The following is a 54,453-nucleotide window of genomic DNA, read 5'->3' as shown; positions in this document are numbered from 1 at the left end:
CGTCTACCACCGGGAGGGCGAGCCGACCCGGCCCGACGAGTGCACCCAGTACCCCACCTGGGGTCCGCCGCTCGGCCCGGACTCGCACTACTTCCGGCAGGACGTGGACGCCTACATGTTCCACGTCGCGGTGTCCTACGGCGTCACCGCGTACACCCACACCCTCGTCGACGACGTGAAGTTCGAGGAGGACGGTGCCACCCTGGTCACCCGGGACCGGGGGAGCTTCCGGGCGTCGTACGTGGTCGACGCCGGCGGGATGCGCGCCGTGCTGCCCGAGCGGCTGGGGCTGCGGCAGGAGCCGCCGTACCGCACCCGCTCGCGCACGATCTTCACGCACATGGTGGACGTGCGCCCCTTCGACACGGTGGCGCCGCCGCGCCGGGAGCACGGCATGCCCAGCCCGTTCAGCCAGGGCACGCTGCACCACATGTTCAAGGGCGGGTGGCTCTGGGTCATCCCGTTCGACAACCACTCGACCAGCACCAGCGAGCTGTGCAGCGTCGGGGTCAATCTCGATCTCGACCACCATCCCCGCCCCGACGACGTCCCGGCCGAGGAGGAGTTCTGGCGGCACGTGCGCCGGTTCCCCAGTGTGGCCCGGCAGTTCGAGCGGGCGCGCGCGGTGCGGCCGTACGTGTCCACGGACCGCACCCAGTTCGCCTCGCAGAAGGTGGTCGGCGACCGCTGGTGCCTGCTGCCGCACGCCAGCGACTTCATCGACCCGCTCTTCTCCAGTGGCCTCGCGGTCACGGTGATGGCGCTCAACGCGCTGGGCCACCGTCTCATCGAGGCCGTGCGCCAGGACGACTTCGACACCGCCCGGTTCGCGTACCTGGACCACTGGACCAAGCGCATGTTCCGGTTCTACGACGACCTGGTGTCGTGCAGCTACATCTCGTTCGACGACTTCGAGCTGTGGAACGCGTGGAACCGGGTGTGGACGATCACCACGCTGTACGGGACGAACGCGCAGAACCAGGCCGCCGTGACCTTCGAGAAGACCGGGGACACCGCCTGCTTCGACGCCCTGGAACTGCCGCCCTACCGGGGCCTGCAGGGGGTCGACAACCCATGGGTGGAACGGCTCTTCGACCAGGCGAGGGACGCGGTGCTCGCCTACCGCGCGGGCGACTCGACGAAGGAGCGGACCGTCGCCCGCATCTACGAACTGCTGCGCGAGAGCGAGCTGTGCCCGGCCGTGTGGGGCACCCTCGACCCCGAAGACCGCTGCCCCGCGGGGGTGTTCACCCTGTGGCCGCTGATGAGGATCCTGCTGTGGGGCAAGTTCCGCTCGCCGCGGCACGTCCGCGGTTCCTACTTCACCGGCGGCGCGCGGATGGTGGGCAAGGAGGCCGTCCAGGCGTACACCACCGAGCTGCGGGCCGGCGGCTCCCAAGTCCACCAGACCGTGCGGGACATGTGGGTCAACTGGAACCGGGACTGGGCACGGCGTCCGGCGCCGCGGAAATGAGCGCGAAGAATCATTCCTGCCGACCGACGGAGGCACATATTCCGGTTTGCCGCTCCAGGGCCTCGGGTAGTAAAAGCACATGGCCGAGAAATAGAAAGTCGGCCGCGATTCCCCTGCTCAATCCGAGAGACAACGGGCTGCAATCCACAATGGCGCGACATTCCACCTGCCAATCGCCCGCTGAATGCTCCTGGGAAGAAATCTTCCAGCATCAGGAACGCCTCATGCGGTTGGTTCGGCGAAGACTGCCAAGTTTTCAGGACGCCGAGGACTGCGTTCAGGAAACCATGGCCCGCGCAGCCGCCCACGCCGCGTTGGACAGGAATCGACTCGGTGCCTTTCTGACGTCCGTGGCGCTTCGCCTCTGCATCGACTTCTACCGTGACATGGACCGTCGCAGCAGACTTCTCCAGCGCGCGGTCCTCCTGGACGCCTCCGGCACGACCGAGGAGGACGTCTGCGACAGGGACTTCGGCACATGGCTCCTGGCTCAGGTGCAACACCTGCGGGGGCGGGAGCAGGAAGTCATAATCGCCCGCTCAAAGGGAATTTCCACAGCGGAATTCGCCCGCATGCACAATATCTCCGTCAAGGCGGCCGAGGCCGCCTTCACCCGGGGCCGCGCACGACTCAAGAACGTGTGCGCAAAGGCCCTGGAAGGCTGCATCCAGTAAGCCAAGGAGCGACAGCCTCCCCATCGAAGAGAAACGGAAAGGGAGACCACCCATGTCCAACAACAAGAACATCCAAGACATTTTCAAGGACCTCGTCGGCAATATGGCCGACAGCGGGAAGGAGGCGTTCGACGACATTCTCAACCGCCCGGAGAAGTCCGGCTCGTCCCGCTCCGGCAACCCCGTCGACACACTGGCCGGGCTGCCCGCGAACGCCTTCGGCGCCCTGGCCGGCGCCGTCAACCCGGCGACCGCGCTGGCCGGTGCGGCGAACCCGCTGGCGGCTCTCGCGGGCGGGGCGGGCGGGCTGGGTGCTCTGGGCGGCCTGGCCGGCGCGGGCAACCCCCTCGCCGGGCTGGGTACGGACGCCGCGAGCCAGCTGGGCAACATCGCGAACGCGGCGCAGAACCCGCTGGCCGCCCTCACCGGCGCCGCGGGCGCGGGCAACCCGCTCGCGGCCGTCGCCGGGGCGGCCAACCCGCTCGCCGCGCTCAGCGGCGCGGGCAACCCGCTGGCGGCGCTGGGCGGTGCGGCGAACCCGCTGGCCGCTGTCGGCGGCGCGGCCGGTGCCCTCGGCGGTCTCGGTCAGCTCGCCGGAGGACTCGGGCACGCGGCGGGCGGGGTCGGCGACCTGATGTCGCTGCCGACCCAGCTCACCCAGCTGCTCCAGGTGCTGCCCAAGCTCATCGAGACCCTCCAGGGCCTGCAGAACCTCACCAACCTGCCGGGCCAGGCCGCACAGCAGGGGCTCGGCGCCCTCCAGGGTCTGACCGGGCAACAGGGTGGCGGCGGCGCCTCCCAGGGCGGAAAGTCCTCGACCTCCGGCTGACCGTCGCACCACCCTCCCGTCGTCCCACCGTCCCACCTTCAAGGAGGACACACGATGGCGTCTGCCGTCGGCGACCGGCTGCGTCTCGTGGTCAAGGTCCTGGGCAGCCTCGTTGCCGACGAGGTCGGACAGGCGACACGGCTGCGGAGGCGCACCCGACAGGACCTGCGGTCCCCGGCGGAGGGCGCCGACGCCTCCGCCGGGTCCGAGCTGCGCCGTGCGAAGGCGGTGCGGCAGGCGCTGGAGAGCCTGGGACCGTTCTACGTGAAGCTCGGGCAGATCCTGTCCACCCGGCCGGACATGGTGCCGCAGTCGATCCGCGAGGAGCTGCAGAACCTGCACGACCAGGTGGACATCCAACCGTTCTCGGTGTTCGAGCCGGTGCTGGCGCGCGACCTCGGGCCGGACTGGAAGCTGCGCTTCGACGACGTCGAGACCGTCGCACCGCTCGGGGCCGCGTCCCTCGCCCAGGTGTACCGGGTGACCCTGCCCGGCGGGCGCCCGGCCGTGGTGAAGATCCAGCGGCCCGGCATCCGGGACGGCGTGCTGGCGGACATGGCCCTGATGCGCCGGGCGTCGAAGATCGTGGCCCGGGTGGCGCCGCGGTTCAACGAGGTCATCGACGTCGAGGCGATGCTCGGCTCGGTCTTCGACGCGATGGAGCCCGAGCTGGACTTCAACGGCGAGGCCCGCAACATGGACGAGGCCCGCGAGCACGTCCGGCCCTTCCGGTCACTGGAGGTGCCCCGGGTCCTGTACGCCGGGCCCCGGGTCCTGGTCCAGTCGCTGGCCGACGGCAAGTCGGTCCGGCACATCGACCGCGCCCACTTCACCGACGACGAACGCGTCGAGATCGGCAAGGACCTGCTGCGCTTCATGTACCACGGGTACTTCGTGCGCCGCTTCTTCCACGCCGATCCGCACGCGGGCAACGTCTTCGCCGCCCCCGGCGGGCCCGCCACGCTGATCGACTGGGGCATGGTGGGCCGCCTGGACCGGCGCACCAGCCTGCAACTGCTGCCGCTGTTCATGACGTTGGCCCAGAACGACGGCGCGGGCCTGGCCCAGCACTGGGCGGAGATGGGCCGGATCACCCCGTGGGCCAACATGCCGGCGTTCGCCGCCGACATGGCGGCCTTCGTGCCCAAGGTCTCCCATCTGGCGCTGGAGGACATGAACTTCGGCGTCTCGCTCACCACCGTGCTGGCGAAGGCGACCAAGCGGGGCATCGGGTCGCCCCCGTCCGTCTCACTGCTGGGCAAGTCCTTCGCCAACCTGGACGGCTCGGTGCGCTGTCTGGCTCCGGAGATCACGCTGCCGGAGGTGTTCCAGGGCGAGGTACCGAAGATCCTCTTCGCGCTGGGCCGCGAGTTCCTCGGCCGCAACCAGTTCGCCCGCAACTCCATGGAGCTGCTGCTGGCCGCGGTCACCAGTCCCGACCAGGCCCGCGGGGTGCTGTCCGACATCGCCAACCGCCAGTTCGCGCTCAACGTCCACGAGCCGCGCACCCCCGCCGCGATGGGGGGCCAGCGGCCCTCCCGCCCCTCCGGCGGACTGCTGGCCCTCGGCGCGCTCGCCGTGCTGCTCAGCCGCCGCCGGTCCGCCTGACCTCTCTCCCCCCGTCCGCCTGCCCGAACCCACCGACACGGAGGTTTCCCATGCCGGACCCCGCACGGACCCAGCCCTCGCCCCCACCGGGCACTCCCCTGCCGGACGGGCTCTCGCGGGTCGCCCTCTGGACGGCTTCGGCCCACGCGCGGGAGTTCGGGCGGTCCGCGCCCTACGTCCGCGATCCGTGGGCCGCCGACTTCGTCCGCGCGGCCGGCCTCACCGGCGGCCCCCCTGGCGACGGCCCGCTGCAACGGCTGCTGCCCGACTGGGCCGTGGTGCGCACCCGCTTCTACGACGAGTTCCTGGTGGGCGCGGCCCGGGCCGGCTGCCGCCAGGTGGTGCTGCTCGGCGCCGGTCTGGACACCCGCGCGTTCCGCCTCGACTGGCCCACGGGGACGCACGTCTTCGAGGTCGAGGATCCGGCGCTGCTGGCCTTCAAGGAGCACGTGCTGGACTGGGCCGCGCCGTCCTGCGGGCGCCGCACCACCGTGGGGGCCGACCCGGCCGGATCGTGGGGCGCGGAACTGCTCGCCGCGGGGCTGGATCCGCGGCGGCCCACCGCGTGGCTGTCCGAGACGTACCTGTACCACCTCCCGCCGCGCACGGTGGAGTCCGTCGTGCGCACGATGACGGAGCTGTCCGCGCCCGGCAGCGTCTTCGGCGCCGAGTGCGTGAACGCCGACGCCTCCTCGTCGTCGTTCGTGGCGCCGTTCCTGGATGCCCTGTCGGCGACCGGGATCTCCTGGCGGTGGCAGCTCGCCGATCCGCGGGGCTGGTGGGCCCAGCAGGGCTGGGACGCGGAGGTCGCCGACCTGTTCACGCTGCCGTACGTGGTGCAGCGGCTGGCGCCGTACCTGCCGCTGCTCTCCGAGGCCGCGGCGAAGTGCGTGTTCCTGACGACGGGGACGCTGAACGAGCGCTGACCGCCGGGCGTACGGCGAGGGCCCCGGGCGCACGCCGCCCGGGGCCCTCGCCGTGCCGCGTACTGCTACGGCCGTTCCAGTTCGAGCAGCGCCGCGAGCCACAGGTCCGGGAGCGCGTCGGCACTCGCCAGGGCCTCGTCGTGGATCACCGCGAGGCAGGCGGTGTCGTGCTGGAGCGTCAGGGTGGTGAGGCAGCGGATGCCGGCGCCGAGGCCGGAGTAGACGACGGACCGGCGGGCGGTGTTGCCCTGGTGCACGAGGGCGCTGCCGAAGTCGACGCTGCTCACCGGCCCGGCGACGGAGCGGCCGTTGACCATCCGGGTGCCGACCCGGGCGCCGATGCCCCGGGGACCCGCTGCCAGCAGCAGCCGCAGGGCGTCGCGCTGCCGGCCGGTGCGCAGGGTGTTGGTGCGGGCGACCACCCGGGTCAGGGCGTGGAGCGGGGACGGGGCGTCGCAGGGCAGCAGGACGCGGGCGATGACGAGCCGGTTGCCCGGCGCGCACTCCTCGCCCCGGGGCCGCACCGACATCGGGACCGCGACCGGCAGTGGGGGGTGTGGGGCGCCGGTGCTCTTCCGGTGCCAGGTGCCCACCGCGTGGGCGAGCGCGGCGAGGAAGACGTCGTTCACCGTGGCGCCGTGCGCGCGGCCGACGGCCCGCAGCCGGGCGACCGGGACGACGGCCTGGCACAGGGTGGTCCGGCCGCTCACCGGTACGTCGAAGGCGGGCTTGTCGGTGGCGCGGAAGGAGGCCGCCATGTCGCCGACCGCCCCGGCGAGTCCGCCCAGTACGGGCCTGCGGGGGCGATAGGGCGGCGGCCCGCCCGCGGGGTGGTCGTCGAGCAGGGCACGGGCGGTGTGCGCGGCGCCCACGCCGTCCTGGAAGGTGTGGTCGGTGCGGTAGCACAAGCTGTGTCCGCCGGAGGGGCCGTGCACCAGCCACACGTCCCAGGGCGGACGGCCGTCGCCGCCCATGGGACGGGACAGCATCAGCCGTCCGGCGCCCGCGCCGTCGTCGTCCCCGGGCAGCCACGCCTCGTGCACGTGCCGTTCGACGTCGATCCCGTCGACCCGGGAGAAGGTGCGGCTGTGCCGCGCGATGCGGTAGCGCAGCGCCGGGATGCCGGCCGCCCGTTCGGCGACCCGGGCGCGTACCGAGTCCAGGGTGGGCGCCCGTCCGGAGAACCCGAACAGGAAGCCGGCCGGCAGGGGTCTGCCGCCCATGGCCAGGTGGTAGGCGAGGTCGGCGGTGCCCATGGGCAGGGACGCCGGCAGGGCGTCGTGGGCGCGGGGGTCGTGCATCGGGAACCTCTCGTTCGGTTGCGGGACATGGGTACCGCGCCGGACCGGTCCGTCAGCACGCGTACCGCGCGACACGCCCGAGCGTGTCCACGTACCCGCGCAGCACGAACCGGCCGGGCCCGCCCACGGGCAGGCGGGGGGCCCTGGAGCGGTGCCACGGCAGCGGTTCGCCGGGGTCCGGCTCGCCCAGCAGGGCGGCGGCCACGTGCGCTCCGTGCGCCACGGACAGGGCGAGGCCGTGGCCGCAGCAGCCGCCGACGTACCAGACGTCGGGCAGGCCCTGGACCGGCCCGACCACCGGCAGGTCGTCGCCGGTCATGCCGATCCGGCCGGACCAGCGGTGGGTGACCCGGACCCGGGCGAGGTCGGGGTGCAGGGACCGCAGCCATCCCTCCAGCCGGACCCAGGCGCGCTCGCGGAGCGCCTGGAGCCGCGGAGCACCGAGCCCGGCCGGGACGGTGGCGGTGCCGCCGCCCGCGACCAGCCCCCGGTCCGGCAGCAGCCGGAAGTACGGGGCCAGCGGCACGGCGTCGACGACGGCGTGTCCCGCGCGCCCGCCCAGCGCCTCGTACGCGGCGTGGCTCAGCGGCTCGGTGGCGACCGCGTACACCTCCAGTGGCAGGACCGTGCCGACCGGCAGGTCCAGTGCCTGCGCGGCGGAGTTGACGGCGAGCACCGCCTGCCCTGCGTAGAGCCGGCCGTGCGGGAGGACCAGCTCCGGGCCGACCAGGTCACCCGGGCGCACGGCCAGCAGCGGGCTGCGGCCGTAGAACCGCACCCCCTTCTCGGCGCAGGCCCGGGCGAGGGCGCAGGTCAGGGCGGCCGGGTCGAGCGTGGCGGCGGGCCGGTGCACGAGCGCCGCCCGGTAGGGCACGCCGACGCGGTCGCGGATGCCGGCGGGGGTGAGGACCGGCATGTCCAGACCGAGTTCGCGAGCGGCGCGGGCCTGGCGTGCGAGTGCCACCAGGCCCGCCGGGGAGCGCGTGGCGATGAGCTGGTCGCCGGGGCGCAGGGCACAGGGCACGTCCAGGCGCGCGCACAGGTCGAGGACGTCCCGCACCGCCCGCTCACCGGCGCGGTGCATGCGGCGCGCGGCGGACGGGCCGAACCGGTGGACGGCTCGGTCGAGGGCGGGTCCGGCGCGCGGGCCGAGCAGGCCGGTGCCCCGGCCGCTGGCTCCGGCGGCGGGCTGCGCGGCGTCCACCACGGCGATGTCGAGGCCGGGCGCGCGCTCCGCGAGGTGGTAGGCGCAGGACAGTCCGGCCAGGCCGGCCCCGACGACGGCCACGTCCGCGGTGACCACACCGTGCAGCTGGGGCTGGGACGGCAGTTCCGCCGGGGCCCAGCGCGGCGTTCCGGCCGGCGGCCCGGTCATCCGGCGGCGTCCGGGAGCGGATCGGTCAGCGCGCCGAACCGGCGGTCGTGCCACAGCAGTGGGCGGCCGGCGCCCACGTGCACGGCGGCGACCCGGCCGACGACGAGGTGGTGGTCGCCGTAGCGGCGTACGTCCTCGGTGAGACACACCGACCAGGCGAGCGAACCGGCCAGCACCGGGACGCCCAGGACCTGCCGGGTGTCGGTGCCGGCGAACCGCTCGGCCGCAGTGGTCGTCGGAGAGGCGAACCGGCCCGCCAGGTCCTGCTGTTCCTCGCGCAGCAGGTGCACGGCGAAGGCCCGGCCGGCGCGGACGGCGGCGAGGGTGCGGGAGCCGTCGCGCAGACAGGCCAGGAGCAGCGGCGGGCGGGCGGAGAGCGAGGTGACGGCGGAGACCGTCATGCCGAGCGGTCCGTCCTCGCCACGGGCGGTCACGACGGTCACCCCGGCGGCCAGCTTCGCGTACAGGCCGAGGCAGCGGGCGGCGCCCGGTCCCGGCTCCTCGTGGAGGGGGTCGGCGGGCGGCGGCGCGTGCCGCTCGGCCGTCCGGTCAGCGACGAGCCGCAGCCGCGCGTTCATCGATCACCTCCGCGTCCGCCAGGCCCCGCAGCACCCGGGCGATGTTGGCCCGTACCGTCGACTCGGCCACCGGGTCGAGGATCTCGGCGAGGGACGGGATGCCCAGGTCGAAGGCGGCGGTGAAGACGACGAGCGTGCCGCCGTCCCGCGCCTCGCAGCGCCAGCTCCCCTCGAAGGTCTGGAAGTCGCCGCTGAGCTGTTCGAAGGTGAGGGAGTACGTCTCGGGCGAGTAGGTGTCTCGTTCCCGCCACCGCATCAGGCCGCCCCGGAACTCGACGGTCCAGTCGGAGACGGTGGAGCCGTCGGGCAGCGGCGGTTCCACGCGCACCTCGCGGAAGGTGGCGCTGTACTCGGGGTAGCGGGGGAAGTCGCTGATGCGGCGGTAGACCTCGGCGGGTGCCAGGCCGTCGGCGAGGGCGTGCAGGACCACGTGGCGCATGGGCGGGTCGGTTCCTTCCCGGAGGGTTCGCGGACGCGGGGGTCAGCCGGCCATGCGGCCGGCGGTACGGTGCAGGGCCTCGGCGAGGGTGGTGCGGAACTGGTCGAGCGCACCGTCCTCGACCACGGCGGGCGGCGTCAGCCGCAGCACCCGGGTGGAGTTGAGGGAGTGGTTGACGAGCACGCCGCGGGCGATCAGCTCCAGAAGCATCTCGCCGACCGCCTGTTCCTCGGCGAACTCGATGCCGATCAGCAGCCCCCTGCCGCGCACCTCGCGGACCAGTCCGCCCTCGTGGGGCGCGCAGACGGCCCGAACGGCTTCGAGGATGCGGGCGCCGAGCTCGGCAGCGCGGGCCACGGTGTTCTCGTCCTCCATCGCCCGTACGGTGGCCAGGGCGGCGGCGCAGGCGATCGGCGAGGCGCCGAAGGTGGAGGTGTGCAGGTAGGGGTCGCGGCTGAAGGGCGCGTACGCCTCCTCGGTGGCGGCCATCGCGGCGATCGGTACGACACCGCCGCTGAGCCCCTTGCCGGCCAGCAGCACGTCGGGGCGCACGCCCTCGGCGTCGACGCCCCACCAGGTACCGAGCCGCCCCATGCCGGTCTGGATCTCGTCCACGACCATCAGGGCGCCGTACGTCCGGCACAGCGCCCGCACCTGACGGAGGTAGCCGGGGCGGGGGATGCGGACACCGCCCTCGCCCTGGACGGGTTCCACGATGACGCAGGCCCGGTCGCGGCGGGCGGACAGGGCCCGTTCGAGGTCGGCGGGATCGTCGTAGTCGACCTGGGTGACGTCCGGCAGCAGGGGCCGGAACGGTGTCTGGTAGGTGGCGTTGGCGGTGACGCTGAGCGCGCCGAGGGTCTTGCCGTGGAAGCCCCGGCGGGTGGTGATCACCGAGGTGCGGCCCTGGGCGCGGGCCAGTTTCAGGGCGGCCTCGGTGGCCTCGGCACCGGAGTTGACGAAGTGGACGTAGTCGAGGCCGGGCGGTGTGTGGGCGGCGAGGGCCTGGGCGGCCCGGGCGGCGACCGGTTCGAGGAAGACGCGGCTGGCCAGCGGGTGGGTGTCGATCTGCCGGTGCACCGCCTCGACGACGGCCGGGTGGCGGTGGCCGAGGAGGAAGACGCCGTAGCCGCCGAAGTCCAGGAAGCGGCGGCCGTCGTCGGCGTGGATCCAGACGCCCTCGGAGCGGACCTCGGCCATGCCGCCCATGACGCGGCCCATGACGGCGCGGCCGGTACCGATGTGCTTCTGGTAGAGGTCGACCACGCCGGTGGCGTCGGCGGGCGGGGCGGCGGGGGGTGACATCGTCATGACGCCACCTCCGCCGGGGCGGCCGCGGCGGCCCGGTGCCGGCTGAGCAGGGCGGACCGTTCCTCGGCCCAGCTCTCCGCGTTGCGCACCAGCGCGGCGCGGATGCCGGCACGGGTCGGACGGGTGCCGCAGTGGGGTTCGCCGAGGGAGCTGTCGAAGGGCAGGGCGCGCTGGAAGACCAGCAGCAGCTCCGCGTAGTGCTCCAGCCGGCGGCGGACCGGGGCGGGCAGCGCGGTGCCCTCCAGCATGGGCAGCAGCAGCCGGTGCACCGCCTCGACGGGGATGAGCCGGGGGCGCTGGGGTCGGGGCAGGCCGTGGCGTACGGCGACGTCGGCGCAGACGTCGGCGAACTCCCGTAGTTCGATGGCCTGCCTGCCCGCCGTCAGCCAGTACTCGCCGCCGCCGACCCCGCCCCGGACCAGGCTGCCGACGGCCTGTGCGACGTAGTCCTGGGGGACCATGTCGATCCGGGCATCGGGGGCTCCGGGAAGCACCGGCACCTGCCCCAGGACCATCGACCCGATCGTCTTGGTGAGGCCCTGCTGACCCGCGATCCGTCCGGTCGCGGAGTCGCCCATGACGACCGAGGGCCGCACGATGACGCCCGGCACGCCCGCGTCGCGGGTCATCTGCTCGGCCCGGCTCTTGGAGTCGAGGTAGGCGGCGGCGCCGGGGAAGCGCCGGCGGTCCTCGTCGGTGGGGGTGTTGGCCACGAACGCGGTGCTCATGAGGTAAAGCGGGGCGTCGGCGCGGGCCGCGAGGTCGAGCACGTTGTCGGCGCCGCGCACGTTGGTGCGCGTGATGTTCTCCGGCGGGGTGCGCCAGTTGGTCTCGGCGGCGGAGTGCAGCACCACGTCCACCTCCAGGGCCAGTTCGTGCCAGGCCCGGGGGCTCAGTCCGAGCCGGGGAGCGACGAGGTCGCCCTGGAGTTCGCGCACCCGCGGGTCGCGCAGCGGTGTGTTGCGGCGCAGGCACAGCAGGTCGTAGTCGGGTGCCAGTTCGTCGATCAGGGCCCGCCCGAGCACTCCGGAGCCGCCGGTCAGCAGCAGGGTGGGGCGGTCGCGCGGTCCCGTACGGCCGGCGGGCAGGACGGTGAGACGCGGGTTGTCCGAGGGCATGAGGGTGTTCTCCCAACGGGTCTCGACCACCGGTGGGCCGGTGGGGCGGGGTGGGCCGGGTTCAGGCGATGGCCAGCGGGCCGTCGGCCAGGTACGCGCCGAGCGGTGGGGTCATCCGGGAGCGGGACGGCGGGTGCAGGGAGAGTCCGTTGGCGCAGGCGGCCAGGTGGCCCACCTCGTCGGACGTCATGAAGTTCAGCCCGCCGAGCAGTTCGACCGCGCGCGGCACGACGCGGGCGAGGGCGTCCTGGACGCCGTACCGCACGCACAGGGCCTGGGCGAGGGCGGACTCGTCGAGGTCGCCGCCGTCGACGCGGCGGGCGACGCCCTCGGCGGCGGCCATGGCGGCCTCGGTCTCGACGAAGAGCCGCACCCGCTCGTGGTCGGGGACGCGTTCGTTGAGCAGCACGCGCTCCACCAGGGCGCTCGCGGCGCCGAGGTAGCTGCCCGTCATCAGGACCTGGAACCAGATCAGGCCGGCGGTCTGGAGTTCGTCCAGGCGCTCGCCGGAGGTGGTCGCGGTACGCAGCACGAGTTCCGGCGGGACGAGGACGTCGGTGAGCGTGACCTGGTCGCTCTCGGCGCCGGCCAGGAAGGTGCTGGACCAGAAGCCGCTGACGCTGAGGCCCTCGCTGTCGGCGGGTACGAGGGCGACGGCGAGTTCGTCGCCCTGCCCGTCCTCGCGCGGGATCACGACGCCGGCGGTGAGCACGTCCATGGAGCGGGCGAGGCTGCACGGGCGTTTGACGCCGTTGATCCGGATGCCGTCCGCGGTCGCGGTGGCGGTCATCGAGGGGTCCAGGATGCCGGCGCCGCTGCGGCCCTCGGCGAAGCCGGAGGCGATGATGCGGTTGCCGGCGGCCACGCCCTCGATCAGCATCCACTCCAGGCCGTCACCGAGGCCGCCGAGACCGACCAGGGTGGCCATGGAGAAGTGGTGCATGGTGGTGGCGACGGCCAGCGAGGGTGAGCGGCTGCCGATGGCCCGCTGCACCCGCAGCGCGTCCAGTGCGGTGGCGCCGCGCCCCTGGTGGGACTCGGGGACGAGCAGTCCGGGCCCGCCGCTGTCCCGGAAGTGCCGGACGCCCGGGCTGCCCGGCCGCTCCAGTTCCATCAGCGGGGTCTCGCGCAGGGCCGGGTCCAGGTCGGGGAGGAGCTTGGCGAGGGTGGTGCGTTCGCGTTCGAGGAATCTCATGGGGTGCGCGGTCCTCCTGGGTGAGGCGGTGGCGGCGGTGTGGATCACACGGCGTTGGTGGCGCGCAGCAGTTGCCAGACGGCGCCGGGGCGGGGGCGGCCACGGAAGGCGATGTACTCCGGGAGGACCGCGTGCGGGGCCCATTTCTGCTTGTACTCGAGCTGGGAGGCGGCGGGGTAGACCGCGTCCCCGTGCTCCGCCAGCAGTCGGGCGAACCGGGTGAACATACGGCTGGCGCCCGGGAGTTCGTGCTCCTGGTCGAGCCCCGTGAAGGGGGTGAACCCGAAGTGCAGCCAGCCCGCGCCGTCGGTGGTCAGCCGTTCCATCACGGTCGCGTTGAGCGCCTCCATCACGCCGGGCGGCGCGCCGGGGCGGCGTCGGCTGAGGTCGTGGAGCATGCCGGGGCGGCTGCCGTAGACCGGCGAGTAGTTGATGTAGCCGACCGCCTGGCCGTCGATGCGGCCGACGAAGAGGCGGCGGTGGCGCTGGAGGTCCCCGGTCCGCTGGCCGACCAGGAAGCGCAGCTCCTTGACGTGCCGGCCCTTCTCCCGCAGCCAGCACTGGTCGATGAGGTCCAGTTCGGCGCAGTCGTCGCCGTCCCCGACCTCGGCGACCTCCAGGCCGGCCCGCCGGGCGCGGGAGATCTTGTTCCGCAGCCGGACGAACCGCGAGCCGCGCAGCGTGAAGCGGCCGAGGTCGACGGCGTAGGAGGCACCGAGCTGGTTGACGGTGAACCCGTGCGCCGCGTACAGCTCGGCGTCCGCGCGCTGCAGTTGTACGGCGACCAGACGGCGTCCGGTGTGGGCGGTGAAGGCGTCCAGCAGCCGCGCGCGGTGTTCGGGCGCCGTGAAGGGGCCGCCGAATTGCAGGGCGTAGCGTCCGGAGGTCCGATAGGCGCAGGCACCCTCGAAGCGGTCACCGTGGAAGTACGAGTTGCCGCTGTTGAGGGCGAGAAAGGAACTGGGATTGTCGCTGTGGGCGGCGAGGGTGTCAAGCACGGACGGCATCGGTGTCCTCCGTGTCGTTCATGGAAGTGCGCGCCGTACCGAATTCGCCGGAATCCACCGACGACCGGTACCGCTGCTCGAACATCAGGAAAGCCGGTGTGGTTTCCGGTTCGAAGGCGACCCCGAAGGGTTTCAGGGAGTTCCCGAACAGCGCCCGGTCGCCCATGAGATGGATCGGGAGGGCGAGCAGCGCCCATTCCGGCCGGACGAACAGTGCCCATGCCCCGGCCAGGACACCTGCCGTGACCAGGCTGTGCATCAGGTTGTAGGCAACGTAGCAGCCCCGCGGAACGCGTCGGTCCGGGCTGCGCCGGAAGGCGATGGCGCCGGGGAGATATCCGATGACGTCGATCATCACGAACAGCAGGATGAAGACGGCCCAGCGGATTTCCGTGCGGTGCTGGAAGGCGAGCACGAGCGAAACGGTGAGAAAGCCCAGCCATTCGAGTCGGGAGAGGGCGAAGGTGACCTTGGTCTCGAAACGGTTCTTGGCGTCCACGGGCGCTCCTGGATTGCGCGTACGATTCCGGGGCCGGCCGCGGCCTGCCCCCTCGCTGTGGTCTGTCACTCGGTTTACGCACCGGCGGGTCCAACCCCTCGTAAAGTGGAGGCGATTGGAGAGAACTGATGCACGGGGGACTGATCGCATGACGTCGGCCTGGGAGCTGCTGCTGCCCGCCGCCTCGGCACCGGCACGCGCGCGTGGCCGCGCGCTGCAGGCCGCGTTGCGGGAAGCGGTCCGCTCGGGCCGGCTCGCCCCGGGCACCCGGTTGCCGTCGAGCCGGGACCTCGCGGCCGACCTCGGGGTGTCGCGGAAGCTGGTGACGGACGCGTACGAGCAGCTGACGGCCGAGGGCTATCTGCGCAGCGGGCGGGGTGCGGGGACCTGGGTGGGCGACGCGGTGCGGGCGGCCCGCCCGCGCGCGCGTGACCTCGCCCCGCGCTCCCCCGGTCACCGCGCGGACTTCGTGGCGGGGACACCCGACCTGTCACTCTTCCCACGTTCGGCGTGGGCCGCCGCGCAGCGCGGGGTGCTGTCGGAGCTGCCGCACGAGGCTCTGGGCTATCCCGACCCGCGCGGCCTGCCCCGGCTGCGCGCCGCGCTGGCCGAGCTGCTGGCGCGGCGCCGGGGCGTGGTGGCGGACCCGGAGCGGATCGTGGTCGTGTCCGGGGTGGCGCAGGCGACGGCGCTGCTCGCGGGCGTGCTGCACGCGCGCGGGACTCGCACCGCCGGTGTCGAGGACCCCGGCAGCCCGCAGCACTGCGACCTGTACGCGTCGGCGGGTGTCGCCACCGTGCCGCTGCCGCTGGACGCGGAGGGGCTGGCCGTCGGCGCGCTGCGCGGCTCGGGCGTACGGGTCGTGGTGACGACGCCGGCCCACCAGTTCCCCACCGGGATCGCCTACTCGGCGCGGCGGCGCGGCGAACTCCTCGACTGGGCACGGTCCGTGGACGGTCTCGTCCTGGAGGACGACTACGACGGCGACTTCCGGTACGACCGGGCCCCGGTGGGCGCGCTCCAGGGCCTCGATCCGGAACGCGTCGCCTATACCGGCTCGGTCAGCAAGTCCCTCGCCCCGGGTCTGCGGCTGGGGTGGCTGCTGGTGCCCGAGTGGCTGGCGGACGAGGTGGTGGCGCGCAAGCGCACCACCGACCTGGGGCACCCGACGCTGGACCAGGCGGTCTTCGCCCGGTTCGTCGAGCGCGGCGACTACGACCGCCAGCTGCGTGTCTGCCAGCGCGCCTACCGCGAGCGGCGCGACGCGCTGGTGGCGGCGCTGGCGGAGCACTTCCCCGGCTCGGAGGTCACCGGCATCGCCGCCGGCCTGCACGCGATCGCCACGCTCCCCGAGCGGTACGGGCCCACCGAGCGCTTCCTCGCCCGGGTGACCGGGGCCGGAGTGGCGGTGCGCTCCCTGGCGGAGTACGGGCACGGGGTGGACAGTGGGGCGGCGGGGCGGCACGAGGTGCGGCTGGTGCTGGGATACGCGCATCTGACGCCGGGGCGGATCCGGGCGGGGGTGCGGGCGATGGCGACGGCCGCCCGGCCGGCCGCCTCGCGGGTCGGGGCGGCGGGTTGTTCACGCGGAGTTTCCGTGCGCGCCGCGCCGGACCAGTAGGCCTTGCCGTGCACACCGGCCACGGACCCGGCCGGATCCCTGCCAGGAGTCCTTGGAGGCGCGTCCATGTCACACCGTCCGTTGCCCGGCCGCCGCAGTGTGCTGCGCGGCTCGCTCGCCGCGTCGGCGGCACTGACCCTGCCCACCTCGCTCGGGGCGGCGCCGGCGTTCGCCCGTTCCGGGCGTCCCGGGGCGGGCTGGGGTGTGCAGACGGGGGACGTGACCTCCCACTCCGGTCTGGTGTGGGTGCGGTCCGACCGCCCGGCGCGGATGATCGTCGAGACGTCCGCGACCGAGTCGTTCCGCCGCCCGCACCGGTGGCACGGTCCGCTGCTCGGCGGGGACACCGACTTCACCGGCACCACCCGGCTGCACGGCCTGCCGCCCGGCGAGCAGATCCACTACCGCGTCCTCCTCGCCGACCCCGACGACCCGCGCCGCACCGGCGAGCCGGTCTCCGGCACCTTCCGCACCGTGCCGGTCCGTCGGCGCGACGGTGTGCGCTTCGTGTGGTCCGGCGACCTCGCGGGGCAGGGCTGGGGCATCAACCCGGACCTGGGCGGCTACCGCATCTACGACGCCATGGGGGCCCTGGACCCGGACTTCTTCCTCTGCAGCGGCGACACCATCTACGCCGACGGGCCCATCGCGGAGACCGCCGCCCTGCCCGACGGCCGCACCTGGCGGAACGTCACCACCGCGGAGAAGTCCAAGGTCGCCGAGACCCTCGCCGAGTTCCGCGGCAACTTCCGCTACAACCTCCTCGACGAGAACCTGCGGCGCTTCAACGCGCGGGTCCCCTCCGTCGTCCAGTGGGACGACCACGAGGTCCGCAACAACTGGTACCCGGGCCAGGTGATCGCCGAGACGGACGACCGGTACACCGAGAAGAGCGTCGACGTGCTGGCCGCCCGGGCCCGGCGGGCCTTCGGCGAGTACTTCCCCCTCTCCACCCTGCGTCCCGGCGCGCGCGAGGGCCGTGTCCACCGGGTGCTGCGCCAGGGCCCGCTGCTCGACGTGTTCGTGCTGGACATGCGGACCTACCGCAACGCCAACTCCCCGGGCGGCCAGACCGTCGACCCGCAGGGCATCCTCGGCCGCGAGCAGCTGGAGTGGCTCAAGCGGGAGCTGTCGCGGTCGCGTGCGGTCTGGAAGGTGATCGCCGCCGACATGCCGATCGGCCTGGTCGTGCCCGACACCACCGAGGGCGCGCCCCACATCGAGGCGGTCGCGCAGGGCGACCCCGGCGCGCCGCTGGGGCGGGAGCTGCAGATCGCCGAGCTGCTGCGGTTCGTCAAGCACCGGCGGATCACCGGCACGGTGTGGCTGACGGCCGACGTGCACCACACGTCCGCCCAGCACTACCGGCCCTCGCGGGCCGCGTTCTCCGACTTCGAGCCGTTCTGGGAGTTCGTGTCCGGGCCGCTGAACTCGGGTGCCTTCCCGGCCAGTTCACTCGACGGCACCTTCGGTCCCGAGCGGGTGTTCGTGAAGGCGCCGACCGCCTCCAACGTCTCGCCGGCGGAGGGCTACCAGTTCTTCGGCGAGGTCGACATCGACGGCGACAGCGCCGAGATGACGGTGCGGCTGCGCGAGCAGGACGGCACGGTGCTGTACACGAAGGTGCTGCGGCCGGGACGGGTGGGGCAGTAGTCCCGTAGCCTGTGGGGTGTACCGCGCACCGGCGTCATCCCCCGGTGCGCGGTCCGTGACGGCGGCCGGCGGCCGGCGGTCCACCAACTCCCCACAAATACACCAGAACCCTTTTTTACCCATCGGTCACAGTGCGTTCGTGACCGGGCAACACCGCTCCTTCACAGTGGGTGCATGAGTCGAGACCTGCCTGAAGTGACCGCCGCCGTGGCCCTCTTGGCCGAGCACGGTCCCGCGGTGCCCGTGATGCTGCTGGCCTCGGTGGCCACCCTGATCGCCACGGCGGGCTTCCACACCCGTTGGTCACGCCGCCACGGGCAGGCGCCGCCCGCGGACGATACCGGCGCCCGGCCACCGACCGACGAGCGGCGGGCCGGGCGTGCCGAGGACGACGGCGGGCCCGCGCGGCCGGCCGGTGCCGAGGAGAGCGCGCTGTGGCGGATGCGGACGACGGTGCGGGACGCGCCGGGTTCGCTGGCGGTGCTGTGCGCGGCCCTGGCCGACCGGCGGATCGACATCCTGAGTCTCCAGACGCACCCGCTGGCCCGGGGCACGGTCGACGAGTTCCTGCTGCGCGCCCCGGCCGGACTGACCGGGTCCGAACTGGCCGGCGTGGTGACGGCGGCGGGCGGTGACCACACCTGGACGGAGCGGGCGGACGCGCACGACCTGGTGGACGCGCCGACCCGGGTACTGGCCCTGGCCGCCCGGACGGCCCTGGACGCCGCGGAACTCCCGCTGGCGCTGCGCCAGTTGCTGGGCCGGTGCACCATCCGGTCGCTGCCCGCCGCTGTCGGCGGCGCCGGGGACGACGTACCGCCGGAGGGCGCGCTGGAGGACACCGTGCTGCGGCTGCGCGCCCCGGAAGGCGGGGTGATCAGCGTGGAGCGGCCGTATCTGCCCTTCACCCCCGCGGAGTTCGCCCGGGCGCGGGCCCTGGTCGAGCTGGACGCGCGGCTCGGTCCGCGGGTGCCGCGCGGCCGGGACTCGCTGACGCTGCCCGAAGGACGCGACATCACCGTCCGCCGCGCCGACACCCGGGACGTCGCGGCGGCGAAGGCGATGCACGAGCGGTGCTCGCCGCGCACCCTCGGGATGCGGTACCACGGCCCGGTCGGGGACGCCGACCGGTACATGAACCACCTGCTCAGCCCCCGCTTCGGCCGCACCCTCGCCGTGCAGACCGCCTCGGGGCGGATCGTGGGCCTCGGTCATCTGCTGTGGGACGGGGACGAGACGGAGGTCGCGCTGCTCGTCGAGGACGCGTGGCAGCGCCGGGGCATCGGCGGCGAACTCCTCGGCCGGCTCGTGGCGATGGCGACCGAGACGGGCTGCGCGAGCGTGTACGCGGTCACCCAGGCCTCCAACACCGGCATGGTCGCCGCGATGCGCGGCCTGGGCCTCCCCCTCGACTACCAGATCGAGGAGGGCACCCTGGTCGTCACCGCCCGCCTGAACCCGGCCCCCCGGACCGCCACCGCGCCGGTGCCGCACGGGGAGCGGACCGGCGGGGAGTAGGCGGGCGGCCGGCGCCTCCGGCCCGAGCCCCGCCGGCCTTTACTCGACCCCCGACAACGCCTCCCGCAGGGGGATCGCGCCGGGCGCCCGCTCCCCCAGCGCGCCGTCCAGGTCGGCCCACAGGTCCTCGACGTCCTCCAGGCCCACCGAGAGCCGCAGCAGCCGGTCGCCGACCCCGGCGTCCCGCCGGTCGTCGGCGTCCACGATGCGGTGGCTGATGGACGCCGGGTGCTGGATGAGCGTGTCGACGCTGCCGAGGCTCACCGCCGGGGTGATCAGGCGAACGCGGCCGATGACCTCGTGCGGGTCGCCGTGGACCTCGAAGGAGACCATCGCGCCGCCGATGCGCGGGTAGTGGACGCGGGCCACCCGCGGGTCGGCGGCGAGCCGGGCGACCAGCTCCGCGGCGTTCGCGGAGGCGGCCCGCACCCGCACCGGCAGGGTGGAAAGGCCCCGCAGCAGCAGATAGCCGGCCAGCGGGTGCAGCACACCGCCGGTGGCGAAGCGCACCTGCCGCAGCCGCCCGGCGAACTCCTCGTCGCAGGCGACCACGCCGGCCAGCACGTCCCCGTGCCCGCCGAGGTACTTGGTGGCGCTGTGCAGCACCAGCCGGGCCCCGTGTTCGGCGGGACGCTGGAGCACCGGTGTGGCGAAGGTGTTGTCCACGAGCAGTGGCACGGAGCCGCAGGCGTGGGCGACGGCCCGCAGGTCGACCTCGGCCAGCGTGGGGTTGGCCGGCGACTCGACCAGCACCAGGCCGGTGTCCGGGCGCAGCGCGTCCGCGACGCCCGCCGGGTCGGTCCAGGTGACCTCGGACCCCAGCAGCCCGGCGGTCAGCAGATGGTCACTGCACCCGTACAGGGGCCGTACGGCCACGACGTGCCGCAGTCCCATCGAGCCGCGGACCAGCAGGACGGCGCTCAGCGCGGCCATGCCGCTGGCGAAGGCGACCGCGGACTCGGTCCCCTCCAGCTTGGCCAGCGCCGTCTCGAAGCGGGCGACGGTGGGGTTGCCGAGCCGTCCGTAGACCGGTGGGCCGTCGGGTTCGGCGCCGGTGGCGGCGAAGGCGTCGATACGGGCGGCCTCGCCGCGGCTGTCGTACGACGGGTAGGTCGTGGACAGGTCGATGGGCGGGGCGTGCAGTCCCCGGCCGGCGAGGTCGTCGCGGCCGGCGTGCACGGCCTCGGTGGCCAGTGCCCTGCCCGTGGCGGCGGTGATGCGTACGTCGTCGGGGTGTGACGTGGGCGTGCGCGCAGAGTCCATGGGCCGAAGAATGAACACCGACCGGGCCTGCACGGTGACCGGCCGTGTTACGTTCGGGCCATGGCCGAATCCGTCGTACTGGATCCGGTGGACCTCCATCTGCTGCGGCTGCTGCAGAACGACGCCCGGACCACCTACCGCGATCTCGCCGCCCAGGTGGGCGTCGCCCCGTCGACCTGCCTGGACCGGGTGACCCGGCTGCGGCGGGCCGGGGTGATCCTCGGCCATCGGCTCGAACTGGACCCCGCCAAGCTGGGCCGTGGTCTCCAGGCGCTGCTCTCGGTGCAGGTGCGCCCGCACCGGCGGGAGCTGGTCGGCCCCTTCGTGGAGCGGATCAGGGCGCTGCCGGAGTCGCGCACGGTCTTCCACCTCACCGGCCCGGACGACTACCTCGTCCATGTCGCGGTGGCGGACATGACGGATCTCCAGCGGCTGGTGCTGGACGGCTTCACGTCCCGGCCGGAGGTGGCCCGCGTCGAGACGCGGCTGATCTTCCAGCAGTGGGAGTGCGGCCCGCTGCTGCCGCCGTCCCCGCCGACGGCCACGCCCTGAGCGAAATCCGGCCGCGCACGGCTTCGGGCCCGGGTCACCGGGCTGACGGGGCACCGGTATCCGTATGAGGATGTCCGCATGTCAGAGACCAAGAGCCCGCTGCCCCGCGAGGTCGCCGACGCCTACGTCGACGACCTCATCGCCCTCGACCCGGTCACCGGTACCTATCTCGGCGTCGCCGAGAGTTCGAGCCTCCTGCCCGACCTCTCGCCCGCGGGTCAGGAGGCCCTCGCGGAGCTGGCCAGGACCACCCTCGCCCGGCTGGACGAGGCGGAGCGCCGGCCCGGCGGGGACAGCGACGTGGAGCGGCGCTGCGCCCGGCTGCTGCGGGAGCGCCTCACGGCGGAACTGGCCGTGCACGAGGCCGACGAGGGCCTGCGCTCGGTCGGCAACATGGGCACCGCCGCCCACTCGGTGCGCGAGGTCTTCACCATCACGCCGACGCGGACCGACGAGGACTGGGCCCGCGTCGCCGAGCGGCTGCGCGCGGTACCGGCGGCGTTCGCGGGCTACCGCGCGTCGCTGGCCCTGGGGCTGGAGCGGAAGCTGTACGCCGGGCCGCGGCCGACCGCGACCTTCGTCGAGCAGCTCGGCGAGTGGGCGGACACCGGCGAGGGGCGCGGCTGGTTCGAGGACTTCGCCGCCGACGGGCCGGACGCGCTGCGCGCGGAGCTGGACGAGGCCGCGCGGGGCGCGACGGCGTCGGTGGTCGAGCTGCGGGACTGGATGCGCGACGTGTACGCCCCGGCGATCGAGGGCGCCCCGGACACCGTGGGCCGGGAGCGCTACGCCCGCTGGTCGCGCTACTACAACGGCACCGACCTCGACCTGGACGAGGCGTACGCGTACGGCTGGGCCGAGTACCACCGGCTGCTCGCCGAGATGAAGGCGGAGGCCGAGAAGATCCTCCCCGGGGCCGCGACGCCGTGGGTGGCGCTGGCGCACCTGGACGAGCACGGCAGGCACATCGAGGGCGTCGACGAGGTCCGCGACTGGCTGCAGGGCCTGATGGACCAGGCGATCGAGCAGCTGGACGGCACGCACTTCGAGCTCGCCGAGCGGGTGCGGCGGGTGGAGTCGCGGATCGCCCCGCCGGGCAGCGCGGCGGCCCCGTACTACACGTCGCCGTCGGAGGACTTCTCCCGTCCCGGCCGCACCTGGCTGCCGACGATGGGCCAGACCCGCTTCCCGGTGTACGACCTGGTCTCGACCTGGTACCACGAGGGCGTCCCGGGCCACCACCTGCAGCTGGCCCAGTGGGCGCACGTCGCGGCGGACCTCTCCCGCTACCAGGCCTCCGTGGGCCTGGTCAGCGCCAACGCCGAGGGCTGGGCGCTGTACGCGGAGCGGCTGATGGACGAGCTGGGCTTCCTCACCGACGCGGAGCAGCGCCTCGGGTATCTGGACGCGCAGATGATGCGGGCCGCCCGGGTCGTCGTGGACATCGGCATGCACCTGGAGCTGGAGATCCCGGCCGACTCGCCGTTCCACCCGGGCGAGCGCTGGACGCCGAAGCTGGCGCAGGAGTTCTTCGGCGCGCACAGCAGCCGCCCGGCGGACTACGTGGAGAGCGAGCTGACCCGCTATCTGACGATCCCGGGCCAGGCGATCGGCTACAAGCTCGGGGAGCGGGCCTGGCTGCTGGGCCGGGAGAAGGCCCGCGAGCGGCACGGCGACGCCTTCGACCCGAAGGCGTGGCACATGGCGGCCCTCTCCCAGGGTTCGCTGGGCCTGGACGACCTGGTGGACGAGCTGTCCCGGCTCTGACGGGCGGTCACCTGCGGAAGCCGCCCTCCGAGTCGACGACCTGACCGGTCACCCACGCCGCCTCGTCCGTGGCCAGCCACGCGATGAGGCGGGCCGGGTCGTCGGGCGTGCCCCAGCGTCCGCCGGGGAAGCACGCGGCGACGGCGTCGTAGGCGTCGCCGGTCAGGTAACCGGTGTCCACGGGACCGGGGTTGACCGCGTTCACCGTGACGGCGTGCTCGGCGAGGGTCGTCGCCAGGGAGCGGGTGACGGACGCCAGCGCGCCCTTCTGGAGCGCGTAGGCGATCTCGCCGGGCATGCCGCCGGCGATGTCCTGGCCGGAGGTCATCATCACGACACGTCCGCCGGGCGTCCGGGGCGGCAGTGCGGCGCGGTGCCGGGCGTACGCCTGGACCAGCAGCAGAACCGAGCGGGTGTCGACCTGCCAGTGGGCGTCGAGCATCGCGGCGTCGATCGTGTCGAGGGTGCCGTCGGAGCCGCTGAGGGCGTGATTGGCGACCAGGACGTCCAGCCGCCCGCCGAGCGCCTCGGCGGCGGTGGCGACGAGGCGGGCGGGCGCGTCCGGGGCGGTCAGGTCGGCGGGGCCCTCGTGCACGGCGGCGTCCGGATCCCCCAGGGCGGCGCGGACGGACGCGGTGACGTCCTCGACGCGGTCGGCGCCCCAGGGCATGGCGGCGTCGTGCGGGACGTGGTGGTGCAGGTAGACGCTCGCGCCGTGGGCGGCGAGCCGGCGGGCCACGGCGTGGCCGATGCCGCCGCGCCGGCTGGCGCCGGTGACGAGTGCGGTACGGCCGCGCAGGGGCAGCGGGTCGCGTCGCAGCTCTTCGGGGGTGGGGTGCGGAAGTGGGGGCATGGGCACCCATGATGAGCGGGCCGCGGCGGCCCCGCACGTCAATATCGCGGCGGCTACCGGTCGCCGGGCCACCGCGGCTGGACGAGACTCAGCCACGTCTGCGCGCCGGGGCGGCACCGGGCCGGGCGACACCGGACGGCAGCACCGCCCCGGCACGCACCGAGCAGCCCGCCGCGGCTACCTCTCAGCCAGCCACCGCAACTGAACCAAACCCAGCCATGTCTCCGCGCCCGGGCGCGCCTCGGCCGCGCGCACCGCGTACCGGCCGGGGGCGATCGAGACCCGCACACGCCCCGCGCGCTCCGACACGGCGCCGGGCCAGGCGGCGTCGAACAGGAGCACCGGTCCCGGCACGCGCCAGGCCACCTCGGGCTCCCACTCGGCCGTGTCGAGGGCGGCGGTCACCCCGGCCAGCACGTCCTCCTCGGAGTCGGCGGCGCACCAGCGGACGAAGGTCTGGTGCTCGGGCAGATAGGCGGTCGAGGCGGGTTCGTCGCCGAGCACCAGGGCGGTGGAGTCGCCGACCGGGAGGAGTCCGACGTAGCCGTCGACCTCGCAGGCCCGGTCGTAGTCGGAGTCCGCGTCCTCGCCGTCGGCACCGGTCCAGAACGGCAGGACCGTCTCCGGAACCGCTATGAGCGGACCCCCGCCCGACTCGACCCACTCCACCGCGCCCGGCTCCGCGTATCGCACCATGCGGCAGAACCTACACGCCGGTCAGCAGCCGCAGTCGTCCGCGTCCACCGGGACGGTGAGGGGGTCGGCGGCCGGGTGTTCGGTGCCCTGCCGGGTCTCGTAGGCGAAGCCCTCGCGCACCCAGTACTCGAAGCCTCCGCGCATCTCCTTGACAGGGTAGCCGAGTTCGGCGAGGGCGAGGGCCGCGCGGGTGGCGCCGTCGCAGGCGGGTCCCCAGCAGTACGTCACCACCGGGACGGCGGGGTCGAGGAGGCGCCCGGCCTGTTCGGCGACGCGCGCGGTGGGCAGGTGGACGGCGCCGGGTACGTGGCCCTGGTCCCAGGACTCGGTGGACCGGCAGTCCACCAGCGTGAATCCGGGGCCGCCGTCGGCCGCCGTCGCGGCGGCGACGTCGGAGACGTCGGTGTGGAAGGCGAGACTCGCCCGGAAGTACGCGGCGGCCTCGGCGGGCGGCGCGGGGGCGACGCGCAGAACGGGGTTGACGGTGGTGACGCTCATGGTCCGGCCTCTCCTCGAAGGTTCTTCCGGTGCAGAAATCTACGGTCGGCAACCGTCAACCTGAACGGTGATTCCCTGGCCTTTCGCTTGTTGCGCCGGGGATTTCCTGCTATTGATCACTCATGCCCGAGCATTCCCCGGACGCCACCGACTGGCTCATCCTCGACGCGCTGCAGCGCAACGGGCGGGCCGGTTTCGCCGAGCTGGCCCGTGCCGTGTCGATGTCCGCGAGCGCGGTGACCGAGCGGGTGCGGCGGCTGGAGGAGGCCGGGATCATCCAGGGGTACGCGGCGGTCGTGGACCCCGAGCGGCTGGGGCTGCCGATCCTGGCCTTCGTGCGGTTGCGCTATCCGGTCGCCAACTACAAGCCGTTCCACGACCTGGTCGCGGTCACGCCCGAGATCCTGGAGGCGCACCACGTCACGGGCGACGACTGCTTCGTCATCAAGGTGGCGGCCCGTTCGATGCGGCATCTGGAGGAGGTGTCCGGCCGGATCAGCGCCCTGGGGTCGGTCACGACGAGCGTGGTGTACTCCTCGCCGCTCCCCCGCCGTCCCCTGGGCCGCTGAGGTCCGCCGGGGCCGTTCAGCCGGTGCCCCGTTGGCGCAGTGCGGACCCCGACCGTCCCTTCACGACCTCCAGTTGGGCATGGACCCGGCGCCGCAGGTCGGCGACGTGACTGACGATGCCGACGCTGCGGTCTCGTTCGCGCAGGGAGTCGAGGACGTCGAGGACCTCGTCGAGGGTCTGGTCGTCGAGGCTGCCGAAGCCCTCGTCGATGAAGAGGGTGTCCAGGCGGACGCCGCCGGCCTCGTCCGTGACGACGTCGGCCAGGCCGAGCGCGAGGGCCAGCGAGGCGAAGAACGTCTCGCCGCCGGAGAGCGTGACCGTGTCGCGCTCCCGGCCGGTCCAGGCGTCGACGACGTGCAGACCGAGGCCGCTGCGGCCGCGGCCGGTGCGGTCGTCGGAGTGGACCAGGGTGTAGCGGCCGGCGGACATGCGGGTGAGCCGCGCGGTCGCGGCGGCGGCGACCTGTTCGAGGCGGGCGGCCAGGACGTAGGACTCCAGGCGCATCCGGCGGTCGTTGTCCGCGGAGGTGCCCGCGGCGAGGCCGGCCAGGCGGGCGACGCGGGTGTGCTCCTCGCGCAGCGGGGCGAGCCGGTGCACCGAGTCGGTGGCCCGCGCGGAGAGCCGGTCCAGCTCCGCGCAGCGCCGGGCGGCGGCGTCGTGGGCGGACGACGCCTCGCGCAGGCGCCGGCCCGCGTCGGCCGCGGCACGTTCGGCCGCGGCGGGGTCGGCCCGCGGGCGGCGGGCCGCGTCGGCGGTGTCGGGCTCGGCGAGGACCGCGCGGACGGCGTTCTCCTCCGCGTCCCGGGCGTCGAGCCGGTGCTGCAGCTCGCGGTGGGCGTCGTCGTCGAGCAGCGCGGCGGCGGCGTCCGCCGGGGTGTCGAAGCCGGCCCGGAAGGCGGCGTCGGCGAGGCGCGCGTCGGCGTCCTTGAGCCGCTGGGCGGCTTCCTGTGCGGCGCGGGCGGTGTCGGCGGCGTCGGTGAGCAGGGCGGCCCGGTCCTCCAGTTGGGCGGCCCGCGCCGCCACGCTCCCGGCGGTGCCGCGGGCCCGGGTCAGCTCCTGCTCCAGCGCGGCCCCTTCACTCTCCAGCCGCTCGCGGCCCGCGACCCGGGAGGCGGACCGTACGGCCGCCTGCTGCTGGGCGGCGACCCGCTGCTCGCGTTCGTCCCCCGCACGGCGCAGCTCCTCCTGGGCCGCGTGCAGCCGGGAACCGGCCGCGCGCACCCGCTCGTACTCGCGCTCCAGCTCCTCGGCCTCCTCGGCCAGCCGGGCGGTGGGCGCCTCCCCGGCCTCGGCCGTGGCGGCGGCCAGTGCCTCGCGTACGGTGCCCAGGCGCCGTTCGGCGTCCGCGCGGCGCTCGTCGGCGTGCTGGTAGGCGGTGAGGGCCCGCTCCTCCGCCGCGCGGTCGACGTGGCCGTCGATCCGGCGGGCGGGGGCGGGGTGTTCGGTGGCTCCGCAGACCGCGCAGGGCGTCCCGTCGGTGAGGCCGGCGGCGAGTTCGGCGGCGATGCCACTCAGCCGCTGCTCCTTGAGGTCGAGCCAGTGGGCGCGGGCCGCGACGGCCTCCTCGGCCGAGGCGAGTGCCCGGCGCTGGGCGTCGTCGGTGTCGGCGGCGAACCGGTCACGCTGCCGGGCCGCGTTCAGCCGCCGCCGCGCGGGGTCGCGTTGTACGGCGAGCTGTTCGGCGCGGGTCGCGGCCTCCTGGGCGTCGTCGACGCGTGCCTGGAGTCCGGTGCGGGTGGCCTCCCAGTCGGCGAGCCAGGTCTCCGCCTCGTGCCGGACGTCGTCGTCGGCACGTTCCTGACGGTCCAGTACGGCCCGCTCCTCGTCGAGTTCGGCGAGGCGCCGTTCGGCCCGGCGGGCCGACTCCAGGCCGCCCAGTTCCTCGGCGGCCCGGCGGGCGGCGGCGGCCAGCCCGGCGGCACCGGCGTCGGCGAGGGCCTCCGGCAGCTGGGCACGTGCGCGTGCCTCCGCGAGCGACGCCCGCCCGTGTTCGGCTTCCGCGGCGTCCCGCAGCTCCAGTGCGGGTGCGACCGCTTCGGCCTTGCGGGACCGCTCCATGCGCCGCTGCGCGGCCTGGTGGGCCTCGGTGCGCTCCGCCAGCCGCTCGGCCCGCTCCCGCGCCTGGGCGAACCGGCGCTGCAAGCGGTCCAGTTCCCGTGCGTCGGCGAGGGCGCGGTCGGCGGCGGCGTGTGCGGATTCGGCCGTGGTGAGGCGGCATTCGGCGACGGTCAGCAGTTCGCGGGCCGTGGAGCGGGCGACGGCGGCGGCGCCGAGGACGGTCTCGGCCAGGCCCGGCTCGCCCGGCGCCAGTTCCGGCAGTTCCATGGCGTCGTCGGCCGCCTGCTGCATCCGGTGGGCGTCGGCCAGGAGAGCGGCGTCGCCGTCCCGCACCCGGGCCTCGGTCGTCCGGCGCCGTTCGGCGAGGCGCTGCTCGACCTCGGCGAAGCGCCGGGTGTCGAAGAGGCGGCCGAGCAGCTTGCCCCGGGCCTCCGCGTCGGCGCGCAGGAAGCGCGCGAAGTCGCCCTGGGGCAACAGCACGACCTGGCAGAACTGCTCGCGGCTCATGCCGAGCAGTTGCGTGACCTCCTCACCGATCTCCTGGTGGGAGCGGCTCAGGTCCTTCCAGGCCCCGGCGGTCGCGTCGTACTCGCGCAGCCAGGTCTGGGCCTTGTCGACGGTGGTGCCCTTGCCGCGCAGCTTCGGCCGCTGCCAGGGCGGCTGCCGGGTGATCTCCAGGCGCCGTCCGGCGACGGTGAGTTCGAGCCGGACCTCGGTGCGGGTGCTGGTCGCCGCGTGGTCGCTGCGCAGGGTCATGCCCTGACCGCTCTGCCGGGCACCGGGCACGGAGCCGTACAGCGCGTAGCAGACGGCGTCGAGGACGGACGTCTTGCCCGCGCCGGTGGGACCGTGCAGCAGGAAGATGCCGGCCGCGGAGAGGTCGTCGAAGTCGACGCTCTGCGCGCCGCCGAAGGGGCCGAAGGCGGTGAGGTCCAGCCGGTGCAGCCTCACCGGGCCACCTCCCGTACGGTCTCGTCGGCACGCACCGCGTCGAAGGCGTCCCGCAGGACGGCCTGTTCGTGGTCGTCGGGTCCGGCGCCGCGCACATGGGCCACGAAGTCCTCGGCGATCTGCTGGTCGCTGCGGTCGGCGAGGCGCCGGGCGTAGGACACGCCGGGTTCGTCGGGGGCGCGCTCGGGGTCGAAGACGAGGCTGAGGGTGTGCGGGAAGCGCTCGGTGAGCCGGGCCATGGGATCGTCCGGGCGGACCGGGTCGGTGAGGGTCGCCTCCACCCACGCCTCTTCGTGCGGGGTCAGCCCGGGATCGGCGAGCAGGTCGTCCAGGGTGCCGCGCAGCCGGGCCAGCGCGCGCGGCACCGGGCAGTCGACGCGCTCGGCGGTGACGGTCCCGGCCGCGTCCAGGTCGACGAGCCACACGCTCTTGCGGTGCCGGTGCTCGGAGAAGGAGTACGGCAGCGGGGAGCCGGAGTAGCGGACGCGCTCGCCGATGGTCTGGCAGCCGTGCAGGTGGCCGAGGGCCACGTAGTCGACGCCGTCGAAGACACCGGCGGGGACGGCGGCGACCCCGCCGACGGTGATGTCGCGCTCACTGTCGCTCGGCTCGCCGCCGGTGACGAAGGCGTGCGCGAGGACGACGGAACGGGTGCCCGTGGCACGCGTGGTGAGGTCGGCCCGCACGCGGTCCATGGCGGCGGCGAGCACCGCCTCGTGCCCCGCCTTCTCCACTGCGAACTCCGCCTTCACCAGGGCTGGTTCGAGGTACGGCAGGCCGTAGAAGGCGACGTCCCCGTGGGCGTCCGGCAGCACCACCGGCGTGCCGCAGCCGGCCGGGTCGGTGCGCAGGTGGATGCCCGCGCGGTCGATGAGTCCGGCGCCGACGCCGAGGCGACGGGCGGAGTCGTGGTTTCCGGAGATCATCACGGTGGGCACGCCGAGCCCGGCGAGGCGGTGCAGGGCGTCGTCGAACAGCTCGACGGCGGCGAGCGGCGGCACCGCGCGGTCGTACACGTCCCCCGACACGACCACGACGTCGACGGCGTGCTCGCGCACGGTCGCGACGAGGTGGCCGATGAACGCCTCCTGGGCGTCGAGCATGTTCACCCGGTGGAACGCGCGGCCGAGATGCCAGTCGGACGTGTGCAGAATTCTCACAGAACCGCCCCGACCCGCATGTTTCCCCTCACTTCGCGCCATATCCGGCACGACTCCCGCCACCGGCACCCACCACGCTAACGCCCGCCGGCCCCTGATCCACCACGAACCTCAGACGTTCGTCGGCCGGCGGTCGCCACCGCCGTCACGCGTCTCCGTACGCCTCCCCGCCCCGTTCGAACCCGGCCGACCCGGCGGTGGCGTTCGCGAGCCAGGAGCGGAAGGTCTCCACCTCGGTCTCGGGCAGGCCGACCTCGATGGTCACCGCCTCGGCGTAGCGCACGTCGCGCACCGCGTGGCCCGCCGCGCGCAGGTCGTTCTGGAGCCGCCCGGCCCGCTGGTGGTCGACGGTCACCGTGACCAGCCGGAACCGGCGCCGGGTGAGGGTGCCGAGGTCGTCCAGCGCCTCGCCGACCGCGCCCCCGTAGGCCCGGATGAGTCCGCCCGCGCCGAGCTTGACGCCGCCGTAGTAGCGCGTGACGACGGCGACGACGTACCGCATGTCGCGGCGCAGCAGCATCTGGAGCATCGGGACACCGGCCGTGCCGCCGGGCTCGCCGTCGTCGCTCGCCTTCTGGACGGCGGCGTCGGCGCCGATGACGTACGCCCAGCAGTTGTGGCTGGCGTCGGCGTGTTCCTTGCGTACGCCCGCGACGAACGCCTGGGCCTCCTCCTCGGTGGCGGCGGGGGCGAGGGCGCACAGGAAGCGGGAGCGGTTGATCTCGGTCTCGTGCACACCCGCGCGGGCGACCGTGCGGTACTCGTCCTGCATGCGGCCAGCCTATGCGCTCACGAACGCCCGCCCCTCGGCACCGTCACCGCGGTGAGCAGGGCCGCTCCGGGGGCGAGCGCCCGCCAGGTGGTGCCGTGCCAGTCCAGCACGGCCACGGCCGACGTGGGGTACTTGGTCCGGACCCGGTCCAGCGCGTCGTCGAGGGCGTCGCCGGCCAGGGTGCCGATGAGGTCCTCCAGGCCGGGGTTGTGACCCACCAGGAGCAGCGTCTCGACGTCGGCGGGCGTCTCGCGCACGACGTCGAGGAGGTCCGGTACGCCGGCGGCGTACAGGCGCGGGTCGTGACGCACCGGCGGGGGCGTGCCCCACTGCGCGGAGGCCAGTTCCCAGGTCTGCCGGGCGCGCAGGGCGGTGGAGCACAGCGCGAGGTCGGGCAGCCAGTCGTGCTCCGCGAGGGCGCGTCCGGCGGCGGGGGCGTCGCGCAGTCCGCGCCGGGCGAGCGGGCGGTCGTGGTCGGCGACGCCCTCGGGGCGGGCCGACTTGGCGTGCCGCAGGACCACCAGGCGGCGCAGCGGGCCGGAGCCGGGGCGCTCGATCACGCGGGGGCTCCGAGGTCGCGGGTGAGGTGGAGGCCGAGGAAGCGGTCGGCGTAGGCGAAGATCTCGAAGCGGGCTCCGTCCGGCAGGTCCGGGTCGGTCTCCACGCCGTGCAGGACCCGCAGCACCCCGGGCGCGTCCAGGTCGTCCTCCCAGGCAGACCGCAACCGGTCGCGCACCTCGGCCGGTACGGGGCGCGAAGGCTGCCGCGCCCAGGCGGCGACCGCGCTCCGCCGGCGCGCGAGGGTGTCGCGGGCCTCGTCCAGGGTGGTCGCGTCCAGTTCCACGCGCGCGTGGTGGTGCCGTTCCAGCAGGGCGAGACGCACGGCGTCCGGGTCGGTGAGGTCGAGTCCGGCCGGGTGCACGGGGGCGACGGCGATCGTGACGCCGTCCGGGACGGGTCCTCCCGCGCGCCGGACGTGCACGGTCTGGCCGGTGTCCGGTCCGGCGCCGCCGTCCTCGAAGGGCCGGATGCCCAGGGCCGCCGCCCGCTCCCGCAGCCCGCCGGGCTCCCGCGCGGCGGTCAGCAGTGCCCATGCGGGCGTGCCGGCCAGATCCAGGGCGCGGACCAGGAGGTCGGCGACGAGCAGCACGCGCAGCGTGGTCGTGTCTCCGTCCGGCGCGTGCGCCACGACCCGCGTCGGGGCCCGCCGGGCGGGGGCGGCGGGGGCGGGCTCTCCGGTCCGGGCGTCGATGATGCGCAGCACGGGGTGAGCGTAGGCGGGGTGACGCGGTGACGCACAGGGGGCGCGCGCGTCGCTCCCCCGCCGCGCGGGGAATCTCGGCTCCCCGCCCTCCGTTGACCAGACCGGGAGACGCGACCCGCGGGTCACCCGGGAACCGAAGGAGGCCGCCGGTGTACGGCGACGAGGCAGCAGTCCGCAAGATCCTCACCGAGCTGGGAGACACCTGGGCCGTGGTGGGCCTCTCCTCCAACCGGCAGCGCGCGGCGTACGGCGTCGCCGAGGTGCTGCAGCGTTTCGGCAAGCGCGTCGTGCCCGTGCATCCCAAGGCGGAGACGGTCCACGGCGAGCAGGGGTACGCCTCCCTCGCCGACATCCCCTTCGACGTGGACGTCGTCGACGTCTTCGTCAACGCCGACCTGGCCGGCCCGGTCGCCGACGAGGCGGTCGCGAAGGGCGCCGGGGCGGTCTGGTTCCAGCTGGGCGTGATCGACGAGGCGGCGTACGAACGGACCCGGTCCGCGGGTCTGGAGATGGTCATGGACCGCTGCCCGGCCATCGAGATCCCCCGACTGGGCTGACGCCGGGATCAGCGTTCCAGGGAATTTCCGGCGCCCCGGGACGAAGGCCCCGCGGCCGTTCCCGAGGGCGTCCGGGCGCCCGCATACTGTGCGCGTGACCGCACCTTCCTCCCACTCCGGCTCGGCCACCGCGCGGCGTTTTCCGGTCGTCGTCGTGGGCGCCGGACCGGCCGGGCTCGCCATCGGCGCCATCCTGCGCGCCGCGGGCGTCGGCTGTCTGGTCCTGGAGACCGAGACCCGTGAGTTCATCGAACGGCGGCCCCGCGCCGGGGTCATCGAGGAATGGGCCGTACGCGGGCTGGAACGGCGGGGGCTGGCGCGGACCCTGCTGGAACGGGCGCAGACCCACACCGAGTGCGAGTTCCGGTTCGCCGGGGAGCGGTTCCGCTTCGAGTACACCGGGCTGACGGGGCAGCACCACTTCGTCTATCCGCAGCAGTTCCTGGTGACGGACCTGGTGCGCGAGTACGCGGACGTGCGCGGCGGGGAGATCCGGTTCGGTGTCCGGGACGTACGCCTGCACGAACCGGAGTCCGACCGTCCGTCGGTGTCGTACGTGTGCCCCGACTCCGGTGAACGCCTCCACGTGCGGGCGGACTTCGTGGCGGGCTGCGACGGGGCGCGCGGGGTGACGCGGGCGTCGCTGCCCCGGGGGCGGGCCCGGCTCGCCCGGCACGACTACGGCGTCGGCTGGCTGGCGCTGCTCGCCGAGGCGCCGCCGTCCTCGGACTGCGTCGTGTTCGGCATGCATCCGCGCGGTTTCGCCGGCCACATGCCGCGCAGCGCCGAGGTGACCCGCTACTACCTCCAGTGCCCGCCGGGGGACGACCCGGAGAGCTGGTCGCACGACCGGGTCTGGACCGAACTGCGGGAGCGCCTGGGGGCGGCCGGCGCACCGCCGCTCCGGGAAGGGCGGCTGATCGAGCGGCGCGTCCTGGACATGCACAGCTACGTCGTCGAACCCGTGGTCTTCGGCCGGCTCTTCCTGGCCGGGGACGCGGCGCACCTGACGGCGCCCATCGCCGCCAAGGGGCTGAACCTCGCCCTGCACGACGCGTTCCTGCTCGGCGACGGGCTGGCGGCGCACTTCACGGAGGGCGACGACACCGGGCTGTCGGGGTACGCGGGGGCGTGCCTCGCCCGGGCCTGGGACTACCAGGAGTTCTCCCAGTGGCTGTCGGAGGTCTACCACGGCACGGCGTCGGGCGACCCGTACCGCGCGGGTGCGGCGCTGGCGAGGCTGCGCCGCCTGTTCGACTCGCCGGCCGCGGCGACGGAGTTCGCCGAGCGCTACCTGGGCGTGCGGACCGGCGGCTGAGGCCGCCGGTCAGTCGTGCAGCGGCCGGTCGCCGAGCCGGTGGTCGGCGACGTTCAGCGCCTCGCCGACGAGGCGGCGCAGATGCCCGTCCCGCAGCGTGTACACGACCCGGCGCCCCTCCTTGCGGGTGCTCACCAGCCCCGCGAGCCGCAGCCGGGCCAGGTGCTGGCTGACCGCGGGCCGCGCCGCGTCGCACGCCTCGGTGAGGGTGGTGACGTCGGCCTCGCCGTCGGTCAGGGCGTGCAGCAGGGTCAGGCGGGTGCGGTCGCCGAGCAGGGCGAGGAGTTCGGCGGCGAGCGCGAACTGCTCCTCGCCCGGCGTGCGCGGGTGCGCGTCGTCCGCAGCTGACAGGTGCATGCGTGCGCTCATACGCACATAATGGCGCCGTGGGCGTCACGCGTCCACCCACCGCACCGGACCACCCGGACCACCCGGACCACCCGGACCACCCGGACCACCCGGACCACCGGAAGGGGCATCCCGTGAGCGACCCGCACCGGCATCACCCCCACGACGGCCACCGTCCCCCCGCGGGCGGATGGCACCGTCTCACCCACCGGCTGACCCCGCACTCCCACGAGAGCGCCGCCAAGGTGGACTCCGCCCTGGAGTCCTCCGCCCGCGGGCTGCGCGCGCTGTGGGTGTCGCTGGCGGTGCTGGGCGCCACGGCGCTCGTCCAGGCGGTAGTGGTGGCGGTCTCCGGGTCGGTGGCGCTGCTCGGCGACACGGTCCACAACACCGCCGACGCGCTGACCGCCGTACCGCTCGGCATCGCCTTCGTCCTGGGCCGGCGCGCTGCCACCCGGCGCTTCACCTACGGCTACGGGCGGGCGGAGGACCTGGCCGGCATCGTGATCGTCCTGACGATCGCCGCCTCCGCGGTCCTCGCGGCCTGGACGGCGGTGGACCGGCTGCTCGACCCCCGTCCCGTCGCGCACGTCCCGGCGGTCGCCGCGGCCGCCCTGGTCGGCTTCGCGGGCAACGAGTGGGTGGCCCGCCACCGGATCCGGGTGGGCCGGGAGATCGGCTCGGCGGCGCTGGTCGCCGACGGACTGCACGCGCGGACGGACGGCTACACGTCACTGGCCGTGCTGCTGGGCGCCGGCGGCGCGGCACTGGGGTGGCAGCTCGCCGACCCGCTGGTGGGGCTGGCGATCACGGCCGCGATCACGCTGGTCCTGCGGGACGCGGCGCGCGAGGTGTTCCGGCGGCTGATGGACGCCGTCGACCCGGCGCTGGTGGACCGGGCGGAACAGGTGCTGCGCGAGGTGCCCGGCGTGCGCGGGGTGGGTGAGCTGCGGCTGCGCTGGGTCGGGCACCGGCTGCGCGCCGAGGTCGCCCTGGTCGTCGACGGCGAGACGACCGTCCGCCGGGCCCACGGCATCGCCGTCGAGGCCGAGCACGCCCTGTTGCACGCCGTGCCGCGGCTCACCGCCGCGCTGGTCCACGCCGACCCGGCCCCGGTGCCGGGCGAGGCGGACCCGCATCTGGCGCTGGCCCACCACGCGCCGAGGTGAGGGTCAGGCGGCGCCGCCCAGCCCCTCCAGGACGGCGGCGCCCGGCAGTTCGGCGAAGGCCTTGCCGGGGACCAGCAGCTTGCCGCGCCGGCGTCCGCTGCCGACGAGGACGTAGGGCAGATCGACGACGGACGGGTCCACCAGCAGGGGCCAGTCGCCGGGCAGGCCGATCGGGGTGATGCCGCCGTACTCCATGCCGGTCTCGCCGGTCGCGGTGTCCATCGGGGCGAAGGACGCCTTGCGCGCGCCGAGGTGACGACGGACGACGCCGTTGACGTCGACGCGGGTGGTGGAGAGGACCAGGCAGGCGGCGAGCGTGCTGCCGCCTGCCCGCTTGCCGGTGACCACCACGCAGTTCGCTGAGCGTTCGAGCAGGTCGCGGCCGTAGTGCTCGACGAAGGTGGCGGTGTCGGCCCATTCCGGGTCGGTGTCGACGTAGACGATCTGCTCGGCGGGGACACTGCCGCGCCAGTGGCGTACGGCGTCGGCGACCGGGCGGGTCAGCTCGTCCAGGCAGTCCGGTGCGGGCGTGGCGCTGTCGAAGTTCCCGATGGGTGCGTGCATGGCCGCACGCTAACAACAGCGACCGGTGGGCGGGACGGCCGTCTCAGCGGACGGGCGGCACCGACACCGCCATGATCATCTCCATCGGCTCCGCGCCTTCGTTGCCGTACGTGTGCGGGGTGTCGGACTCGAAGGAGGCGCTGGCACCGGCCGGGACGCTGTGTGCCGCCCCGTCGACGGTGAGCGTCAGCTCCCCGGTCGTGACGTGCACCATCTCGACCGTGCCGGTGGGGTGCGGGTCGGAGGGGCTGCTCTCCCCCGGCATCAGCCGCCACTCCCACATCTCCAGCGGCCCGGGCGCCTCCACCCCGGCGAGCAGCCTGCTGAAGCTGCCGGCGTCGGTGTGCCAGAGGCGTACCGCCTGTTCGGCGGGGACGACGCGGACCTTGGGGCCCTGCTCCCAGTCCAGCAGGGTCGTGATGCTGATGCCGAGCGCGTCGCCGATCTTGACGACGGTACCGAGGCTGGGGTTGGTGCGGGCCTGCTCGATCTGGATGAGCATGCCGCGGCTGACGCCCGCGCGGGCGGCCAGCGCCTCCAGGGTGAAGCCGCGCTCGGTGCGCCAGCGCTTGACGTTGCGCGCCAGGGACTGGGTCAGCAGGTCGAGGTCCGCCACGTTCCGTCCCTTGCCTTCATGAGTTCGTGCACCGTAACGCGCACCGTTCGTGCATTATTTTGGATGACGCAGTGCAGTCCAGTGAACTATGGTCTGCTGCACCCGAAGGTTCACCGAACTGTACTGCGAGGCGGCCGGATCATGACAGCGCTGTTCGCCCTGGCCACCAGCCTCCTGTGGGGCATGGCCGACTTCGGCGGCGGGGTACTGACCCGGCGCACGCCCGCGCTCACGGTGGTCGTCGTCTCCCAGTCGGTCGCGGTCGTCGTCCTCGGCACGATCGTGGCCGCGACCGGCGCCTGGAGCGAGGCGTCCGCACACCTCTGGTTCGCGGTCGCCGCCGGTCTGGTCGGCCCGGTGGCGATGCTCGCCTTCTACAAGGCGCTCGCCCTGGGCCCGATGGGCGTGGTCTCGCCCCTGGGCTCACTCGGCGTGGCCGTCCCGGTGGGTGTGGGTCTCGCCCTCGGCGAGCGCCCCGGGCTGCCGCAGTTCGCCGGCATCCTGGTCGCCGTCGCGGGCGTGGTGCTCGCCGGCGGTCCGCACCTGCGCGGCGCGCCGGTCCAGCGGCGCACGGTCGCCCTCACCCTCGTCGCGGCCTTCGGGTTCGGTGCCGTGATGGTCCTGATCGCGGAGGCGTCAACCACGCTCACCGGCCTGTTCCTCGCCCTGTTCGTCCAGCGCGTCACCAACGTCGCCGCCGGCGGACTGGCCCTGTGGGTGTCCGTCCGGCGCGGCGCCCCCGCGCTGCCGCCGGAGGGCTTCCCGTGGGGCTCGCTGCCCGCGCTCGGCTTCGTGGGGCTCGCCGACGTCGCGGCCAACGGCACGTACTCGATCGCCGCCCAGCACGGCCCGGTGACGGTGGCGGCGGTGCTGGCCTCCCTGTATCCGGTGGTGACCGCGCTGGCCGCGCGCGGGTTCCTCAGCGAACGGCTGCGCGCCGTGCAGGCGGCGGGCGCGGGCCTCGCCCTGGTGGGCACCCTGCTGCTGGCCACGGGCTGACCCGGCCGCCGCGCGGTCGCGGGAACGCTCAGCTCTCGGCGGCCGGTTCCGCGAGCCTGCCCGTGACCTCCGGCCGGTCGTCGTCCAGCTCCGCCAGCCTGGCCAGCGCCTCGCCGTCCAGCCCCGACAACTCCCGCAGCTGTCCCGGCGTGACCCCGTCGGGGATCGGCACCGGCGCCGGGGTCCGCAGCGGCGGCTGCCAGCCCTCGGCGGGGGTCCAGCGCCGTACGACCTTGGCGGGCGCGCCCGCCACCACCGCGTGGTCGGGGACGGTGCCCCGCACCACGGCGCCGGCGGCCACGACCACGTTCCGCCCGATCCGCGCGCCGGGCAGGATCACCGCGCCGGTGCCGATCCAGCAGCCGGGGCCGATCTCGACCGGGTCCATTCGGGGCCACTGCTTGCCGATCGGCTGGTGCGGATCGTCGTAGGAGTGGTTGGTGGAGGTGACGTAGACGTACGGGCCGAAGTAGCAGTCGCCGCCGATGGTGACGGTGGTGTCGGCGATGACGTGGCTGCCGCGGCCGAGGACGACCCCGTCGCCGATGCGCAGGATCGGCTCGGGACCGAGGTCGAGGTCGGGCATGAGCCCGGCGGTCAGCGTGACCTGCTCGCCGATGATGCAGTGGGCACCGACGTGGATCCAGGGCTCGCCGAAGACCGTGCCGAGCGGGAAGGCGAGCCGGGTGCCCGTGCCCAGCGCGCCGAAGCGGAACCGTCCGGGGTGGGCGGCGGTGACGGAGCCGGTGCGCTGCACCCAGGCCCAGCCCGCGTGGACGGCCCGCTGCGCCAGGCGGCTCCGCCAGGACGAGAACGTGTTCTTGCGCTTGGGCACCCGCTCACGGTAGTCGGCGGGCGGTGCGGCCATGACCGCGGAGTGCTGTGATCTTCACCCCACCGGGTGGCGTACGGTGCCGTACATCACCCGAACAGGAGGCGGAGATGACGCAGAAGGCGCTGATCACGGGCATCGCCGGCAAGGAGCCCAAGGTGGACGCGGGGGCCTTCGTGGCACCGACGTCCTCGGTCATCGGAGACGTGACCCTGCACGCCGGGGCGAGCGTCTGGTACGGCGCGGTGCTGCGCGGCGACGTCGAGCGGATCTCGGTCGGCGCGGACAGCAACGTCCAGGACAACTGCACGCTGCACGCCGACCCCGGTTTCCCCGTCACGGTCGGTGAGCGGGTCTCCATCGGGCACAACGCCGTGGTGCACGGCGCGACGGTCGAGGACGACTGCCTGATCGGCATGGGCGCCACGGTCCTCAACGGCGCGGTGATCGGCGCGGGTTCGCTGGTCGCGGCCCAGGCGCTGGTGCCGCAGGGGATGCGGGTGCCGCCCGGCTCGCTGGTCGCGGGGGTGCCGGCGAAGGTCAGGCGGGAGCTGACGGAGGAGGAGCGGGCCGGGGTGACGCTGAACGGCACGATGTACGCGGCGCTGGCCGGGGAGCATCGGGGAGCTTTGGGGGATGTTCTCTAGCGGGCCGGGCGCGGGTGATTCGTGGCTGGCCGCGCCCCGCGGCGGAGCCGCACGATGTCACAGCCCCGCGCCCCTTCGGGGCGCGCTGCTACTCGGCGGCGGAAACCGGCTGAGCGTTCTTCGCCTTCTTCCTCAGGACCAGCATCGAGGTCACGCCGATGGCGACGGCCAGCACCAGGCCCAGCCACGAGAAGCGCTTGAGCCAGGACTCCGCGACGATTCCGACGTAGTAGATGACGGCGGTGGTGCCGCCCGCCCAGACGATGCCGCCGAGGACGTTGGCGATCAGGAACTTCCAGTACGGCATCCGCAGCACACCGGCCAGCGGGCCCGCGAAGATGCGCAGCAGGGCGACGAAGCGGCCGAAGAACACGGCCCACATGCCCCACTTCTGGAAGGAGCGCTCGGCGGTGGCGATGTGGCCCTCGCTGAAGTGCTTGGGGAACTTGCGGCCCAGCCAGGCCAGCAGGGGCCGGCCGCCCCTGCGGCCGATGGCGTACCCGATGGAGTCGCCGATCACCGCGCCCGCGCTGGCACAGACGCCGAGGACCAGCGGATCGATGCCGCCGTGCTGCGACGACAGCAGGGCCGCCGACACCAGGATGATCTCACCGGGCAACGGGATGCCCAGGCTCTCCAGACCGATGACCAGTCCGACGACGGCGTACACGGCCACCGCGGGCACCGTGTCGAGCCACTCCTGGACGTGCAACGCGCATCCTCCGCTTCGCGTACCTGTTCCCGGGTGCGCCTCGGCGAAGGCGCACCCGGGAAGCGTACCGGTTCGCGGGAGGTCAGCTGTTGGGACGCAGGGTCCATATGACGGTCATCTCACCGGTCACCGCGCCGTCCTCGCGCCGGATGGCGACGCCGACCGGGAACTCGGGGCGGCTCCCGGCGTCCAGTTCGGCGACGACGTCGGCGGCGGGGCGGCCGAGGGTCGCGGTGGCGGTGACCGGGCCGAGCGCGATCTTCTTGAAGGCGATCTCGGCGGTGACCGGCAGCGGTACGGCCCGGGAGAGCTGGTCGCCGAAGGCGGCCAGCACGATCGCGCCGCTGGCCGACTCGCCCAGGGTGAACATGGCTCCGGCGTGCGGTCCACCCACGTGGTTGCGGTACTCGCTCTGGTCCGGGAGAGCCAGGACGGCCTTCTCCGGAGTGGTCTCCAGGTACTCGAGGTTCAGGGTCCTGACCATCGGCACCGTGGCGGCGAGCAACTCGCCGATCGACATCTGATCTGCGCTCATGGCAGAAGGTTACCCATGAGTAGCATCGAAGGGCCAGGCCCGGACCGGGCGATCTCCGCGCGACCCGTCACGGGAGCTCCTCACTTCTGGTACGTCCCTGACAAGGCCCGGTGACCGAATCGTGTCCTGCGCGGCATTAGGGTGACTGCTCATGTGGCCAGGACAGCAGCCGCCCGGGGGCGAGCAGAACCCGCAGAACAATCCGTACCAGCAGCCGGGGTACCAACAGCCGAATCCCTACCAGCAGCCGGGATACCAGCAGCAGCCCGGCCAGTACGGGCAACAGCAGTGGGGGGCACCGCAGCCCGCCGGGGCGCCGCAGCCCGCTCCCGGCGGTGGCGGTGGCGGGAACCGGACGAAGCTGGTCGCGATCGTCGCGGCCCTCGCCGTGGTGGTGGCCGCCGGTGTCACCGGGTTCCTGGTGCTCGGCGGCGACAAGGACGACCAGGCGGACGACGGCAAGGACAAGAAGCCGTCCGCGAGCGCGTCCGCGGACAAGTCCGAGACCCCGTCCACGGATCCGAGCGCGTCCGGCTCCGACGACAACCCGCGCGGCGGCGACGGGCTGGAGGCGACCATCGACGGCTGGAAGGTCGTCGCCAACCCGCGCTTCGGCACCATGTTCGACGTGCCCGCCGACTGGGAGATCGACAGCAAGGACACCAGCGTCGGCTTCGAGTGGGAGGAGAAGGGCAAGACCGACCGCACGACGGTCACCGCCCCCGCCTACCTCAAGTCCGAGTGGTGCACCACGGACGAGAACAAGGACGGCCGCAAGGAGAGCACCTCCCTCGCGACCACCGGAACCCGTGGTGAGAGCGGCGCCAAGGACACCGACCAGGCGGCCGAGACGCGGGTGCCGTGGTGGATCTACGGCGGTTACACGCAGCCGGACAAGAAGAGCGTGAAGTACGGCAAGCCGAAGGCGTACACCACCACGTCCGGCATCAAGGGCAGCGTCATCACCGCGTACTCGCAGGGCACGCCCCAGAAGGGCAAGTGCGACACCGAGGGCAAGGCGATCACCTTCGCGTTCAAGAACAGCGCGGGCGATTTCGTCACCTGGAACCTGTACGGCGCCAAGGGCGTCGACGAGGAGGTCCCGGAGGCGACGATCCAGAAGATCCTCAGCACGGTGCGGCTCACCGAGGAACCGCCGACCGAGTCGTAGGCGCCGCTCAGCCGATGCCGAACGCCCCGGCGGGAGGCTCGGGTGACGGCACGGCGTCCGCGTCCCGCACCGGCCGCGCGCCGCCGACGAAGTCCCGCAGGGCCGCCCCGTGTTCGACCCTGGCCGGGAAGGCGTCGGCGGCGGTGCGCCGGGCCAGCGCCGGGATGTCCAGGGGCCGGCCCGAGGCGACGAGGACCGCGTTGCCGAACCGGCGCCCGCGCAGCACCCCCGGTTCGGCGATCAGCGCCAGTTCCTCGAAGAGCGTGGCGAAGCCGGCCAGCTGGCCCCGCAGGAAGCCGAACGGCGCCCCGTCGGCCAGGTTCGCCACGTACACGCCGTCGGCGCGCAGCACCCGCACCGCCTCGCGGGCGTACTCGACGGAGGTCAGGTGCGCCGGCACGCGGGAGCCCCCGAAGACGTCGGCGACGAGTACGTCGGCCGAGTCCGCGGGGGCGGCAGCCAGCCAGGCGCGGGCGTCGGCGCCGTGCGCGGTGACGTCCGCGCCGTCCGGCAGCGGCAGGTGCTCGGCGACCAGGTCCAGCAGCCCCCGGTCCGCCTCCACGACGTCCTGGCGCGAGCCGGGCCGGGTCGCGGCCAGGTACCGCGGCAGGGTGTACGCGCCGCCGCCGAGGTGCAGCACGTCCAGCGCGCGGCCCGGCTCGGCGACGGTGTCCAGGACGTGGCCGAGCCGGCGCGTGTACTCGAACTCCAGGTGCGCCGGCTCGTCCAGGTCGACGTAGGACTGCGGCGCCCCGTCCACGGTGAGCAGCCAGGCCCGCCGCCGGTCGACGTCGGGCATGAGCTTGACGGTGCCGTGGTCGGTGACGCGGCTCACGGGGATGGCTTGGTTCACTCCTCCATTGTGCGGTCGGACATCGCCGGCAGGGGCGCGGGGAACTGCGCGACCAGCCACGACGGCCCCGCGGTCCCCCACCCACATCAAGGGGCACTCACCCGACGGCCGTCACGGTGCCCGCCCCCACGGTCCGTCCACCCTCACGGATCGCGAAGCCGAGCCCCGTCTCCAGCGGCACGTCCCGCCCCAGCTCCACCGTCATCGTGACCGTGTCCCCGGGCCTCGCCACCGCCACCTCCCCGAGATCGACGTCTCCGACGACATCAGCCGTACGGATGTAGAACTGCGGCCGATACCCCGTGGCGACGGGCGTCGAACGCCCGCCCTCCCGCGCCGACAGCACGTACACCCGCGCCGAGAAGCGCCGCGCGGGCACGACGCTGCCGGGCGCGGCGACCACGTGCCCCCGGCGCACGGCGTCGCGGCCGACGCCCCGCAGCAGCAGCGCGACGTTGTCCCCGGCCTGGGCCTCCTCCATCGGCTTGCCGAAGGTCTCCACTCCGGTGACCACCGTCTCGACGGACGCCCCGAGCACCTCGACCCGGTCGCCGACGCGGATCGTGCCGCGCTCGACCGCGCCGGTGACGACCGTGCCGCGGCCGGTGATGGTGAGCACGTTCTCCACCGACAGCAGGAACGGCGCGTCCAGGTACCGCTCCGGCATGGGCACGTAGGTGTCCACGGCGTCGAGCAGCGCCTCGACGGACGCCGTCCACCGGGGGTCGCCCTCCAGGGCCTTCAGTCCCGAGACCCGCACGACGGGCACGGAGTCTCCGCCGTAGCCGTGCGCGGTGAGCAGCTCGCGGACCTCCAGTTCGACGAGGTCGGCCAGCACCGCGTCATCGCCGTCTCCGACGGCGTCGGCCTTGTTGAGCGCGACCACGATGTGGTCGACGCCCACCTGCCGGGCGAGCAGGACGTGTTCGGCGGTCTGCGGCATGATCCCGTCCAGCGCGGACACGACGAGGATCGCCCCGTCGAGCTGGGCGGCGCCGGTGACCATGTTCTTGACGTAGTCGGCGTGGCCGGGCATGTCGACGTGCGCGTAGTGCCGGGTGTCGGTCTCGTACTCGACGTGCGCGATGTTGATGGTGATGCCGCGCGCCGCCTCCTCCGGGGCCCGGTCGATGCGGTCGAACGGCACGAACGCGCCGGCGCCGCGCTCGGCGAGGACCTTGGTGATGGCGGCGGTCAGGGTGGTCTTGCCGTGGTCGACATGGCCCATCGTGCCGATGTTCAGATGCGGTTTGGTGCGGACGTACGCCGTCTTGGACATGGCGGTACCTCGAAGCCTCGTGGCGGTGGTGGGGACCCCGGTGTCCGGCCGACCCTCCCCCTGGGGGGTCCGCCGGAGTGTCCGGGGAGGGTCAGCTTCGGGCGCCGTCGGCGGCGGCCGGGAAGAAGAGGACGGCAGCCTTCGGCGCATCCGCGACGGCGGATGCTGCGAGGTGGAAGGCGTACCGGAACATGAGGCAGATCTTCGCCGACGGCCCGTTCCACGTCGAATGGTTTTCGCGTGTGCCGAACAGGGCGGAACCGGCAGGGTGCGGACGGGGATTCACTCGGCTGTGACGCCCGTGAGACGCTCCATACGGCGATCACACACATATGTCGGTTAGTGTCACCGGATGCTCGATGCCACCACCCGCTCTGGGGGCACCGCCACGGTCACTCCCCGGACCGCCGCAACGGAGCTCGCCGTCGCCACCGTCGGCGGGCCGGTCCCACCCGCCGCACCGACCGGGTTCGCCGCCCGTGTGACCAGAGTCCTGCTCTCCCCGTGGTCCCGGCTCTCCCTGCTCGTCGCCCTGCTGGCCTCCGCCGCGACCACGGTCCTGCTCTTCCAGCCGCAGCGGTTGCTCACCGACGGCTGGCCGCCACAGCTCGGCGGAGCCGCGGCGGCCGTCGCCTACGCGGTGGCGTACGGGCTGTGCACCGTCGCCTTCGTGCCGCGTCCGCTGCTGAACCTGGCCGCGGGTGCGCTGTTCGGCGCGCAGCTCGGCCTCGCCTCGGCGCTGGCGGGGACGGTGCTCGGCGCCGGGATCGCCTTCTGCCTGGGCCGGGTGCTGGGCCAGGAGGCGCTGCGTCCGCTGCTGCGGGGCAAGTGGCTGAAGGCCGCGGACGGGCAGCTGAGCCGGCACGGCTTCCGCTCGATGCTGGCGGCCCGGCTCTTCCCCGGGGTGCCGTTCGCCGCGGCCAACTACTGCGCGGCGGTGTCCCGCATGGGCCTGCTCCCCTTCCTCCTGGCGACGGGACTGGGCTCCATCCCCAACACCGCCGCCTACGTCGTCGCCGGGGCCCGCGCCTCGACGCCGACGTCTCCGGCCTTCCTGATCGCGCTGGCCTGCATCGCCCTGCCGGGGCTCGCGGGCGCGGCGGTGGCCTGGCGCAAGCGGCACCGGCTGCGCGGGCGCTGACGGCGCGTTACACGGATTCCAGGATCATGGCGTTGGCGAGGCCGCCCGCCTCGCACATGGTCTGGAGTCCGTAGCGCGCCCCGCGCTCCCTGAGGGCGTGGACGAGGGTGGTGGTCAGGCGGGTGCCGCTGGCGCCGAGGGGGTGGCCCAGCGCGATGGCCCCGCCGTGCACGTTGACCTTGTCGAGGTCGGCGCCGGTCTCCTGCTGCCAGGCCAGCACCACGCTCGCGAACGCCTCGTTGACCTCGAACAGGTCGATGTCCTTCAGGGAGAGCGACGCCCGGCGCAGCACCTTCTCGGTGGCGGGGATCACGCCCGTCAGCATCAGCAGCGGGTCGGAGCCGGTGACGGCGAAGCTGTGCAGGCGGGCGAGCGGGCGCAGGCCGAGGCGGGCGGCGGTCTCGGCCGAGGTGATCAGCACGGCCGAGGCGCCGTCGTTGACCGGGCTGGCGTTGCCCGCGGTGATGTTCCACTCGATCTGCGGGAAGCGCGCGGCGAAGGCCGGGTCGTGGTAGGCGGGCCGGAGACCGGCGAGGACCTCCACGCTGCTCGCGGGGCGTACGCACTCGTCGCGCGAGACACCGTCCAGGGGCGCGATCTCGGCGTCGAAGCGCCCTGACTCCCAGGCCGCGGCGGCCTTCCGGTGCGAGGAGACGGCGAAGGCGTCCATCCGCTCCCGGGAGAGCGACCACTTGGCGGCGATCAGTTCGGCGCTGATGCCCTGCGGGACGAGTCCGTCCGGGTAGCGGGCGGCGACGCCGGGGCCGAAGGGGTCGGTGCCGGCCGGCACGTTCGCCCCCATCGGGACGCGGCTCATCGACTCGACCCCGCAGGCGACGACCAGGTCGTACGCCCCGGCCATGACGCCCTGTGCGGCGAAGTGGACGGCCTGCTGGGAGGAGCCGCACTGCCGGTCCACGGTGGTCGCGGGCACGGACTCGGGGAAGCCGGCGGACAGCAGGGCGTAGCGGGTGGTGTTCATGGCCTGCTCGCCGACCTGGTCGACGGTGCCGCCGATGACGTCGTCGATCAGCGCCGGGTCGACGCCGGACCGCTCGACGAGGGTGCGCAGCGTGTGCGCGAGGAGTTCCACGGGGTGGACGTGGGCGAGGGCGCCGTTCGGCCTGCCCTTGCCCATCGGGGTGCGTACGGCTTCGACGACGACTGCTTCACGCATGCTGCGGGCCTCCGGCTGCCGGCGACTACCAGTGAGTAGGATTTCTGGACTCACCATAGCCTGGCGAGTTGGAAAAACAAACCCTCCTTTATGCTGGGCGCCATGGCCGCCGCCCCCAAGAACCCGCGCCCCTGCTCGATCGCCGACACCCTGGCGCTCGTCGGGGAGAAGTACTCCCTGCTCGTCCTGCGCGAGGTCTGCCTCGGCAACGGCCGCTTCGACCAGCTGGTCCGCAACACCGGCGCCCCGCGCGACATCCTCGCCACCCGGCTGCGGCGTCTGCTGGACGCGGGCATCCTGACCAAGCAGCCGTACAGCGAGCGCCCGCAGCGCTTCGAGTACCGGCCGACCCGGGCGGGGCTGGAGCTGGAACCGGTGCTGATGACCCTCATGGCCTGGGGCGACCGGCACCTGCGCGCGGACGGCGACCGCCCCATGGTGATCGAGCACATCTGCGGCAGCGAGCTGCTCCCGCGGATCACCTGCCGCGCCTGCGGCGACACCGTCCGGCACGAGGACCTGACCGCCCATCCGCAGGCCGACGGCTGGACCGTGACGGGCCCGACGGCCGCCTAGGGGACCTTCCACCCCTGTGGGCCGGACTTCACTTTGGGGCGCTACGCTGCCCCTCGGCACAGCCGGTCCCGATCATCCGACTTCGGGGTCCGGCGCGCCCATCGCCCTTTTCTCGCTCGGCACTTGGACTGCGTACCTTCATGTCTTGGTTCGAATCACTCATCCTCGGACTCGTCCAGGGGCTGACCGAGTTCCTCCCCGTGTCCTCCAGCGCGCACCTGCGCCTGACGGCGGCGTTCTCCGGCTGGCACGACCCGGGCGCGGCCTTCACGGCGATCACGCAGATCGGCACCGAGGCCGCGGTCCTCATCTACTTCCGCAAGGACATCGGGCGGATCATCTCGGCGTGGACACGGTCACTGACCGACAAGTCGATGCGCCGCGACCCCGACGCGCGCATGGGCTGGCTGGTGATCGTCGGCTCGATCCCGATCGGCGTGCTCGGCCTGACCCTGAAGGACCAGATCGAGGGGCCCTTCCGCGACCTGCGCATCACCGCGACGATGCTGATCGTCGTCGGTGTGATCATCGGCATCGCTGACCGGATGGCCGCGCGGGACGAGAAGGGCGGCCGGCACCGCGCTCCCCGCGCGCGCAAGGAGCTGGAGAACCTGACCGTCCGGGACGGCCTGATCTACGGCGTCTGCCAGGCGGCGGCCCTCATCCCGGGCGTCTCCCGGTCCGGGGCCACGATCAGCGGCGGCCTCTTCATGGGCTACCGGCGCGAGGCGGCGGCCCGGTACTCGTTCCTGCTCGCGATCCCGGCGGTGCTCGCCTCGGGTCTGTTCGAGCTGACGGACGCGATGGAGAGCGACCACGTCTCCTGGGGGCCGACGCTGTTCGCGACGGTCATCGCCTTCGGCACCGGGTACGCGGTGATCGCCTGGTTCATGAAGTTCATCTCGACCAAGAGCTTCATGCCGTTCGTCTGGTACCGCATCGCGCTCGGCATCATCATCATCGCCCTGGTCAGCACCGGCGCCCTCAGCCCGCACGCCGCGGAGTCGGCCCACTGACAGCGACGGCTTCTGTAGCCGTCCGGTAGCGCACCGTCAGCGCTTACCCCTAGGCTTGTCCGCATGTCCCCCGATTACGCGATCCCTGGTTCCGTGCGCTCAGCCGCGGAGCTGAACGAGAAGATCCGTGCGCTCTGGCGCCGCGCGGGCGGGACCCTGTCGGCACAGGAGCGTGTGGAGTACGAGTTGCTGGTGGTCGAGTGGGCGAGAGCGATCCGCGGCGAGGTCATCGAGGCCGCCTGACCCGGAGCCGCCCGCCCCGGCACCCGTCCGCCGTCAGCGCCCGCCGGCCACGCGGAGCACCGTCCCCGTCGTGTACGAGGCGTCGGGCGACATCAGCCAGGAGATCGCCGCCGCGATCTCCTCCGCCCGGCCGGCACGGCCCATCGGCACCGCCGCCCCCATCCGCAGCGCCCGGTCCGGCGCGCCCGCCGCCGCGTGCATCTCGGTGTCGATGACGCCGGGCGCGACCGCGTTGACCCGGACACCGTCCGGCCCCAGCTCCTTGGCCAGGCCCAGCGTCAGCGTGTCGACGCCCGCCTTGGCCGCCGCGTAGTGGACGTACTCCCCCGGGCTGCCGAGGGTCGCGGCGCCCGACGAGACGTTCACGATCACACCGCTCCCCCGCGCCGTCATGAGCCGCGCGGCGCGCCGGGCGCACAGCAGCACGCCGAGCAGGTTGACGTCCAGGACCCGGCGCAGGTCGGCGGTGTCGCTGTCGGCGAGGCGTCCCAGCGGACCGGTCACGGCGGCGTTGTTCACCAGGCCCGTCACCGGCCCGAGCCGTTCCTCCGCCACGTCGAAGAGGCGCTCGACGTCCTCCTCGACCGCGGTGTCCGCACGTACCGCCACCGCGCGTCCGCCCGCCTCGCGCACGCCCGCGACGACGGCTTCGGCGGCCGCCGAGTCCCGCGCGTAGCCGACGGCCAGGTCGTGTCCGTCCGCCGCGAGACGCAGACAGGTCGCCGCGCCGATGCCACGGCTGCCGCCGGTGACCACCGTGATGGGTCGGTTCATGAGCACCTCCAGTTTGATCGATCATCGATCACTCTAGGACGCGGAGAACGCCTTGCCCACGCCTTGCGCGCCATCGACACCCGGTGTGATCAACTGAAATTCGCCCTCCTCGCGGGCGCACACTGTAGACATCGGGGGTAGGGAGGCGCCCATGAAGACGCTCGACCGCCGGCTCGCCTCCCGGTGGTGGCGCTCGGCCGCCGCCGTGCTCGCCGGAGCGCTGCCCGTACTCGCCTTCCCGGGCCCCGCCCTGTGGTGGTGGGCCTGGTTCGCGCTGGTCCCCTGGATCCTGCTGGCCCGCACCGCGCCGACCGGGAAGCGGGCGGCGTACGACGGGTGGTGCGCCGGCTTCGGCTTCATGCTCGCCATGCACCACTGGCTGCTGCCGAACCTGCACGTGTTCACCTTCGTGATCGCGGCGCTGCTCGGCGCGCTGTGGGCGCCGTGGGGCTGGCTGGTGCGGCGGCTGCTGGGCGGCGCGCCCTCGGCCGTCCGGGTCGGGGTGGCGCTCCTGGTGCTGCCGTCGGGCTGGCTGGCCGTGGAACTGGTCCGCTCCTGGCAGGGGCTCGGCGGCCCCTGGGGGATGCTCGGCTCCAGCCAGTGGGAGGTGGCCCCGGCGCTGCGGCTGGCCTCGGTCGGCGGGGTCTGGCTGCTGAGCTTCCTGGTGGTGGCGGTGAACGTCGCCGTCGCCGTGCTCGTCGCCGTCCGCCGGTCGCGGGTGCCCGCGCTGGCCGGGCTCGTCGCCACCGCCGCCGCCACCTCCGCGGCCTGGGTCTGGTCGCCGCGCCCCGACACCGACGAGCGGGCCGCGATCGCCGTGGTGCAGCCCGGCGTCGTGGACGGCGCGGACAGCGCCGACCGGCGCTTCGACCGCGAGGAACAGCTCACCCGCGGGCTCGCCGGCCGAGACCTCGATCTGATCGTCTGGGGCGAGAGCAGCGTCGGCTTCGACCTGGACGACCGGCCCGACCTGGCCCGCCGGCTGACGGAGCTCTCCCGGGACACCGGCGCGGAGATCCTGGTCAACGTGGACGCGCGGCGCTCGGACAAGCCGGGCATCTACAAGAGTTCGGTGCTGGTCGGCCCCGACGGCCCGACCGGCGACCGGTACGACAAGATGCGGCTGGTGCCCTTCGGGGAGTACGTGCCGGCCCGCTCCCTGCTCGGCTGGGCCACCTCCGTCGGCGAGGCGGCGGGCGAGGACCGCAGGCGGGGCACCGAGCAGGTGGTGATGAACGTCGGGGACGGGCTGCGGATCGGCCCGATGGTGTGCTTCGAGAGCGCGTTTCCCGACATGAGCCGGCAATTGGCCGCCGACGGCGCGGAGGTGCTGGTCGCCCAGTCGTCGACGTCGACGTTCCAGCACACCTGGGCTCCCGGGCAACACGCCTCGCTCGCCGCGCTGCGCGCCGCGGAGACGGGCCGGCCGATGGTGCACTCGACGCTGACCGGCGTCTCCGCCGTGTACGACGCCAACGGGAAACGGATCGGCTCCTGGCTCGGCACCGACGCGAGCACCGCGCGGGTGTACGAGACCCCCCTCACGCACGGCACCACGCCGTACGTGCGTCTCGGCGACTGGACCGTGCACGCGGCGCTCGTGATCCTCGCGGCGTGGGGCGCCGGCGAGGGCGTACGGGCGGTGCGGCTCAGGCGGAGCGCTCGTGGACCGCGCGTACCACCCGCTCACACAGATCGTGGGTCTCCAGCGCGTCCCGGGCACTGAGCACCCGCCCCGCGCGCACCGCGTCGAGGAAGGCGAGCACCGCCTGCTCGATGCCGCGCTGCCGGGCCACCGGCACCCAGTCGCCGCGCCGCCGCACGGTCGGCTGGCCCTTGTGGTCGATCACCTCGGCGAGGTTGACCACCTGGCGCTTGGTGTCCTGGCCGGAGACCTCCAGGATCTCCTCCGCCGAACCGCTGAGCCGGTTCATGACGCCGAGCGCGGTGAAGCCCTCCCCGGCGAGCTGGAGCACGACGTGGTGCAGGAGGCCGTCCTGGACGCGGGCGCGCACGGTCACGTCGTCGACCGGTCCCGGTACCAGGAAGCGGAGCGTGTCCACGACGTGGATGAAGTCGTCGAGGATCATCGTGCGCGGTTCCTCGGGCAGCCCGGTGCGGTTCTTCTGCATGAGGATCAGCTCGCGCGGGTGCTCGGCGCACTGCGCGTATCCGGGCGCGTAACGGCGGTTGAAGCCGACGGCGAGGCTGGTCCGCCGCTCCTCGGCGAGGGCCACCAGCCGTTCGGACTCGGCGAGTTCGTAGGCGAGCGGCTTGTCGACGTAGGTCGGGACGCCGGCTTCCAGGAGCCCGGTCACGATCTCGGGGTGGACGGCGGTCGGCGCGTGCACGAAGGCGGCGTCGAGGCCCTGGGCGAGCAGTGAGCCGAGGTCGGCGTGGCGCTGGCTCTGGGGCAGGCGCAGTCCGTCGGCGACCCGGGTGAGGGTGGCGGGGGTGCGGGTCTGCAGGTGCAGTTCGGCCCCCGGCAGGGCGGAGAGCACCGGCAGGTAGGCCTTCCGCGCGATGTCGCCGAGTCCGATGCAGCCGACCTTCACGGGGTGTGCTCCTCTAACGTTCGCCGGTCCGGGTCCGCGCTGAAGCATACGGGGGCTGCGGTGGCCGCCAGTCGGCGATGCCGTCGAAGCCCCGCAGGAAGAGGCCGGGTGCCGCCTTGGAGAGCGCGAGCAGTGCGGCGTCACGGGCCGCGATCCCGGCGCGACTGGTCATCAGGTTGAGGCGGGCGACCCGGACGGCCCGGCGGGCGACGGCATCGGCGCGGGGCTGCCGGGCGGCCGTGTAGGCCGTGAGGTCCCGGCTGTGGTGGGCGAGGACGACCGCGTCCTCGACGGCCTGGTTGCCGCCCTGCCCGAGGTTGGGCGGCATGGCGTGCGCGGCGTCGCCGAGCAGGGCGACCCGGCCGCGGTGGTAGGCGGGCAGCGGTGCGGCGATGTGGTGCACGTCGTGCCGCAGGACGTCCTCGGGGCGGGCCGCGGCGAGCACCGCGGGGATCGGGTCGTGCCAGTCGCCGTAGCGGTGCAGCAGCTCGGCCCGCTCGTCCGCCGCGTGTCCGCCGGCCGGGGCGACGGCGGCGGCGTATGCGTAGGCCCGGCCGTCCTTGAGCGGGTGCGTGCCCCAGATACGGCCCGGCCCCCAGGTCTCGTGGGAGGCGAACTCGACGCCGGGCAGCGGGATCACGACCCGCCAGGTGGTGAAGCCGGAGTAGACGGTGCCGGGGTGGTCCGGGAACAGCGTGCGGCGTACGGCGGAGTGGATGCCGTCGGCGGCGACGACCAGGTCGGCCTCCCACTCGCCGTCCGCGGCGCGCACCCTGGCCGGGCGGTCGTGGTCGCCGGGGTCGGCGAGCATCGCGTCGGCCGCGGTGCGGACGGCGCCCGGGGGCAGCCGCTCGGACAGGCGGTCGATGAGGGTGGCCCGGTGCAGCAGCACCAGTGGACCGCCGAACCGGGCCGCGGCGGCCTCCGCGCTGGACCGGGAGAGCCAGCGTCCGCCCGGGGTGCGCAGTCCCCCGTCGCCCTGCCAGGCGGCGAGGTCGCGGATCTCGTCGCCGAGACCGATGACGTCCAGCGCGCGCAGGGCGTTGGGCGACAGGGAGATGGCCGCGCCGATCGGCCGCAGGGAGGCGGCCCGCTCCAGGACGGTGACCCGCAGTCCGTCCTGGTGCAGGGCCACCGCCGCGGTGAGGCCACCGATGCCGCCGCCGATCACGACGGCCCGCCTTGTCCGTGCCATGGCTCTCTCCACCACTCTCTTCACTACAGATGTAGTAGCACCTGCCGCCGACTGTACTACAGCCGTAGTGCCGTCGGGTAGGTTGAACTCCATGTCCCCCTCCACCCCGGCCTCAGTGCCCTCCTCCGCCCCCGCCGCCCCCGCCGCCGCCTCCCGCGCCGACCTGGTCGCCGACGCCGCGCTGGCCCTGCTCGCCGAGCGCGGGATGCGCGGGCTGACGCACCGCGCGGTCGACGAGACGGCCCGGCTCCCGCAGGGCTCCACCTCCAACCTCGCCCGCACCCGGCAGGCCCTGCTCGAACTGGCGGTGCGGCGCCTGGCCGACCGGGAGGAACGGGTGCTGGCGCTGCACGAGATGCCGGACCCGCGGGCCGGCCTCGACTCCCTGGTGGACGCGCTGGCGCTGGCGACGCACCGCGCGCTGACCCACAACCGGGAGCTGACGGTGGCCCGCTACGAACTGGCCCTGGAGGCCACCCGCCGCCCCGAGCTGCGGGCCCACTTCGACGCGGCGGGCGCCCGTTTCCGGGAGCGGCTGGGCGCTCTCGTCACGGAGCTGGGCTCGCCGGATCCGGAGCGCCACGTGCTCTCGCTGGTCGCCTGGGCGGACGGGCTGATGTTCAGCTGCGTGGCCGGCAGCTTCCACGCCGAGGTGCCCGGCCTCCAGGACGTGCGGTCGGGGCTGCGGGAGGTCCTGGACGGCATGCTGGGCGGCTGAAATCCCCTGGTGCGCCGGTCCGGCGTCGGGCGAGGATGTCGGCATGACTGCCGAACGCCGCGAACCCGCCCCTGACGCCGACGAACGCACCATGCTGGAGGGCTGGGTCGAGTACCACCGCCAGACCCTCGCGTGGAAGTGCGAGGGCCTCACCGACGAACAGCTGCGGACGGCTTCCGTGAGCCCGTCGGGGCTCACCCTGATGGGACTGGTGCGGCACATGGCGGAGGTGGAGCGCAGCTGGTACCGCAGGGTGCTGGCGGCCGAGGACGCCGGCCCGATCCACTACTCGGACGCGGACCCGGACGGTGAGTTCCGGGTGACCGCGTCGGACACCTGGCAGGAGGCGCGCGCGACCTGGCAGGCCGAGATCGAGGCGGCCCGGCGCAACGCGGCCGGCTTCTCCCTGGACGACATGGGCCGGGGCAAGCACGCCCGCACGGGTGAGCGCTACAACCTGCGCTGGATCCACACCCACATGATCGAGGAGTACGCCCGTCACAACGGGCACGCCGACCTGATCCGGGAGAGCCTGGACGGTGCCACGGGCGACTGACGTCACCCCCGGCGGCCACCGGGCCTCCGTACGGGGCCGGAGATCACCCGTGCGGGGCAACCTCCGCCGGTCCGGCGTCGTGGAATGGACCCGAACCAGCAGAGTGACGCGGGTGCATCGAACGAGGACCACAGCGACGCTCCTGGTGACCGTGGCCGTCACCGCCCTGACCGGCTGTACGACGGTCCAGGGCCCGGCCGCCGCCGACCCGGCCCCGGCGGGCGCCCGTTCCCTGACGCCGCGCCCGGACGGCCCGGCCGAACCGCGGGTCGTACAGGCCCCGGCCCGGGAGGCGCTGGAGATGATCGGCCCCTCGCCGGCCCCGGACCGGGCGACCCGGGAACCGCGGCGTACGGAACCCCCGGCCGCCGGGCCGCCCCAGCAGGAGGCGCCGGCCGCCCGCACCCGCCCCGAACGGCGACCGCGGCCCGCCCGGCCCGGGACACCGGAGCGGACCGAACGCCCGAGGGTGCCGGCCCCCGAGGCCCCCGCGCTCCCCCAGGCTCCCTCGTCCGGCCAGGACACCGGCCGGAACACGGATGTGTGCTCGCTCGGCAAGCGGTACGGCGGCTGGCGCCCCGGCAGCCCGGAGTCCCGCATCTGCGAGCAGGCGTACGGCCCCTGAGCGGGACAGCACACGGGCGCCACGCATGCCTACGGCCGCTGCCGCGGTGGTCTCGGCCATCCGCCGGGTCGGTCGGGCCCGTCCGAACCGCGGCCCGCGCCGTCCAGGCGGCGCTCCAGCCGGCCGATCGCCGCGCGCACACCCTCGCCGTAGCGGTCGGGGGGCAGTGACTCGGCCGCGCCCCGGGCGCGCCGCAGGTGCAGGCGGGCGGCCTCGCGGTGGCCGAGGCGGTCGTAGTCGTCCGCGAGGTTCAGATGGAGCGAGGGGTACAGGGCGCGCGCGGCGAGCACGCCCTCGCGGGGATCGGCGGGCGAGTCCTGGGTGATCTCCTCGGCCGCCGCCAACGCGCGCAGGTCCCAGGCCAGTTCGTCGCCCGGGTCGTCCTGGGTGTCGGCCAGGTAGTGGGCCAGCGTGCACCGGTGCAGCGGGTCGCCGTGCTCGCCGATCTCCGCCCACAGGCCGAGGAAGCGGTCCCGGGCCTCCTCGCGGTCGCCCGCGTGATGCAGGATGACGACCTGACCGATCCGCGTCAGCACGGCATCCGGCGCCGCCTGCTCCCGTCCCTTGGCCACCGCGTCCTCCGTGCCCTCGTCGGCTGTCACGACCGACGCTAACCGCAGGTGGCCGAGATCCCGGTCAGGCGGCACCGGGAGGCGCGCGGGGCGGCCGGTGGGCGGGCCGGGCCGCGCCTGCGGGGGGCGTCAGGGTGGGGGGGGTGCAGTGGGTCGGGGGGTGGGCCGGGGGCGC

At 74.0% G+C, this 54,453-nt stretch carries 56 protein-coding genes (1 of these 56 running past the window's edge); 25 read left to right on the top strand and 31 right to left on the bottom strand.

Going from position 1 to position 54,453, the window contains the following annotated elements; translation table 11 throughout:
* From ACFW01_RS20140 to ACFW01_RS20120, 5 genes are all read left to right on the top strand, one after another.
* Positions 1-1,474, top strand: the 3' portion of a protein-coding gene (locus ACFW01_RS20140) for a tryptophan 7-halogenase (RefSeq protein ID WP_234957554.1). The gene continues 284 nt to the left of window position 1, outside the view; 1,474 of the gene's 1,758 nt are visible here — the last part of the coding sequence; its start codon lies beyond the left edge, outside the window; it ends in the stop codon at positions 1,472-1,474.
* Positions 1,475-1,698: 224 nt separating this feature from the next.
* A complete protein-coding gene (locus ACFW01_RS20135; RefSeq protein ID WP_234957555.1) occupies positions 1,699-2,148 on the top strand; it encodes a sigma-70 family RNA polymerase sigma factor in 450 nt (149 codons plus the stop codon).
* A 52-nt stretch (positions 2,149-2,200) separates the two neighbouring features.
* On the top strand, positions 2,201-2,977 hold the full coding sequence (locus ACFW01_RS20130) for a hypothetical protein (RefSeq protein WP_234957556.1): 777 nt from the start codon (positions 2,201-2,203) through the stop codon (positions 2,975-2,977).
* Between the two features lie 54 nt (positions 2,978-3,031).
* Positions 3,032-4,585 carry an AarF/UbiB family protein gene (locus tag ACFW01_RS20125; protein WP_234957557.1) on the top strand — a complete coding sequence of 518 codons (1,554 nt, stop codon included), beginning with the start codon at positions 3,032-3,034 and terminating at the stop codon, positions 4,583-4,585.
* A gap of 50 nt (positions 4,586-4,635) precedes the next feature.
* On the top strand, positions 4,636-5,511 hold the full coding sequence (locus ACFW01_RS20120) for an SAM-dependent methyltransferase (protein ID WP_234957558.1): 876 nt from the start codon (positions 4,636-4,638) through the stop codon (positions 5,509-5,511).
* Between the two features lie 65 nt (positions 5,512-5,576).
* On the opposite strand, the gene ACFW01_RS20115 is transcribed toward ACFW01_RS20120, so the two are convergent.
* The 9 genes from ACFW01_RS20115 to ACFW01_RS20075 all read right to left on the bottom strand — a co-directional run bounded on the left by ACFW01_RS20115 (position 5,577) and on the right by ACFW01_RS20075 (position 14,334).
* Complete coding sequence (locus ACFW01_RS20115) at positions 5,577-6,812, bottom strand: wax ester/triacylglycerol synthase domain-containing protein (protein ID WP_384505155.1); 1,236 nt, start codon at positions 6,810-6,812, stop codon at positions 5,577-5,579.
* A gap of 52 nt (positions 6,813-6,864) precedes the next feature.
* Positions 6,865-8,187, bottom strand: coding sequence for an NAD(P)/FAD-dependent oxidoreductase (locus ACFW01_RS20110; protein ID WP_384505152.1), 1,323 nt, complete (start codon positions 8,185-8,187; stop codon positions 6,865-6,867).
* Positions 8,184-8,765, bottom strand: a complete 582-nt coding sequence (locus ACFW01_RS20105; protein WP_234957561.1) for a flavin reductase family protein — start codon at positions 8,763-8,765, stop codon at positions 8,184-8,186. The genes ACFW01_RS20110 and ACFW01_RS20105 overlap by 4 nt, the downstream gene beginning before the upstream one ends.
* Positions 8,737-9,204 carry an aromatase/cyclase gene (locus ACFW01_RS20100; RefSeq protein ID WP_125492008.1) on the bottom strand — a complete coding sequence of 156 codons (468 nt, stop codon included), beginning with the start codon at positions 9,202-9,204 and terminating at the stop codon, positions 8,737-8,739. Before ACFW01_RS20100 ends, ACFW01_RS20105 begins: the two co-directional genes overlap by 29 nt.
* A 42-nt stretch (positions 9,205-9,246) precedes the next feature.
* Positions 9,247-10,515: an aspartate aminotransferase family protein gene (locus tag ACFW01_RS20095; protein ID WP_384505148.1), complete on the bottom strand. Its 1,269-nt coding sequence runs from the start codon at positions 10,513-10,515 to the stop codon at positions 9,247-9,249.
* Positions 10,512-11,633: an SDR family oxidoreductase gene (locus ACFW01_RS20090; RefSeq protein WP_234957654.1), complete on the bottom strand. Its 1,122-nt coding sequence runs from the start codon at positions 11,631-11,633 to the stop codon at positions 10,512-10,514. Before ACFW01_RS20090 ends, ACFW01_RS20095 begins: the two co-directional genes overlap by 4 nt.
* A 61-nt stretch (positions 11,634-11,694) precedes the next feature.
* Positions 11,695-12,828 (bottom strand): acyl-CoA dehydrogenase family protein, encoded by a 1,134-nt coding sequence (locus ACFW01_RS20085; protein ID WP_161327624.1) that lies wholly within the window; start codon positions 12,826-12,828, stop codon positions 11,695-11,697.
* A gap of 44 nt (positions 12,829-12,872) precedes the next feature.
* Positions 12,873-13,835 (bottom strand): DUF2156 domain-containing protein, encoded by a 963-nt coding sequence (locus ACFW01_RS20080; protein WP_234957562.1) that lies wholly within the window; start codon positions 13,833-13,835, stop codon positions 12,873-12,875.
* Positions 13,819-14,334, bottom strand: coding sequence for a hypothetical protein (locus tag ACFW01_RS20075; RefSeq protein WP_384505144.1), 516 nt, complete (start codon positions 14,332-14,334; stop codon positions 13,819-13,821). The genes ACFW01_RS20080 and ACFW01_RS20075 overlap by 17 nt, the downstream gene beginning before the upstream one ends.
* Positions 14,335-14,482: 148 nt before the next feature.
* On the opposite strand from ACFW01_RS20075, the gene ACFW01_RS20070 reads away from it, so the two are divergent.
* The 3 genes from ACFW01_RS20070 to ACFW01_RS20060 all read left to right on the top strand — a co-directional run bounded on the left by ACFW01_RS20070 (position 14,483) and on the right by ACFW01_RS20060 (position 19,126).
* Positions 14,483-15,955: a PLP-dependent aminotransferase family protein gene (locus tag ACFW01_RS20070; protein ID WP_384505141.1), complete on the top strand. Its 1,473-nt coding sequence runs from the start codon at positions 14,483-14,485 to the stop codon at positions 15,953-15,955.
* Between the two features lie 66 nt (positions 15,956-16,021).
* Positions 16,022-17,608 carry an alkaline phosphatase D family protein gene (locus ACFW01_RS20065; RefSeq protein WP_384505138.1) on the top strand — a complete coding sequence of 529 codons (1,587 nt, stop codon included), beginning with the start codon at positions 16,022-16,024 and terminating at the stop codon, positions 17,606-17,608.
* 174 nt (positions 17,609-17,782) lie between these two features.
* Positions 17,783-19,126, top strand: a complete 1,344-nt coding sequence (locus tag ACFW01_RS20060) for a GNAT family N-acetyltransferase (RefSeq protein ID WP_384505135.1) — start codon at positions 17,783-17,785, stop codon at positions 19,124-19,126.
* 39 nt (positions 19,127-19,165) lie between these two features.
* Here ACFW01_RS20060 and ACFW01_RS20055 read toward each other — a convergent pair whose 3' ends face one another.
* The gene (locus tag ACFW01_RS20055; protein WP_384505132.1) at positions 19,166-20,389 is read right to left on the bottom strand and encodes a trans-sulfuration enzyme family protein; all 1,224 of its coding nucleotides are present in this window, start codon (positions 20,387-20,389) and stop codon (positions 19,166-19,168) included.
* Positions 20,390-20,449: 60 nt separating this feature from the next.
* Between ACFW01_RS20055 and ACFW01_RS20050 the strand changes: the two genes are divergently transcribed.
* On the top strand, positions 20,450-20,941 hold the full coding sequence (locus tag ACFW01_RS20050) for an Lrp/AsnC family transcriptional regulator (RefSeq protein ID WP_234957568.1): 492 nt from the start codon (positions 20,450-20,452) through the stop codon (positions 20,939-20,941).
* Positions 20,942-21,019: 78 nt separating this feature from the next.
* Positions 21,020-22,708 (top strand): DUF885 domain-containing protein, encoded by a 1,689-nt coding sequence (locus tag ACFW01_RS20045; RefSeq protein WP_384505129.1) that lies wholly within the window; start codon positions 21,020-21,022, stop codon positions 22,706-22,708.
* 7 nt (positions 22,709-22,715) lie between these two features.
* Here the strand turns inward: ACFW01_RS20045 and ACFW01_RS20040 are convergent, their stop codons facing one another.
* The 3 genes from ACFW01_RS20040 to ACFW01_RS20030 all read right to left on the bottom strand — a co-directional run bounded on the left by ACFW01_RS20040 (position 22,716) and on the right by ACFW01_RS20030 (position 24,755).
* Positions 22,716-23,561, bottom strand: a complete 846-nt coding sequence (locus ACFW01_RS20040; RefSeq protein WP_234957570.1) for an SDR family oxidoreductase — start codon at positions 23,559-23,561, stop codon at positions 22,716-22,718.
* 177 nt (positions 23,562-23,738) lie between these two features.
* Positions 23,739-24,257 carry an immunity 21 family protein gene (locus tag ACFW01_RS20035; protein ID WP_384505126.1) on the bottom strand — a complete coding sequence of 173 codons (519 nt, stop codon included), beginning with the start codon at positions 24,255-24,257 and terminating at the stop codon, positions 23,739-23,741.
* A 21-nt stretch (positions 24,258-24,278) separates the two neighbouring features.
* Complete coding sequence (locus ACFW01_RS20030; RefSeq protein ID WP_384505123.1) at positions 24,279-24,755, bottom strand: rhodanese-like domain-containing protein; 477 nt, start codon at positions 24,753-24,755, stop codon at positions 24,279-24,281.
* A 122-nt stretch (positions 24,756-24,877) separates the two neighbouring features.
* Between ACFW01_RS20030 and ACFW01_RS20025 the strand changes: the two genes are divergently transcribed.
* Positions 24,878-25,324: an Lrp/AsnC family transcriptional regulator gene (locus ACFW01_RS20025; RefSeq protein WP_234957573.1), complete on the top strand. Its 447-nt coding sequence runs from the start codon at positions 24,878-24,880 to the stop codon at positions 25,322-25,324.
* A gap of 16 nt (positions 25,325-25,340) precedes the next feature.
* Here the strand turns inward: ACFW01_RS20025 and ACFW01_RS20020 are convergent, their stop codons facing one another.
* From ACFW01_RS20020 to ACFW01_RS20000, 5 genes are all read right to left on the bottom strand, one after another.
* Positions 25,341-28,334 carry an AAA family ATPase gene (locus ACFW01_RS20020; RefSeq protein WP_384505120.1) on the bottom strand — a complete coding sequence of 998 codons (2,994 nt, stop codon included), beginning with the start codon at positions 28,332-28,334 and terminating at the stop codon, positions 25,341-25,343.
* Positions 28,331-29,494 carry an exonuclease SbcCD subunit D gene (locus tag ACFW01_RS20015; protein ID WP_384505118.1) on the bottom strand — a complete coding sequence of 388 codons (1,164 nt, stop codon included), beginning with the start codon at positions 29,492-29,494 and terminating at the stop codon, positions 28,331-28,333. Before ACFW01_RS20015 ends, ACFW01_RS20020 begins: the two co-directional genes overlap by 4 nt.
* A gap of 145 nt (positions 29,495-29,639) precedes the next feature.
* Entirely contained in the window at positions 29,640-30,266 is a 627-nt protein-coding gene (locus ACFW01_RS20010; RefSeq protein WP_234957576.1) for a YigZ family protein, read from the bottom strand.
* A gap of 17 nt (positions 30,267-30,283) precedes the next feature.
* Entirely contained in the window at positions 30,284-30,826 is a 543-nt protein-coding gene (locus tag ACFW01_RS20005) for a SixA phosphatase family protein (RefSeq protein WP_384505115.1), read from the bottom strand.
* Positions 30,823-31,530: a hypothetical protein gene (locus ACFW01_RS20000; protein ID WP_384505112.1), complete on the bottom strand. Its 708-nt coding sequence runs from the start codon at positions 31,528-31,530 to the stop codon at positions 30,823-30,825. The genes ACFW01_RS20005 and ACFW01_RS20000 overlap by 4 nt, the downstream gene beginning before the upstream one ends.
* Before the next feature lie 149 nt (positions 31,531-31,679).
* Here ACFW01_RS20000 and ACFW01_RS19995 point away from each other — a divergent pair, with 149 nt between their 5' ends.
* Both ACFW01_RS19995 and ACFW01_RS19990 read left to right on the top strand, forming a co-directional pair.
* A complete protein-coding gene (locus tag ACFW01_RS19995) occupies positions 31,680-32,087 on the top strand; it encodes a CoA-binding protein (RefSeq protein ID WP_234957579.1) in 408 nt (135 codons plus the stop codon).
* Between the two features lie 94 nt (positions 32,088-32,181).
* Positions 32,182-33,405, top strand: a complete 1,224-nt coding sequence (locus tag ACFW01_RS19990; RefSeq protein WP_384505109.1) for a 4-hydroxybenzoate 3-monooxygenase — start codon at positions 32,182-32,184, stop codon at positions 33,403-33,405.
* 9 nt (positions 33,406-33,414) lie between these two features.
* Here the strand turns inward: ACFW01_RS19990 and ACFW01_RS19985 are convergent, their stop codons facing one another.
* Positions 33,415-33,774 carry a metalloregulator ArsR/SmtB family transcription factor gene (locus ACFW01_RS19985; protein ID WP_234957581.1) on the bottom strand — a complete coding sequence of 120 codons (360 nt, stop codon included), beginning with the start codon at positions 33,772-33,774 and terminating at the stop codon, positions 33,415-33,417.
* A gap of 113 nt (positions 33,775-33,887) precedes the next feature.
* On the opposite strand from ACFW01_RS19985, the gene ACFW01_RS19980 reads away from it, so the two are divergent.
* On the top strand, positions 33,888-34,922 hold the full coding sequence (locus tag ACFW01_RS19980; protein ID WP_234957655.1) for a cation diffusion facilitator family transporter: 1,035 nt from the start codon (positions 33,888-33,890) through the stop codon (positions 34,920-34,922).
* A gap of 3 nt (positions 34,923-34,925) precedes the next feature.
* Here the strand turns inward: ACFW01_RS19980 and ACFW01_RS19975 are convergent, their stop codons facing one another.
* Entirely contained in the window at positions 34,926-35,486 is a 561-nt protein-coding gene (locus ACFW01_RS19975; RefSeq protein WP_234957582.1) for a YbaK/EbsC family protein, read from the bottom strand.
* A gap of 43 nt (positions 35,487-35,529) precedes the next feature.
* Positions 35,530-36,102, bottom strand: a complete 573-nt coding sequence (locus ACFW01_RS19970; RefSeq protein WP_376355788.1) for a helix-turn-helix domain-containing protein — start codon at positions 36,100-36,102, stop codon at positions 35,530-35,532.
* Between the two features lie 141 nt (positions 36,103-36,243).
* Between ACFW01_RS19970 and ACFW01_RS19965 the strand changes: the two genes are divergently transcribed.
* Positions 36,244-37,101 (top strand): DMT family transporter, encoded by an 858-nt coding sequence (locus ACFW01_RS19965; protein WP_234957584.1) that lies wholly within the window; start codon positions 36,244-36,246, stop codon positions 37,099-37,101.
* Between the two features lie 28 nt (positions 37,102-37,129).
* On the opposite strand, the gene ACFW01_RS19960 is transcribed toward ACFW01_RS19965, so the two are convergent.
* Positions 37,130-37,936 carry an acyltransferase gene (locus ACFW01_RS19960; protein ID WP_234957656.1) on the bottom strand — a complete coding sequence of 269 codons (807 nt, stop codon included), beginning with the start codon at positions 37,934-37,936 and terminating at the stop codon, positions 37,130-37,132.
* A 107-nt stretch (positions 37,937-38,043) separates the two neighbouring features.
* Here ACFW01_RS19960 and ACFW01_RS19955 point away from each other — a divergent pair, with 107 nt between their 5' ends.
* Positions 38,044-38,580 (top strand): gamma carbonic anhydrase family protein, encoded by a 537-nt coding sequence (locus ACFW01_RS19955; protein ID WP_234957585.1) that lies wholly within the window; start codon positions 38,044-38,046, stop codon positions 38,578-38,580.
* A gap of 88 nt (positions 38,581-38,668) precedes the next feature.
* On the opposite strand, the gene ACFW01_RS19950 is transcribed toward ACFW01_RS19955, so the two are convergent.
* Together ACFW01_RS19950 and ACFW01_RS19945 are read right to left on the bottom strand one after the other, a co-directional pair.
* Positions 38,669-39,292 carry a DedA family protein gene (locus ACFW01_RS19950; protein WP_234957586.1) on the bottom strand — a complete coding sequence of 208 codons (624 nt, stop codon included), beginning with the start codon at positions 39,290-39,292 and terminating at the stop codon, positions 38,669-38,671.
* A gap of 82 nt (positions 39,293-39,374) precedes the next feature.
* The gene (locus ACFW01_RS19945) at positions 39,375-39,812 is read right to left on the bottom strand and encodes a DUF4442 domain-containing protein (protein WP_234957657.1); all 438 of its coding nucleotides are present in this window, start codon (positions 39,810-39,812) and stop codon (positions 39,375-39,377) included.
* Positions 39,813-39,978: 166 nt separating this feature from the next.
* Here ACFW01_RS19945 and ACFW01_RS19940 point away from each other — a divergent pair, with 166 nt between their 5' ends.
* On the top strand, positions 39,979-40,998 hold the full coding sequence (locus ACFW01_RS19940; protein ID WP_234957587.1) for a hypothetical protein: 1,020 nt from the start codon (positions 39,979-39,981) through the stop codon (positions 40,996-40,998).
* A gap of 7 nt (positions 40,999-41,005) precedes the next feature.
* On the opposite strand, the gene ACFW01_RS19935 is transcribed toward ACFW01_RS19940, so the two are convergent.
* Together ACFW01_RS19935 and tuf are read right to left on the bottom strand one after the other, a co-directional pair.
* The gene (locus ACFW01_RS19935) at positions 41,006-41,851 is read right to left on the bottom strand and encodes a spermidine synthase (protein WP_384505103.1); all 846 of its coding nucleotides are present in this window, start codon (positions 41,849-41,851) and stop codon (positions 41,006-41,008) included.
* A 97-nt stretch (positions 41,852-41,948) separates the two neighbouring features.
* On the bottom strand, positions 41,949-43,130 hold the full coding sequence (gene tuf / locus ACFW01_RS19930; RefSeq protein ID WP_234957589.1) for an elongation factor Tu: 1,182 nt from the start codon (positions 43,128-43,130) through the stop codon (positions 41,949-41,951).
* A gap of 352 nt (positions 43,131-43,482) precedes the next feature.
* Between tuf and ACFW01_RS19925 the strand changes: the two genes are divergently transcribed.
* Positions 43,483-44,271 carry a TVP38/TMEM64 family protein gene (locus ACFW01_RS19925; RefSeq protein WP_384505100.1) on the top strand — a complete coding sequence of 263 codons (789 nt, stop codon included), beginning with the start codon at positions 43,483-43,485 and terminating at the stop codon, positions 44,269-44,271.
* Between the two features lie 7 nt (positions 44,272-44,278).
* Here ACFW01_RS19925 and ACFW01_RS19920 read toward each other — a convergent pair whose 3' ends face one another.
* Positions 44,279-45,448, bottom strand: a complete 1,170-nt coding sequence (locus ACFW01_RS19920) for a thiolase family protein (protein ID WP_234957591.1) — start codon at positions 45,446-45,448, stop codon at positions 44,279-44,281.
* A gap of 102 nt (positions 45,449-45,550) precedes the next feature.
* Between ACFW01_RS19920 and ACFW01_RS19915 the strand changes: the two genes are divergently transcribed.
* The 3 genes from ACFW01_RS19915 to ACFW01_RS19905 all read left to right on the top strand — a co-directional run bounded on the left by ACFW01_RS19915 (position 45,551) and on the right by ACFW01_RS19905 (position 47,283).
* Positions 45,551-46,024, top strand: a complete 474-nt coding sequence (locus ACFW01_RS19915) for a helix-turn-helix domain-containing protein (RefSeq protein WP_234957592.1) — start codon at positions 45,551-45,553, stop codon at positions 46,022-46,024.
* 140 nt (positions 46,025-46,164) lie between these two features.
* Complete coding sequence (locus tag ACFW01_RS19910) at positions 46,165-47,040, top strand: undecaprenyl-diphosphate phosphatase (protein WP_384505095.1); 876 nt, start codon at positions 46,165-46,167, stop codon at positions 47,038-47,040.
* A 63-nt stretch (positions 47,041-47,103) separates the two neighbouring features.
* Entirely contained in the window at positions 47,104-47,283 is a 180-nt protein-coding gene (locus tag ACFW01_RS19905; protein WP_234957593.1) for a hypothetical protein, read from the top strand.
* A 33-nt stretch (positions 47,284-47,316) separates the two neighbouring features.
* On the opposite strand, the gene ACFW01_RS19900 is transcribed toward ACFW01_RS19905, so the two are convergent.
* Entirely contained in the window at positions 47,317-48,057 is a 741-nt protein-coding gene (locus tag ACFW01_RS19900) for an SDR family oxidoreductase (RefSeq protein WP_384505092.1), read from the bottom strand.
* A gap of 151 nt (positions 48,058-48,208) precedes the next feature.
* Between ACFW01_RS19900 and lnt the strand changes: the two genes are divergently transcribed.
* Positions 48,209-49,783: an apolipoprotein N-acyltransferase gene (gene lnt, locus ACFW01_RS19895; RefSeq protein WP_384505089.1), complete on the top strand. Its 1,575-nt coding sequence runs from the start codon at positions 48,209-48,211 to the stop codon at positions 49,781-49,783.
* On the opposite strand, the gene ACFW01_RS19890 is transcribed toward lnt, so the two are convergent.
* Entirely contained in the window at positions 49,707-50,612 is a 906-nt protein-coding gene (locus ACFW01_RS19890) for a Gfo/Idh/MocA family protein (protein WP_234957596.1), read from the bottom strand. The two genes, lnt and ACFW01_RS19890, sit on opposite strands and share 77 nt — an antisense overlap.
* 13 nt (positions 50,613-50,625) lie before the next feature.
* A complete protein-coding gene (locus ACFW01_RS19885; RefSeq protein WP_384505085.1) occupies positions 50,626-51,807 on the bottom strand; it encodes an FAD-dependent monooxygenase in 1,182 nt (393 codons plus the stop codon).
* A gap of 91 nt (positions 51,808-51,898) precedes the next feature.
* Between ACFW01_RS19885 and ACFW01_RS19880 the strand changes: the two genes are divergently transcribed.
* The 3 genes from ACFW01_RS19880 to ACFW01_RS19870 all read left to right on the top strand — a co-directional run bounded on the left by ACFW01_RS19880 (position 51,899) and on the right by ACFW01_RS19870 (position 53,706).
* Positions 51,899-52,525: a TetR/AcrR family transcriptional regulator gene (locus ACFW01_RS19880; RefSeq protein ID WP_234957598.1), complete on the top strand. Its 627-nt coding sequence runs from the start codon at positions 51,899-51,901 to the stop codon at positions 52,523-52,525.
* Positions 52,526-52,568: 43 nt separating this feature from the next.
* Entirely contained in the window at positions 52,569-53,081 is a 513-nt protein-coding gene (locus tag ACFW01_RS19875; RefSeq protein WP_234957599.1) for a DinB family protein, read from the top strand.
* 112 nt (positions 53,082-53,193) lie between these two features.
* Positions 53,194-53,706 carry a hypothetical protein gene (locus ACFW01_RS19870; protein WP_384505082.1) on the top strand — a complete coding sequence of 171 codons (513 nt, stop codon included), beginning with the start codon at positions 53,194-53,196 and terminating at the stop codon, positions 53,704-53,706.
* A 29-nt stretch (positions 53,707-53,735) separates the two neighbouring features.
* Here ACFW01_RS19870 and ACFW01_RS19865 read toward each other — a convergent pair whose 3' ends face one another.
* Positions 53,736-54,278 (bottom strand): hypothetical protein, encoded by a 543-nt coding sequence (locus ACFW01_RS19865; protein ID WP_384505200.1) that lies wholly within the window; start codon positions 54,276-54,278, stop codon positions 53,736-53,738.
* Positions 54,279-54,453: the final 175 nt, after the last annotated feature.

This window comes from Streptomyces sp. NPDC058985 (assembly GCF_042740985.1).
Classification (GTDB): domain Bacteria; phylum Actinomycetota; class Actinomycetes; order Streptomycetales; family Streptomycetaceae; genus Streptomyces.
The sequence above is the reverse complement of the archived record's forward strand: the minus strand, read 5'-3'. Positions and strand labels throughout refer to the sequence as shown.

Excerpts from the sequence above, each read along its gene's own strand:
- lnt (WP_384505089.1), top strand. The coding sequence starts at position 48,209 with ATGAAGACGCTCGACCGCCGGCTCGCCTCCCGGTGGTGGCGCTCGGCC.
- ACFW01_RS19875 (WP_234957599.1), top strand. The coding sequence starts at position 52,569 with ATGACTGCCGAACGCCGCGAACCCGCCCCTGACGCCGACGAACGCACC.
- ACFW01_RS20055 (WP_384505132.1), bottom strand. The coding sequence starts at position 20,389 with ATGGACTCTGCGCGCACGCCCACGTCACACCCCGACGACGTACGCATC.
- ACFW01_RS20120 (WP_234957558.1), top strand. The coding sequence starts at position 4,636 with ATGCCGGACCCCGCACGGACCCAGCCCTCGCCCCCACCGGGCACTCCC.
- ACFW01_RS20125 (WP_234957557.1), top strand. The coding sequence starts at position 3,032 with ATGGCGTCTGCCGTCGGCGACCGGCTGCGTCTCGTGGTCAAGGTCCTG.
- ACFW01_RS20130 (WP_234957556.1), top strand. The coding sequence starts at position 2,201 with ATGTCCAACAACAAGAACATCCAAGACATTTTCAAGGACCTCGTCGGC.
- ACFW01_RS20045 (WP_384505129.1), top strand. The coding sequence starts at position 21,020 with ATGTCAGAGACCAAGAGCCCGCTGCCCCGCGAGGTCGCCGACGCCTAC.
- ACFW01_RS19985 (WP_234957581.1), bottom strand. The coding sequence starts at position 33,774 with ATGAGCGCACGCATGCACCTGTCAGCTGCGGACGACGCGCACCCGCGC.
- ACFW01_RS19885 (WP_384505085.1), bottom strand. The coding sequence starts at position 51,807 with ATGGCACGGACAAGGCGGGCCGTCGTGATCGGCGGCGGCATCGGTGGC.
- ACFW01_RS20025 (WP_234957573.1), top strand. The coding sequence starts at position 24,878 with ATGCCCGAGCATTCCCCGGACGCCACCGACTGGCTCATCCTCGACGCG.
- ACFW01_RS20035 (WP_384505126.1), bottom strand. The coding sequence starts at position 24,257 with ATGGTGCGATACGCGGAGCCGGGCGCGGTGGAGTGGGTCGAGTCGGGC.
- ACFW01_RS20040 (WP_234957570.1), bottom strand. The coding sequence starts at position 23,561 with ATGCCCCCACTTCCGCACCCCACCCCCGAAGAGCTGCGACGCGACCCG.
- ACFW01_RS20010 (WP_234957576.1), bottom strand. The coding sequence starts at position 30,266 with ATGCAGGACGAGTACCGCACGGTCGCCCGCGCGGGTGTGCACGAGACC.
- ACFW01_RS19880 (WP_234957598.1), top strand. The coding sequence starts at position 51,899 with ATGTCCCCCTCCACCCCGGCCTCAGTGCCCTCCTCCGCCCCCGCCGCC.
- ACFW01_RS20100 (WP_125492008.1), bottom strand. The coding sequence starts at position 9,204 with ATGCGCCACGTGGTCCTGCACGCCCTCGCCGACGGCCTGGCACCCGCC.
- ACFW01_RS20085 (WP_161327624.1), bottom strand. The coding sequence starts at position 12,828 with ATGAGATTCCTCGAACGCGAACGCACCACCCTCGCCAAGCTCCTCCCC.
- ACFW01_RS20105 (WP_234957561.1), bottom strand. The coding sequence starts at position 8,765 with ATGAACGCGCGGCTGCGGCTCGTCGCTGACCGGACGGCCGAGCGGCAC.
- ACFW01_RS20080 (WP_234957562.1), bottom strand. The coding sequence starts at position 13,835 with ATGCCGTCCGTGCTTGACACCCTCGCCGCCCACAGCGACAATCCCAGT.
- tuf (WP_234957589.1), bottom strand. The coding sequence starts at position 43,130 with ATGTCCAAGACGGCGTACGTCCGCACCAAACCGCATCTGAACATCGGC.
- ACFW01_RS19920 (WP_234957591.1), bottom strand. The coding sequence starts at position 45,448 with ATGCGTGAAGCAGTCGTCGTCGAAGCCGTACGCACCCCGATGGGCAAG.
- ACFW01_RS19925 (WP_384505100.1), top strand. The coding sequence starts at position 43,483 with ATGCTCGATGCCACCACCCGCTCTGGGGGCACCGCCACGGTCACTCCC.
- ACFW01_RS20115 (WP_384505155.1), bottom strand. The coding sequence starts at position 6,812 with ATGCACGACCCCCGCGCCCACGACGCCCTGCCGGCGTCCCTGCCCATG.
- ACFW01_RS20095 (WP_384505148.1), bottom strand. The coding sequence starts at position 10,515 with ATGACGATGTCACCCCCCGCCGCCCCGCCCGCCGACGCCACCGGCGTG.
- ACFW01_RS20070 (WP_384505141.1), top strand. The coding sequence starts at position 14,483 with ATGACGTCGGCCTGGGAGCTGCTGCTGCCCGCCGCCTCGGCACCGGCA.
- ACFW01_RS19975 (WP_234957582.1), bottom strand. The coding sequence starts at position 35,486 with ATGCACGCACCCATCGGGAACTTCGACAGCGCCACGCCCGCACCGGAC.
- ACFW01_RS19910 (WP_384505095.1), top strand. The coding sequence starts at position 46,165 with ATGTCTTGGTTCGAATCACTCATCCTCGGACTCGTCCAGGGGCTGACC.
- ACFW01_RS19965 (WP_234957584.1), top strand. The coding sequence starts at position 36,244 with ATGACAGCGCTGTTCGCCCTGGCCACCAGCCTCCTGTGGGGCATGGCC.
- ACFW01_RS19955 (WP_234957585.1), top strand. The coding sequence starts at position 38,044 with ATGACGCAGAAGGCGCTGATCACGGGCATCGCCGGCAAGGAGCCCAAG.
- ACFW01_RS20030 (WP_384505123.1), bottom strand. The coding sequence starts at position 24,755 with ATGAGCGTCACCACCGTCAACCCCGTTCTGCGCGTCGCCCCCGCGCCG.
- ACFW01_RS19915 (WP_234957592.1), top strand. The coding sequence starts at position 45,551 with ATGGCCGCCGCCCCCAAGAACCCGCGCCCCTGCTCGATCGCCGACACC.
- ACFW01_RS20090 (WP_234957654.1), bottom strand. The coding sequence starts at position 11,633 with ATGCCCTCGGACAACCCGCGTCTCACCGTCCTGCCCGCCGGCCGTACG.
- ACFW01_RS19900 (WP_384505092.1), bottom strand. The coding sequence starts at position 48,057 with ATGAACCGACCCATCACGGTGGTCACCGGCGGCAGCCGTGGCATCGGC.
- ACFW01_RS19940 (WP_234957587.1), top strand. The coding sequence starts at position 39,979 with ATGTGGCCAGGACAGCAGCCGCCCGGGGGCGAGCAGAACCCGCAGAAC.
- ACFW01_RS20110 (WP_384505152.1), bottom strand. The coding sequence starts at position 8,187 with ATGACCGGGCCGCCGGCCGGAACGCCGCGCTGGGCCCCGGCGGAACTG.
- ACFW01_RS20135 (WP_234957555.1), top strand. The coding sequence starts at position 1,699 with ATGCGGTTGGTTCGGCGAAGACTGCCAAGTTTTCAGGACGCCGAGGAC.
- ACFW01_RS19905 (WP_234957593.1), top strand. The coding sequence starts at position 47,104 with ATGTCCCCCGATTACGCGATCCCTGGTTCCGTGCGCTCAGCCGCGGAG.
- ACFW01_RS19945 (WP_234957657.1), bottom strand. The coding sequence starts at position 39,812 with ATGTCGATCGGCGAGTTGCTCGCCGCCACGGTGCCGATGGTCAGGACC.
- ACFW01_RS20060 (WP_384505135.1), top strand. The coding sequence starts at position 17,783 with ATGAGTCGAGACCTGCCTGAAGTGACCGCCGCCGTGGCCCTCTTGGCC.
- ACFW01_RS20050 (WP_234957568.1), top strand. The coding sequence starts at position 20,450 with ATGGCCGAATCCGTCGTACTGGATCCGGTGGACCTCCATCTGCTGCGG.
- ACFW01_RS20065 (WP_384505138.1), top strand. The coding sequence starts at position 16,022 with ATGTCACACCGTCCGTTGCCCGGCCGCCGCAGTGTGCTGCGCGGCTCG.